The sequence below is a fragment of the Curtobacterium sp. PhB172 genome (assembly GCF_003752545.1).
Classification (GTDB): Bacteria; Actinomycetota; Actinomycetes; order Actinomycetales; family Microbacteriaceae; genus Curtobacterium.
Genome location: NZ_RKIF01000002.1, coordinates 1 through 49,403 on the forward strand (window position 1 = coordinate 1; position 49,403 = coordinate 49,403).

Sequence of the window (49,403 nt, forward strand, 5' to 3'; positions counted from 1 at the left end):
CCGCCAGAGAGGCTGGTGAATCCGCTGCCCGGGGAAGAACCGTGGCGGACAAGATCCCCGGGTAAACCCAGTGACCGTCTCAGCCGTTCCGTTCTCCGCCGCCGTGGCAACGAGAGGTAACACTACACAGGCCCCGGGGGCCTCGCCAACCGTGGTTCCTCCCGGGCGTGTCGGCCCTGGAGTCCCCGTCGGCGGCGGAGCTACTCCGCTGCAGCGAGCTGCCCGCAGGCCCCGTCGATCTCCTTGCCGCGGGTGTCGCGCAGGGTCGTCGGGATGCCCGCGGCGTTCAGCCGGCGGACGAACTCGTCCTGCACGTGCACCTCGGACGAGGTCCACACGGAGCCCGGCGTCGGGTTGAGCGGGATCGGGTTGACGTGCACCCAGCCCTTGCCGCGCTTGTTGAGCTTCTCGGCGAGCAGGTCCGCGCGCCAGGCGTGGTCGTTCATGTCCTTGATGAGCGCGTACTCGATCGAGACACGGCGGCCCGTCTTGACGTAGTAGTTGTGCGCGGCGTCGATCGCCTCGTCGGCCTTCCAGCGCGAGTTCACCGGGATGAGCTCGTCGCGGAGTTCGTCGTCCGGGGCGTGCAGCGACAGCGCGAAGGTCACCGGGATGTTCTCGTCCGCCAGCTTGAGGATCGCGGGCACCAGCCCGACGGTCGAGATCGTGATGCCGCGGGCGCTCATGCCGAGGCCGTTCGGCTGCGGCGCGACCATCAACCGCACGGCGTCCATCACCCGCTTGTAGTTGGCGAGCGGCTCCCCCATGCCCATGAACACGATGTTCGTCACGCGCTCGGCGTCGACGCGGTCTTTGCCGCCCTTGCGGGGATCGCCCCCGAGCTCCCCCGCCGCGATGGCCGCGTTGGCCCGGACGATCTGCTCGATGATCTCGGCGGTGGACATGTTGCGTGTCAGTCCTGCCTGGCCGGTGGCGCAGAACGGGCAGTTCATGCCGCAACCGGCCTGCGACGAGACGCAGAGCGTGATGCGACCCGGGTACCGCATGAGCACCGACTCGACCAGGGCACCGTCGTGCAGCTTCCACAGGAACTTGATCGTGTCGCCGTTGTCCGTCGCCAGCCGCCGCGTCTCGGTCAGCAGGGGTGGCAGCATCCCGGCGACGAGCTGCTCACGCTGGGCGGCCGGCAGGTCGGTCATCTTGTCCGGGTCGGACGTGTAGTGCGTGAAGTAGTGGGTCGCGAGCTGCTTCGCGCGGAAGCCCGGCAGCCCGAGTTCCTTGACGCGGGCCTCGCGCTCCTCGGCCGTCAGGTCGGCCAGGTGCACGGGCGGCTTGCCGCGCTTCGGCGACGCGAACTGCAGCAGCGGACGGCCGTCGGTGTCGGTCGCCTGCTTCCAGCCCTCGGTGCGCGGGCGCACCTGCGGACGAGCAGACTGCTGCTGTTCGAACGGGGTACGGGTGTCGGAAGCCATCAGGCCAGGATACGGGAGGCCCGTGACACGTCGGTGCCGGACCCTCCGGTGGCCGGGATGGTCACCGTCGACGGCCCCGCCTGCGTCGGGTCAGCTGCCGGCGGGCAGCAGGCGCGCGAAGTGGTGCGCGGCCGAGTACATCGGCACGATGTCGACGACCTCGCCCGGGTGCGGTGCCTGCAGCACGAGTCCCTGGCCGAGGTAGAGCCCGACGTGGTCCTCGTCGTCGTACACGACCATGTCGCCGGGCAGCGCCTCGGACTCGGGGATCGTCGTCGCCGCGGCGTCCTGCGTCGGGACGTAGTGCACGAGCGGGATGCCGACCGCGGCGTACGCGACCATCGTCAGGCCGGAGCAGTCGATGCCCTCGTGGCTCGCGCCGCCCTCGACGTACGGGTCCCCCATGTACTGCAGTGCGGTCTCGACGATCGTGGCGCGGTCGCCGCCGGCGGACAACGCCGCCGACAGGGCCGACTGCGCCTGGGCCGTCGTCACCCCGAAGCGCAGGTCGAGCGTCGGGTACGACACGACCGTGGTCGTGGTGGTCATGCCGTCGGTCGTGACGACGGGGACCTTGACGTCGTGCGCCACGGTGAAGGTCTGCGCGGCCTGCGAGGTCGTCGTGCCCTGCTGCGTCTCGACCGGGGTCGCCGCGTTCGCCGGCACGGCCAGGGTCAGGCTCGAGGTCACGGCGATGGCCGGTGCGAGCAGGATCGCGGCACGCTTGGCGTTCGCGGCGCGGCGGATGTGCCGCGGGTCGACGGCCCGCTCGGCACGCAGGACGGCCTTCCGGCTCAGGACGGCGGCACCGGCGCTCGAAGCGACTGGGAGCGGACGCGGCTGCATCCGGACGGTGCGGGTCGGCTTCGGGTGCTCCACGAACGTGGCCCGGGCAGCAGCGGGACCGAGGGCCGAGCGACGACCACGGGGACGGGACGGCTGCGGCTGCGGCGACGCCGGGGCGGGTTCCACCGCGGTGTGCGGGGTCGCTCGCGAGGGCTGTCGGTCTTCGGCTGCTGCAGGCAGGGCGTGGCGTCCCATGGATCCTTCCGGGTCGGGACCGCTGGGCGATCCGGAAAGTAACGTATTGGTCACGGGGCGGATCGAGGCTGGGCAGTCCCGGAGTGTTCCTGCGGCTCGTCACAGGAACGGGCGATCCTCGCAGGTCGCTCAGATGCGGCGGATCCGCGCCCAGGGGTCCGCGGACCCGGCCTCAGACGGACGCGACCCGCATGACGGCGGCGATCCGGGCCTCCCGGTCGGACGACAGGCGGTCGAGGCGAGCCGCCAGCGCCACGACGGACGCGTCGACCGGGGCGTCCCCCGAGATGTCCCCCGGTACCGGGACGCCAGCGCGGACCGCGAGCGGCAGCACGCCGGCCCAGACCGCGTGGTCCTCGCCGTCGTCCGCGGCCTCGCCGTTGCCCTGGAACCGGACCTTCACACTCGCGCGGTCGAGGGGCAGCTGCAGGACCTGGGTGGCGCGGACCTCCTTCGGGGTCATCTCGCGGACCTCGTCGCGGCGGCCGGGCATGAGGTGGTCGGAGACCTGCCAGAGCGCCTCGGTGCGGAGCTCGGGCGGCACGACCGTCGCGGCGCCCGCGATCATCGCGCTCCGGTAGTTCGCGGAGCTGTCGAAGGTCGAACGGGCGAACACGAGCCCGTCCAGGTGCGTGACCGTCGCTGCGACCTGCACGCCGGTGGCCCCTGCTTCGAGGAACAGGCCGCCGCCGGTCGAGCCGTGCAGCAGCAGGACCGGGCCGGCGCCGAGGTCGCCGACGCCGCACAGGAAGGGCAGCACGATCGGGTGGCCGCCGCGGACGAACCCGACGTGGGCGAGGTGGGCCTCGGCGAGGATCGCCCGGAGGACGGCGGGGTCGTCGGACTGGCGCTCGCGGATCCGGCGGACCCGCAGGTCGGGGCCGTCGGCGGGGTTCGGGGTGCTCATGCGGGCCACGCTAGGTTCGACAGTGGTCCAGTGTGTGGACCAGATCGAGGTGATCGTGGTGGACCAGTCCGGTAAGACCGCAGGGGTCGTCGCACGCATCCGGCAGATGGTCCACGACGGCACGCTGCGCGAGGGCGATCCGCTGCCCTCGACCCGTGCGTTGGCGGCCGAGCTCGGCGTCGCACGCGGCACGGTCGTCGCCGCGTACGACCAGCTCGACGGTGAGGGCTGGATCCGGACGCGGCACGGTGCGGTGGCGCGGGTCGTCGCGTCGGCTGGCACCGGCGGCGTGGGAGTCGGGGACTTGCTGCCGGCGACGGACCCGCGTGCGCCAGCTGCGGCGTCAGCTGAGGCATCAGCGTCAGCCGCCGCCCGGGTCATCGACTGCCGCCCCGGGGTCCCCGCCGTCACCGCGATCGCGCAGCGGGACTGGCGCGCGGCCTGGCGGGCGGCGGCCGACGCCCCACTGCGGAACGCCGTCGCGGACCCCCTCGGCACGGTGGAGCTCCGAGCGCAGGTGGTCGCACAGCTCGGCCTGAGCCGCGGGTTCGCCCCGTCGGTCGACCGGGTGCTGCTGACCGCAGGGACCTCCGAGGCGTTGTCGCTCGTCACCGAGGCGCTCCGCGTGCACCTCGGTCGCGCCCCCGTGTTCGCGGTCGAGGACCCGGGGTACCGGACCGGTCAGCGTGCGGTGCTCAGCGCAGGCGGGACCGTGATCGGCATCCCGCTCGACGACGACGGGATGGACCTCGACGCCCTGACCGCCGCACCGCCGGTCGACGTCGTGCTCGTCACGCCGACGCACCAGTACCCGCTCGGCTCGGTGATGCCGGTGGCGCGACGGCAGCGGTTGCTCGCCTGGGCTGCGGCGACCGGCACGCTCGTGGTCGAGGACGACTACGACTCGGAGTTCCGGCACCGCGGCACCCCCGTGCCCGCACTCGCGGCGCTCGACGCCGAGGGGGTGGTGCTGCACGTCGGCGGGTTCTCGAAGACGCTCGACCCACGGCTGCGCTGCTCCTACGTCGTGCTGCCCGCGACGGCTGGTGTGCCGGTCGGGACCGGATCCGTGGCCGGGGTCGCCGACGCGGTGCTCGCCGCCCGTCGTGCCCGCGGCGCGGTCGTCGCCGAGCCCGTGCAGGTCGCGCTCGCGCACCTGCTCCGGACCGGTGCGCTCCGCCGGCACCTCGGCCGGGTCCGGCGCGACTACACGCATCGTCGCGCCCGGATCGCGGCGCGGCTCGACGGCGTCGCCGGACTGGAGGCCCGTGCGCTGACCGGCGGACTGCACGCCGTGGTCGTGTGGTCGTGTCCGGCGACGGGGCAGGAGGTCGCAGCGCGGATGGCCGGTGCCGGCGTGCTCGTCTCGACGCTCGAGGAGTACGGGATGGCTCCGGGCAGCACGCCGGCCGGGGTCGTGCTGGGGTACGGGGCGGTGACGGCGCCGGAGCTCGACCGGGCGCTGGACGCGCTGGTCGGTGCGGTCGAGCGGGCCGCGACCGTTGCGTGACCCTGGTGCCCGTGGTGCCCCGGTGCGCTCTGGCCGCCGGACGAGTCGCGATCAGCCGCCGGACTGAGCGGTCGCGACCACGTTCGAACCGGCCTGCTGGCACGCGGTGTTCAGGGTGCGCCCGACGAGGTCCCACTCCGCACTGTCCTCGAGCGCCGGACCCGACGTGGGTGCCGGGTGGGCGTCGAGGTACTCGTGCGCGTAGTCGATCGCGTTGTCGAGCCGCTCGTCGCTGCTCGACAGGTGCTCGTACCCGAAGCGCTCCGCCGCGATCAGCGCCTCGTACTGCGCATCGGTCAGGGCACCGCGGGAACGACCGTCCGAGGCGTTCAGGGCGATCGTCGACAGCGCGCTGATCTGCCCGCAGACGGCCGCGGCGCTGCGGTCCTCCTCCATCGGGTCGACCGCGGGGGACGCCGCCGGCGCGTCCACCGCTGCGTCCGCCGACCGAGCGCTCGACGAGGTCGGCGCCGGTGTCGACGAGGCGTCGGCGGAGCAGCCGGACAGGGCGAGGGACGCGAGCAGCGCACCGGCGACGACGGGCAGCGCGAGTCGGAGGGAAGCCATACCTGCCATCGTGGCAGCGCCGTGGTCACGCACGGGGCGTCGTGTCGAGATCGAGACCTCGTCGATACCGGATCGTGAGCAAGCGGGCGACCCGGTGGTCAGTGCTGCTGCAGGTGTGCGCGCATCTGTGCTTGCACTGCGGCGGCGTCGCGGTGGTCCCAGAGCGCGAAGTGCGTGCCACCTGGCAGCGTGACGAGCTCGGCGCCGGGGATCGTCTCGGCAGCGCGGGCGCTGTCGTCGTGTACGACCTCGGTGTCGGCGTCGCCGTGCACGAGGAGCGTCGGGGCCCGGACGGCGCCGAGGTCGAGCGACTGGACGGCCGCGAGCTGGCGCACGTCGTTGTCCCAGCCGGCGCGTCGGGGTCCGGACGCGTTGCCGGTGCGGGCGAGGCCGAGCAGGAACGCCCGCCGCACCGGGTCGGCCAGGACGCCGGCGACGTGTTCCCGCAGGGCCCCACCACGCAGGGTGCTCACGCCGGCCACCGCAGCGCGTGCCGCGGCAGCCGGGGCGATGCGCGCAGCGGCCGACGCCAGACCGGCGCCGAACACCGTGTCGGTCACGAGTCGTTCGGCTGGTCCCGCCGACCCGGGGACCCAGCGACCGGACACCCCGGAGGCGACGGCGAGCGCCCTGGTCCGCTCCGGGTGGCGGACCGCCAGTCGGTACGCGGCCGGAGCACCACCGGACCAGGCCAGCACACCGACCCGGTCGATGCCGAGTGCGTCGAGGACCCCGGCGAGCTGGTCGGCCTCGTCGTCGATCGTGGAGTGGTCGGCGTCGAGCCGAGTGCCGAGGTAGCCCGGTCGCGAGACCGTGACCACGCGGAAGTCCTCGGACGGCAGGAACGCCCCCATCAACTCGGCGACGTCGATGCCACCGGGACTGCCGTGCAGGACCAGTACGGGGACGCCGGTGTCGGAGCCTCGGGTCCCGACCTCGACGCCACGGGTGACCACTCGGGTCGAAGGGGGCATGGGCCGACGATACTGCTGGCCCCCGTGCGGCGTCGGCGGCGGGGTCAGCGGGCCTCGGGGCGCGCGGAGCCGCGGGTGCTCACGAGGTCGGCGAGGGACGGTTCGGCCTCGTCGGTGGGCACGGCCCAACCACGTCGGGCGGCCTTGCGGACGAGACGGTAGGTGGTGACCTGGACGGGCTCCACCCCGTCGGCGGATTCGTAGTTCGTCATCGTGGTTTTCTCCCTGAATCGCGAGTGGTTCGCTGCAGCCGAAAGTACCCGGACGCCGTACCCCCGGACGGGGGCCTGCGTTCCATGGCCAAAGGCCGGAGAGCGCGCCACGAGGACCCTCGCGCCAGCGGGATTGTTCGCATACAATGCAAACATGTTGATCACCGTCGACCCGACCGCACGGGCCACCCTCGCCGAACAGGTCGCGTCACAGATCCGGTACGCGATCGCACGCGGAGACCTCGCGAGCGGGGAACGCCTGCCGTCGGCGCGCGACCTCGCCGCCGCGGTCGACGTCAACATGCACACGGTGCTGCGCGCCTACGCACAGCTGCAGGACGACGGACTGATCGAACTACGGCGGGGTCGCGGAGCAACGGTCTTGCGATCGGGCAACGCGTCGTTCGACCGGCTGCGCACGCTCGTGGACGAGCTGCGCGACCAGGCCGACACGCTCGGGGTCCCGCTCGACGACCTGTTCACGATGATCAAGGGGGCACGATGACGAACCGACCGATGCACGCGAGGACTCGCCTGGCGGTGGTGGCACCCGGGACGGCGGTGTCGCTGGCCCTGGTGGTCGCGGCCCTCGTCGCCGCACCGAGCCTGCCGGACCGCATGGCCGTCCACTTCGGGGCCGACGGCACCGCCGACGGCTGGAGTTCGCCCTGGCCGGTGTTCTGGATCACGCTCGCGGTGACCGCCGGCGCCGTGGCCCTGGCGTTCGCGGCGCTGCGGATGCCCGACCGCCGGACCGCCGCCACCCTGGTGCTCGTCGCCAACCTGTTCGCCGGCAGCCTCGGCACCGCCTGGATCGTGCTCGCCGCGACGAACACCGTCGGCGACGGGACGCTGTCCGGCTGGTGGACCGTGCCGTTCCTGGCCGTCAGCGCGGTCATCGCCGCGGTGCCGGTCGTCGCGCTCGTCCGGACGGCTCCCCCGGTGCCGGCACACGACGTCGAACCGCTGCGCATCGGGTCGCACACACGGGTCGCGTGGCGCGCCCGCATCGGCAGTCGCTGGTTCGCGGCGCTCGGGGCCGTCGTGGTCGGACTCGGGATCGGCACGGGTCTCGCGATGGCTCCGGCCGACCTCGGTACGGCCGTCGCCTCCGGAGCGGTGTTGGTCGTCGCTGGGCTCGCAGTACTGGTGCTCGCCCGGGTCGAGCTCACCGTGGACCGGCGTGGGATGCGACTGACCTCGACGTGGACCCGCATCCCGCTCATGCGCGTCCCGCTCGAGCGGATCGAGTCCTGCGGGTGGGAGGACGTCTCGCCCGGACAGTGGGGTGGCTGGGGCTACCGGTTCTCCGGCCGTGGGGTCGCCTACGTGGTGCGGTCGGGGCCGGGCCTCGTGGCACGGCTCCGCGGTGGGCAGGCACGGATGGTGACGGTGCCGGACGCTGCGGGCGGGGCCGCGGCCCTGGGCGCGCTGCTCGCCCACCGCACGCCGGCCTGACGGGGCTGCGCCGGGCCTCCCGGTCGGGGTGCAGGTGCGTCCTGCGAAGGCGACAGATCTCGTCGGCCGCGTGCCGTCACGTCCGCAAGAGCGACAGTGTGCCGCGAACCGTTCGGGGCACACTGTCGCTTTCGCGGAACGCCGCGGTCAGAGGCTCGTCATGCCACCGTCGACGCGGAACTCGGCGCCCGTCGCGTAGGACGACTCCGCGCTGGCGAGGTACACCATGATGCCGGTGACGTCGTCGGGGGTCCCCGGGCGACCGAGGGGCGTGCGGGCGACGATCGCGGCCCGCGCTCCGGGGTCGCGGGAGATCGCCGAGACGAGGCCGGTCTCGGTGTAGCCCGGTACGACGGTGTTCACCCGGATGCCGTCCCGCGCGTAGGCCATCGCGGTCGCACGGACGAGCGCGTGGATGCCGCCCTTGGTCGACGAGTAGGCCGCGAATTCCGCACCCTCGCCGTTCAGCCCGGTGGGTGAGCCCGTCGCGATGATCGACCCGCCGCCGCCGGCCGCGAGCATCGCCCGGACGGCGTGCTTCACCGTCAGGAACGTGCCCGTCAGGTTCACCGCGACCGTGCGGTTCCAGGTGTCGAGCGACACGTCCGCGACCCGGGCGTCGTGGCCGAACAGTTGCACGCCGGCGTTCGCGACGACCACGTCCGGCGTCAGGTCGCGCTCCGCGAGGGCGGCGAACCCGGCCGCGACGCTGGCCTCGTCGGCGATGTCCACGGTGAGCGGCAGCGCGAGCGAGCCGGCTGCCGCTGCTGCGGTGCCCGCCGCCGTCGCGTCACGGTCGGCGTAGACCACGCGTGCGCCCTCGGCGACGAACCGGTCCGCGATCGCACGGCCGATGCCGGAGCCCGCCCCCGTGACGAGTGCGGTCCTGTGGTCGAGTCGTGCGGTCATGCGGGAGCTCCGTCCTGGGAGCGTCGTCGCTCCACGGACCCATCATTGCCCAACCGGTTGACCGGTGGTAGTCATGAGCCATGACTGCGGTGTCGATCGGTGCGTGGCGGTTCACGCTGCGCGGTGCCGAGCTCGCCGACCTGGCGTACGACGGCGAACCGGTGCTGCGGGCGATCCGCTTCGTGACGCGTGACCACGACTGGCGCACCGCCGACGACACCGTGCTCGCTCGGACGCTGCCCTCCGGCACGGCCAGCCGCGGGCGCCTGCGCATCGAGGCCAGCGCCCGCTACGACGACACTGAAGTGCTCCGGTACACCCTCGAGGTCACCGTCGACGGCCCCACCCTGCGCGTCGACGCGACCGGCACCACGACGACGCCGTTCCGCCGCAACCGCATCGGCCTGGTCGTGCTGCACCCGCCGACCCTCGCCGGCGTGCCCGTCACCGCGCGCCACCCGTCCGGCACCGCCACCGAGGCGGCGTTCCCGACCTGGATCGCGCCGCACCAGCCGGCCGCCGACTTGTCGGGGCTGGACTGGTCGACGGGTCGGGTCGCGCTGACGCTCGACCTGGCCGGCGACGTGTTCGAGACGGAGGACCAGCGCAACTGGACCGACGCCTCGTTCAAGACCTACTCGACGCCGCTGTCCGAGCCGTTCCCCGTCGCGCTCGACGCGGGTTCCGTGGTCCACCAGTCGCTCACGCTGCGCGCGACGACGGACGATCGACCGGGAGGCACGGCCGCCCCCGCCCCGGACCTCGCGTTCCTGGACGGGCCGGCTCCCACCGCCGCGGTCGCCCCGCCGCCGACGCTCCAGCTGCTCGCTGCCTCGGCCCCGGCGGCTGCGCGCCCGACCGCGGTGCCGCTCGACCTGCCGGTCTTGGTCGAACCCGTGCTCGGCGATCCGAACCTCGGGGCGGTGCTGGCGTCAGCTCGGCGCGATGCGGGTGGTGCGCCGCTCGACGTCCGGTTCGTCACCGACGACCCGGATCGGCTGCGCGCCGCGATCGACGACGTGCTCGCGGGCGGGCCGGTCGTCCGCATCGGGGCGTTCGACCCGTCCTCGCACGTGACGACCCCGGCGCTGCAGCAGGCCTTGCGCGACGCCGCGGCTGCTGCCGGCGACCTCGAGGTCGTCGCGGGCACGCGCGCGCACTTCACGGAGCTGAACCGGACCGTCGACCTGTTCCGCGACTGGGACGGGCCCTTGACCTTCAGCGTGACGCCGCAGATGCACGACCGGTCGCCCGAACAGGTGACCGAGTCGATCCGGATGCAGCGCTGGGTGGTGATGAGCGCCTCCAGGCTGGCCGCCGGCAGGGCGCTCCACGTCGGACCGGTGACGCTGCGGCCACGGTTCAACGCGGTGGCGACCTCCGCGCGCCCCGTCGTGACCGACACGACGATCGAGGCCGGGTACGGGCCGCAGTTCGTGGCGGACGCGACCGATCCGGCGCAGCACTCGGCGGTGGCGCGGGCGTGGTTCGCGGCGTCGGTGGAGGCGCTGACGGTGCCCGGGGTCGCCTCGATCACCCTCGCCGAGGCCTGGGGCCCCCGAGGCGGGCGGTGAGTACCGGCAAAGCGACAGATTCCCGCTGATGGTCGGCGGGAATCTGTCGCTTCGGCGGATCAGACGGGTGTCAGCGGCGGACGGCGTCGATCTTGAGCATCTTCGCGATGACGCTGTCGAGCTCGCTGTCGTCGAAGACCTGCTTCCAGTCCTCCTTGATGAGCTTCTCGCGGCCGTAGCCCATCGCGATGTGGCAGGCGTCGGAGAACGGGTTCGAGCCGCGCAGGCCGTTGGTCAGCGCGATCCAGGTGTGGCCGTAGAGCATGGCGCGGGCGGCCTCGCGGGGCACGCCGACACCGGTGACCGTTTCTTCGAGGGCGTCGTTGAGGAAGTCGCCGATCATGCAGGCGATCGTCTCGACCAGGGTCGGCTCGAGCACGGCCAGCTGCTTCACCGTGACCCAGTGCACCTGGATGACCGGGGCGTACATCGTGGTGATGACGGCCTCGGCGACGGCCTTGGCACGGTCGCCCTCGTCGCCGAGCGACTCCGAGGCGTCGAAGGCCGCGATGACCTCCTGCGGGGCGGCGATGCCACCGAAGGTGTCGTCCCACTCGGCCTTGGTGGTGCGCTCGAGGAACACCGACGGGTGGCACGGGTGCGCTACGGCGTAGTGGATGTCCTCGCGCTTGGCGAGGAGACCCGCGTAGGCGGCGGCGGGGTCGAGCGTCAGGATGCTGGCGCCTGACTTCATGACGGGGACGAGCTGCTCGGAGATGGTGCCGAGCAGGACGTCCGGGACGGCGAGGATGACGACGTCGGCGGCCTTCGCGGCGTCGAGGCTGTCGGTGATCTCGCGGCCGAGGGCCTGGATGCGCTCCTGGCCGGCGGGCGAGGCCTCGCTGTAGAGGGTGGTGTACTCGCTCTTCGCGAAGTTGTTCGAGACGCGGGTGCCCATCTTGCCGCCGGCACCGATCACGGCGACGGTGACGTCGGCCGTGCCGGATCCGGCAGCGACGGTGTGGGGGGTGGTGACGGTGTCGGTCATGATTCCTTGCTCCTGATGTACTCGATGGTGTGTTCGGTCCACGCCGCTTCGATGCGGGTGGTGGTCTGTGCGGGGGGCTCCCCCGGCAGCGGTTCGGCGCCCGCGTGCTCGTCCTGCCACGGCAGCCAGAACTCGATGACGCGGTTGATCCCCCGGGTGTCCGGCTCGAGCGCGGCGTGGACGGCGTCGTGGTCGAGGACCCCGGTGCCCATCGGGACGCCGGTGTACTGGAAACCGACCCAGCCCGGTGAGCGGGTGAAGGCGGAGTCCTTGACGTGCCAGTTGACGACGTGCGGGGCGGTCAGCGCGACGACGTCGGCGGGGTGTTCGAGCCGTGCGACGGTGTTCGCCGGGTCGAGGCAGATGCCGAGGTTGTCGGAGCCGATCGCCTGGACGACCGCGACGAGGTCGGCGGTGGCGACGACCTCGTAGGTCTCCAGCGCGAGGGTCACGCCCGCGCGCTCGTAGGCGGGGAGCGCCTGCCGCAGGCGTCGTTCGCTCTCGGCCGCGTGGGGCTGGTCGTCGCCGCTCGTCCACATGCTCCGCACGAGCGTTGCGCCGAGCTGCTGCGCGACATGCAGGTACCGGGCGAGGTGCTCCGGCCGGGTGCCGCGGGTGCCGACCTCGAGCGCGAGACCGAGGTCGGCGGCCAGGGACCGGATCGAGGCCAGGCGCTCGTCGGTCGCGGTGTCGAGCGGCAAGTGGTCGCAGATCTGGAACAGGTCGACGCCGTCGTGCGACGCGGCGTCGCGCAGGGCGTCGTCGAGGGACATCGGCGACGGGACGCGGTCGGACATGCGCCAGAAGTAGGCGTAGGTGGAGAGGCCGAGCAGGGAGGTCATGCCGGTGCTCCGTCCTGCGTCGCGGCCAGCGCCTCGGCTTCGTCGAGGATCGTGCGGATCGCCTCAGGGTCGTGGGCGAAGCGGCCGAGGAACAGGCCGCCGATGCGTCCGGCACCCCGGGTCAGCAGGCCTGGACCGGCACTGCCGCCGTAGATCGCGACGGAGCCGGCGAGCTCCGGCCGGGTCGCCAGGTGCTGCTCGATGCCGGCCAGGACCGCGACGATGTGCTCGTCGGGCGCCGGCTGCGGGGCGCCGATGGCCCAGACCGGCTCGTAGGCGGCGATGACCGGTCCGGCGAGCCCGTCGGCGACGGCCGTCGCGACGAAGCGGTCGAGCTGCGCGGTGACCTCGGCGACGGCAGCGGACGGGTCGCCGTCGGCCGCGCGGTCGGTCTCACCGATGCAGATGAGGGGACGCAGGCCGTTGCGGAAGGCGGCGTGCACCTTGCCGGCGATGTCCTGGTCGGTCTCGTGGAACAGGGAGCGACGCTCGGCGTGCGCGATCTCGACCAGGTCGACCCCGACCTCGCGGAGTTCGCGGCCGGACACCTCACCCGTGAAGGCACCCTCGTCGGCCCATGCCAGGTCCTGCGCGCCGAGGAGCACCGGGGTGCGCTCGAGCACGGCGTGCACCGGCACGAGCGAGGGGAACGTCGGGATGACGAAGAGTTCGACGGCGCCGGACTGCACCGCCGGGTGGGTCCGGGCGATGTCGGCCACGGCGGCCGCCCACTCGAGCGTCCGGGCGTGCCCGAAGTACATCTTGAGCGACACCCCGATCGTGATCGGGGCCGCCGCCGTGGTCGCCGGCATCAGGCGTCGGTCCCGACCGGGGCCGAGCCGTCGTAGGCACAGATCGCGGCGACCTTCGACGCGCTGGCGGAGGAAGCGTCGAACGTGTAGCCCAACCACTCGCGAGCCATCCGGCGGGCGACCTCGACGCCGACGACGCGCTGGCCCATGCACAGGACCTGGGCGTCGTTCGACAGGACCGAACGCTCGACGCTGAACGAGTCGTGCGCCGTGACGGCCCGGATGCCCGGGACCTTGTTCGCCGCGATCGCCACACCGAGGCCGGTGCCGCAGATCAGGATCGCGCGGTCTGCCTCGCCGTTCGCGACGAGTCGCGCTGCGTCGACGGCCACGTGCGGGTACGCGGTGTGCCCGTCCGCGTCGACACCCACGTCGGTGACGCTGACCACGCGCGGGTCCTTCGCGAGGTCGGCCTTGATGATCTCCTTGTAGTCGAACCCGGCGTCGTCCGAGCCGACGACGATGCGGAACTGCTGCTCGGTCATGGGGGGCTTCCTTACTTCTCGGCCAGCGTCGCGAGGACCGCGGCGGTGATGAGGGCGAACGAGATCGCGCCGGCGTCGGGGGTGCCGACCGCGTCCTCGCCGTGGGTGCGGGCGCGGCCCATCTTCGGCAGCAGGTCGGCGGTCGCGCCGGCGGCCGCCGTCGCCGCGGCGGACGCGGCCGACCAGGCACGGACCAGGTCGTCGCCGGCCGCGACGCGGTCGGTGAGGACCTGGTCGAACGGGACGATCGCGTCGACCATGGTCTTGTCGCCGGGGACGGCGCCGAACGCGAGGACCGCCTCGGTGGCGGCGTGCACCGCGCTCTGGACCGTGGCGGCGGTCGGACGTGACGCGTCGCCGAGGACGCGACCCAGTGCCTCCAGGGCGGCTCCCCAGATCGCGCCGGACGTGCCACCGGCCTTGTCGGACCAGGCGTCTCCGGCGATCGCCAGGACGCTGCCGGCGCCGGCGCCGCGCGTCACCGCGTCGGAAGCGGCGCGGTCCGCGGCGGTGGAGCCGCGCTGCATCCCGATGCCGTGGTCGCCGTCGCCGGCGACGGCGTCGATGCGACCGAGCTCGTCGGCGTGGTCGTCGATGGTGGTGCGGATGGCCGTGATCGCCTCGGCGACCCGGGCGGCGGACGCCTGCGACGCCTCGGTGCCGGGTGTGACCGGTGCCTGCTCGTCCGCGGCGAGGGCCTCGGGTGCGACCGGCTGCTGCGGGACGGCACCGCCCTTGCGGTACGCGGGGCTGTCGGCTGGGGCGGCCCAGAGCTGCTCGAGTTCGTCGTCGAGCCAGAAGAGCGTCAGCGAGACGCCGGCCATGTCGAAGCTCGTGACGAGTTCGCCGACCTCGGGCTCGACGACGACGGCGCCGGCCGCCGCCAGCCCGCGTTGCACGGCGCCGAAGACGACGAAGAGCTCCTCGTACTTGACGCTGCCCAGGCCGTTGAGGATCGGGACGACGCGTGCCCCGTCGACGATGACACCGGATGGCAGCTCGGTGAGCAGCTTGTCGACGAGCAGGTCGGCCAGGCCGGACGCGGTTGGGACGTCGGCTTCGGCGATGCCGCGTTCGCCGTGGATGCCCATCCCGATGGCCATCCGCCCCTCGGGGACGGTGAAGAGCGGTTCGTCGGCTCCGGGCAGGGAGCAGCCGGAGAACGCGACGCCGAAGCTGCGGGTGCGGTCGTTGGCACGTTCGGCGACGGCCGTGACCTCGTCGAGCGTCCGGCCCTGCTCGGCCGCGGCACCGGCGACCTTGAAGACGCAGAGGTCACCGGCGATGCCACGGCGCTTGTGGGCTTCGTCGCTCGGGGCGGAGGCGACGTCGTCGGTCACCCGCACCGTGCGGACGTCGATCCCGCTTTCGGCCAGTGCCCGCGCCGCGGCGTCGAAGTTGAGCACGTCGCCGGCGTAGTTGCCGTAGCTCAGCAGCACCCCGCCGCCGTGCTCGGACGCCTTCGCGACCGCCGTGACCTGCTGGGCGCTCGGGCTGGCGAACAGGTTCCCCATCGCGGCGCCGGCTGCCAGGCCGTGCCCGACGAGGCCGCCGAACGCCGGGTAGTGGCCGGAGCCACCGCCGACGACGAGCGCGACGGTCCCCTCGGGGCTGGTGGTCGAGCGGGCGACGCCGCCGTGGACCTTGCGGACCCGGGCCTGGTTCGCGGCCACGAACCCGTCGACCATCTCGTCGGCGAAGTCGGCCGGGTCGTTGAACAGGCGGGTCATGCGTGGCTCTCCTGGGTCGTGGTCGTCGTGGCCTGCGCCGCAGCGTCGGCGTTCCGTCGCTCGTTCCGCTTGGTGTTCCGACCGAGCACGAACATGAGCACGCTCGACAGCACCATGAAGAAGCCGACGATGAACATCGGGACCTGGTAGCCGCCGGTCCACCCGCTGACGACGCCCGTGATGTACGGGGCGGCGAACCCGCCGAGGTTGCCGATGGTGTTGATGAGCGCCACACCCGCGGCAGCGGCGGCACCGGTCAGGAACTGCGTCGGCACGGTCCAGAAGTTCGGCAGCGCGGCGAAGATCGCGCAGGCGGTGACCGCGATGACGGCGATCGTGGCGGCCGGGCTGTTCATGTAGAGCGCGACCGGGATGCTCAGGCCACCGACGAGCGCGGGGACCGCGATGTGCCAGACCCGGACGCCACGGCGGAAGGCGTCACGCGACCAGAAGTACAGGACGACCGCGGCGGGGACGTACGGGATCGCCGTGATCATGCCCTTCTGGAACAGGTCGAACGTGGTGCCGAACTGCTCCTGGAAGCCGTCGATGATGGTCGGCAGGAAGAAGCTCAGCGCGTACAGGCCGTAGATGAAGCCGAAGTAGACCGCGGCGAGCATCCAGACGCGACCGGAACCGAAGGCCGCACGGAGACCGCCCTTGGCGTGCCCGTCTCCCCCGCTCTTCGCGGCGCTCTCGGCAGCGAGCGTCGTCTCGAGCCAGACCTTCTCGTCCTCGTCGAGCCACTTCGCCTGCGACGGCTTGTCCTTGAGCACGAAGAGGCACAGGACGCCGACGATGATCGCCGGGACCGAGACGCACAGGAACATGAAGCGCCAGCCGGCCAGGCCGCCGAGCATGCCCTCGTGGGTCATCAGCCAGCCGGCGAGCGGCGAGCCGATGACGCTCGTCAGGGGCTGGGCCAGGTAGAACAGCGCGAGCATCTTGCCGCGGTGCCGGGCGGGCACCCACGTCGACAGGAACAGGATCGCGCCGGGGAAGAAGCCGGCCTCGGCGATGCCGAGCAGGAAGCGCAGCCCGACGAGCTGCGGGTAGTTCTGCACCCACGTGAAGAGCAGCGAGACGATGCCCCACGTGATCATGATGCGCGCGAGCCAGATGCGCGCGCCGAACTTGTGCAGCGCCAGGTTGGAGGGCACCTCGAGCACGAGGTAGCCGATGAAGAACACGCCGGAGGCGAACCCGAACTGGGCGGCGGTCAGACCGAGGTCCGCCTCCATGCCGTTCGGGGCCGCGAAGGAGATCGCGGTGCGGTCGAGGAAGTTGATGAAGAACATCAGTGCCACGAACGGCACGATGCGGATCGCGATCTTGCGGATGGCCGTCTTCTCGACGACCGAGGTGGGGATGCCTCGCGTGGCGGGGATGTCCACGATGACTCCTGCTCGGTGGGGGTGGTACGACTCCGACCCGTGCTGCTGCGCTCGGACGGAGCGGGCGCATCGGTGCGCCTGGTCCAGTGTGCGGATTCGAATCCGACTTGTCAACCGGTTGACCAAACCATCCCGAGTGCCTCGAAGCCCAACCGGTTGACCGAACGGTACGCTCGCTGCATGCCCGCGTTCAGCCCGGACGACCCCCTCAACATCCGACTCGAACTCGAGTCCGTGCCCGCGGGTTCGCCCGCCTCCGAGGTCGCCCGACAGCTCGTGTCCCTGCTCACCGCGGGCGAGCTGGCGCCCGGTTCGCGGCTGCCGTCCGAGCGGATCCTGGCCGAACGGCTCGGGGTCGGCCGCTCCGCCGTGCGCGAGGCCCTGGCGGCCCTCGAGATCCTGGGCATCGTGCAGATCCGGCCCGGCTCGGGCACGTACCTGCAGGGCGGCACCTCGGACCTGCTGCCGACGACGCTGTCGTGGGGCCTCATGCTCGCCTCGAACCGCACCCGCGAGCTGCTCGAGGTCCGGTCGTCGCTCGAGCGCACGGTCGCGATCCTCGCCGCGCAGCGCGCCACGCCCGAGCAGGTCGCGGAGCTCGGCGAGTACCTCGTCCGGCAGGAGGCCACGCTCGACGACCCCGAGGCCTTCATCGACGCCGACGTCCGCTTCCACGTCCTGCTCGCCCGGGCCGCGGGGAACGACGTGCTCGGCGACCTGCTGCAGAGCCTACGCTCGATGCTCAGCGTGTGGGTCGGTCGCCGCGTGCAGACCCGCCAGGCCACCGAGGCGGCCTACGACGAACACCGCGCGATCTACGAGGCGCTCCGGGCCGGCGACGTGCCCGCCGTGCAGCGGGCGATGGACGAGCACATGGCCACGGCGAGCGCCCGCATCGAGAACGCGGAGCCCATCCCTCCCGCCGAGTAGCGGGGGCGGGGCGGGCTCGGCGCGTGCGCTTCGTGAGCAGAAATGGTCGGGTCCGTGACGGCGACCCGACATCTTCTGCTCACGATCGGGCGGCCGGGAGGCGCGGTGCGGGTCCGCCTCGCACCGTGCGACGTTGCCGGGGCGGCAACACCGCTTGGGTCGGGCCCGGCGGGTGCGCTGGAGTGGGCGGATGCATGCACACGAGACCACCACCGATGGCGGCGGCTCCCCCACCGCCTCGGCCCGCGACTGGTGGGAGCAGCGGTACGCCGAGCGGGACGGGATCTGGTCGGGCCGGGTGAACGCGGTGTTGGCCGACGTCGCCGGGGTGCTGCCGGTGGGGCGTGCGCTCGACCTCGGCTGCGGTGAAGGCAGCGACGTCGTCTGGCTCGCCGAGCAGGGTTGGGACGCACTCGGTGTCGACCTGTCGGTGACGGCGATCGAGCGCGGTTCGCGGGCGTCCGTTTCGTCCGGGGTCGAGGAACGGACGGCGTTCGTCGCCGCCGACCTCGCCACGTGGGAGACGGCTGCGCGCTTCGACCTGGTGACGGCGTCGTTCCTGCAGTCGTGGCCGGTGGAGATCCCCCGCGCGGAGATCCTGCACCGGGCGACCGGGTTCGTCGCGGTCGGCGGGTACCTGCTCGTGACCGCGCACGCTGCCCCTCCGCACGACGACCTGCCGGCAGAGATGCGGGAGTACCGGTTCCCGACGCCCGACGAGGACCTGACGGCCCTGCAGCTCGACGGCTCGTGGGACGTCGTCGCCGCCGAACTCCGGCCGCGCACCGCGACGACTCCCGACGGCGATCCGCACGAGGTCCTCGACAGCGTGGTGCTGGTCCGCCGGGCGCGCTGACGACGGCTGCAGCGCGGGACGGTGCAGCGCCGGACGGTCAGCGCCGGACGGTCAGCGCGGGAGCGGCACCGCGGTGTCGAACGCCTGCACGACACGCGCCACCACCTGGGCGGGCGGGGTGTCCCAGATCGCCTGGTTGAAGAGCTCGACCTCGACGTCACCGGCGTAGCCGGCAGCGACCACCGCGTCCGTCACCGGCCCGAAGTCGACGTGGCCGTCCCCCGGGTAGCCCCGCGACAGCAGCGGGTCCGCCGCGATCGGGGTGGTCCAGTCGCACACCTGGTACGACGCGATCCGCCCGGCAGCCCCGGCGCGGGCGATCGACCCCGCGAGTGCCGGGTCCCACCACACGTGGAACGTGTCGACCACGACCCCCACGGCAGCGGCCGGGAACGGCGCCGCCAGGTCGATCGCCTGCGCGAGCGTCGACACCACGGCACGGTCTGCCGCGTACATCGGGTGCAGCGGCTCGACGGCGAGCTGGACCCCCGCGTCGAGGGCGTGCGGCACCAGGTCGGCGAGCGCATCGGCCACCCGGCCCCGGGCGTCGACCAGGTCGCGTGACCCCTCGGGCAGTCCCCCGGCGACGAGCACGAGCACGGGCGCCGAACCGGGTGCTCCGGCCGCGGCGAGGGCGGCGGTCTCGTCGATCGCCCGGCGGTTGTCGTCGAGCGCCCGCTGCCGCGCGGTGCCTGGCGGGAGCGTGAAGAAGCCTCCGCGGCAGTGTGACGACACCCGGAGCCCGGAGTCCGCGACCATCCGGACGGCCTCGGCGAGACCGACCTCGGCCACGGGCTCCCGCCAGGTGCCGATGGCTCCGACGCCGGCCCCCGCCACGGTGTCGAGCGCCTGCCGGAGCGGCGCGCACTTGATCGTCGCCTGGTTGACCGACAGCCGCGGATGCGGCGCAGCGCCGGCGGTCCGGACCGCCGTGACGGCGTCCGCCGCGGTCGTCACGCGACCACCTCGGCGACGGTGCGGTCGACGGTGGGTGATCCGGGCTTCCCGGTCGGCCGTGTCTCCACGCCGGCCACCGTGAGCAGCGCGTGCCAGCGCGAGGCGGCGAGGTCCGGGTGTTCGAGGGCGCCGCAGGCGTTCGCGAGCCGGACGGTCTCGGACAGGTGCGGCAGGGAGCGGCCGGCGTGCTGGCCGCCGACCATCTGGAAGGCGGGCTGGTGGCCGTTCAGCCAGGCGAGGAACGCGATGCCGGTCTTGTAGTGCCAGGTGGGGGCGCTGAAGACGTGGCGGGAGAACGCTTCGGTGGGGGCGAGGAGGGTGCGGTAGGCGGTCTCGTCGGGCAGGGCCTGGACGGCGGCGGAGGCGATGGGGGCGATGGCGGCGAAGGCGCCGAGGAGGGCGTCGGAGTGGGCTCGGCCGTCACCTGCTACGAGGTCCACGTAGTGGAAGTCGTCGCCGGTGAACATCCGGGCGGTCGCTGGCAGCTGGGAGCGGAGGGCGACCTCGGCGCGGGCGTTCAGCAGGCTCATCTTGATGCCGGAGACCTTCGGCCCGGCGTCGCGCATGATGTCGAGCACGGTGTCGGGGCCCTGCTGCCCGCCGAAGTAGCCGGCGAGGGCGGGGTCGAAGGCCTCCCCCAGCCAGTGCAGGACGACGGGGGCGCTCGCCCGCTCGATGACCCGGCCGTAGACGCGTCGGTAGGTGCTGGCGGCGGCGTTGCTGCTGGGGCCGTCGCTGTCTGCGCGCTGCGCGAGTCGGGCCAGGTGGCGGCTCGCCATGAGGACGACGCCGGCGCCGGCGTCCTCGGCGTGGTGGAGCTGGGCGACGTAGGCGTCGACGACCTGCTGCTCGGTGGGCAGGTCATCCCCGTCGTCCGGCAGGTCGTCGGTGTTCACGCCGACGACGATGCGGCCGCCGACGGAGTGCGCCTCGCGGGCGCTGCGGGTGATGAGCTCGCGCGTCGCGGTCGGGTCGAGGCCCATGTTCCGCTGCGCGGTGTCCATCGCATCGGCGACGCCGAGACCCCACGACCACAGGTGGTGGCGGAACGCGAGGGTGGCGTCCCAGTCGAGGTCGGCCGGGGCGCCGGGGGTGTTGTCGGCGGCGGCGCGCGGGACGACGTGGGCGGCCGCGTAGACGAGGCGCTCGGTCAGGGGCGCGGTCGGCTTGGCGGCGGCCGTGACTGCCGGTGGGTGCAGGGTCGTCCGGCTGGTCGTGCCGTCGGCGGCGAGGAGGGTGAGGTCGGTCATGCGCGTGCGCCGACCGTTTCGGTGTGCTGGGCGACCTCCGGCGTCTCGACCTGGAGGCGCGACTCGGCCCCGGTGGGCAGGTGCAGCTCCGGCAGGTCCACGCGTCGACCCTCGGTGCTGGACCGCAGGCCGGCCTCCGCCAGCGCCACGCCGCGGGCACCGGAGAGCAGGTCGTAGGGGTGCGGGCGGCCGGCGACCAGGTCCTGCAGGAAGTCCTCCCACTGGGCGCGGAACCCGTTGCCGAACACCTCGTTGTCGGGGACCTCGAGCCACTGCGCCTTGTAGTCGCGGTCGTCCTTCAGGTCAGGGTTCCACACCGGCTTCGGCGTCGCCGTTCGTGGCTGGATCCGGCAGCCGAACAGTCCCGCGACGGCGCTGCCGTCGGTGCCGTCGACCTGGAACTCGACGAGCTCGTCGCGGTCGACCCGGACCGCCCAGCTCGAGTTGATCTGCGCTGTGATGCCCCCGGCCAGGTCGAAGACCCCGTAGGCGGCGTCGTCCGCGGTCGCCGGGTACTCGTGACCCTGCTCGTCAGTGCGCTGCTCGATGTGGGTGACGGCGCGGGCGTACACGGACTCGACGCGGCCGAACAGCTGCTCGAGCACGTAGTTCCAGTGCGGGAACATGTCGACGACGATCCCGCCGCCGTCCTGCTGCCGGTAGTTCCAGCTCGGGCGCTGTGCGGTCTGCCAGTCCCCCTCGAACACCCAGTAGCCGAACTCGCCGCGGACGCTGAGGACCTTCCCGAAGAACCCGGAGTCGATCAGGCGGCGGAGCTTCCGGAGGCCGGGCAGGTAGAGCTTGTCGTGCACGACGCCGTTCGGCACCCCGGCCTCGGCGGCCAGTCGGGCGAGTTCGAGCGCTTCCGAGGAGGTCTCGGCGGTCGGCTTCTCGGTGTAGACCGCCTTGCCGGCGGCGATCGCCTTGCGCAGGGCGTCGGCACGGGCGCTCGTGACGGCGAAGTCGGCGAAGACGTCCCAGCGCGGGTCCGCGAGGGCGGCGTCGAGGTCGGTCGTCCAGTGCTCGAGGCCGTGGCGGGTGGCGATCTCCTCGAGCTTGGCGGCGTTGCGGCCGACCAGGATCGGTTCGAGCTGCACGCGGGAGCCGTCCGGCAGCCGGAGTCCGCCGTCCTCGCGGATGGCCAGGATCGACCGGACGAGGTGCTGGCGGTAGCCCATGCGTCCGGTGACGCCGTTCATGATGATGCCGATGGTGCGCGTGGTGGTCAACGCGTGCTCCCTTGCTCGCTGTGGCCTGCTCTCCGCGTGGTGGAAAGCGCTTGCCCGGAACCGTACACCACGGTCGGCGCGCTGCAGTAGTACCCGAACACGAACGCACACGCGCGGCCGGGGTCCGACTGCGGGTGCGGCTGCGGCGGCCCGCGCCCGAGGTTCCGAAATCTTGGAGTCTCGGGGCTCTGAGCGGCACGCTGCGGAACCTCGACGCCGAACCCGCGGCATGTTGTGGAACCTCGACGTCCGGGCGACGGCGGGTCGTGCGACGTTCCCCACCCGCCGGTGGCCGATGGGGACCGCCTGGGACGCTCCCGACCGCGCCATCCGAGGTTGCGAGATTTCGGAACCTCGGCGCGCCAGGCGGCGTTCTGCGGAACCTCGACGCCAAACCCGCGGCATGTTGTGGAACCTCGGCGCCGGGCCCACGACGTGTCGCGCGCCCTTGAGCCCGACCGACCGGCCGCCGGCGCCGCACTCAGTAAGCAGAAAAGGTCGAGTGGCGGGGCCGGACCCGACCTTTTCTGCTCACCAAACCCGAGCGCCCGCCCGCCCGCGCCGCGCTACCGCGCCGTGCTCGCGCGCAGCACGACCTCGCCGTCGATGGCCCCGTCGGCCTCGAGCCCCAGGGCCCGCCGCACCGCCCGCTCCCCGATCTCCTCGAGCGGGAGCCGCACCGTGCTGAGCGCCGGCACGACGTCGGCGAGCATCTGCACGTCGTCGAACCCCGCGACGCCGACGTCCACCCCGGGGACGAGCCCGCGCTCCCGGATCGCCGCGACCGCACCCACCGCCATCAGGTCGGTGACCGCGAACACGCACCGCGGCAACGCCCATGCGCCCCCGGCCGCCCGGTCGAGCAGGGTCACCATCGCCTGGTACCCGCCGTCGCGCGTGAACGCCGACGGCACCACCGAGTCATCGGGCACCCGGATGCCGTGCGCGGCGAGCCCTGCGACGAAGCCCTCGACCCGCGCGTGCGCCGTCGCCAGGTCCGGGTCGCCGGACAGGACGGCGAAGGAGTCGTGGCCCTGCTCGACGAGCGCTCCTGCCAGGGCCGCGGCACCACTGAGGTTCCGGATGACGACCCCGTGCACGCCGGGAACCCCGGCCGCGGCACCGTCGAGGTCGGACACGAGGGCGGACACCCCGGCACCGGCGGCGACGAGTGCGCCGACGGCAGCTGCGGAGTCCGACGCTCCCGACGTCTGCCCGACACCGAGCCGACGGCTCACGGCGAGCACCACGGCCCGCGGCCGGAGTCCGGCGACGACGCCGAGCACCGCGGCCTCGCGCGCAGGGTCCCCGCCGGTCGAGGTGATCGTCACCACGAGCCCGGCGTCGTCGGCAGCCCGGATCGCCCCCGCGGCGATCGCGGCGAAGTAGGGGTCGGCGATGTCGCCGACGACGAGCGCCAGGGTCGTGGTGGTCCCGCGAGCGACGGCCTGCGCCTGCACGTTGGCGGTGTACCGGAGCTCGTGGGCGGCGGCCTGCACCCGGTCCACCGACTCCGGTCGGACCTTCCGCGTGCTGCCGTTGAGCGCCCGCGAGGCGGTCGCGAGCGACACGCCTGCGAGCTCGGCCACGTCGGCCAGGGTGACGGTGCCTCGCTCGGGCATGTCGTGCCTCCAGTCCGGTCCGCGCCGTGCGCGGTCTGTGGCGAGGATAGCGATTTCCCGGGAGGCCCGACCAGCGTCCGCGCCGTCGGCGCGGCCTTCCGAGACGGCTGGTCACATTGTCAGAACATCGCGCAGGAAAGCGCTTGCCATGAGCGCTCACGTCGTGTAGACCTGGGGTCCTCGGCCGAGACACCCCGAACGCTCGCCCACGGCAGACGCCAGTGGTCCCGAACGAAAGCAGTGACGATGAAGTCATCCAAGAGAATGCTCGCGCTCGCCGGCGGCATCGCCGCACTGGCCCTGTTGAGCGGCTGTGCCTCCGGCAGCTCCGGCGACGGCGGCAAGGTCGATCAGCTGACCTTCTGGCTCTCCACCTCCACCGCGCAGGAGAAGGGCTACCAGGACCTCGCCACCGCGTACGAGGAGAAGACCGGCGTCACGGTCAAGATCGTGAACCTGCCCTACGACGGACTGCAGACCAAGCTCCGCGAGTCCGCCCAGGCGAACTCGCTGCCCGACGTGGTGCGCGCCGCCGGCATCGACCCGCTCTGGACCGGCAAGACCGTCGACCTGGCCTCGATCGTCGACGACGACGCCAACAAGATCGACCAGGACATCATCGCGAAGGACGACGACGGCAAGGTCACCTCGATCCCGTCCGACGTCACCGCCGCCGGCCTGTTCGTGAACAAGTCGCTGTTCGAGAAGGCCGGCATCGACTACCCGACCGACCCTGCGAAGGCGTGGACCTGGGACGAGTTCCTGAGGGCCGCCGACCAGGTGAAGGCGAAGACCGGCGCGAAGTACGACATGGTGTTCGATTCGTCGCCGTCGCGTCTGCGCGCCTACATGTTCACCAAGGGCACGGACTTCATGCAGCAGGAGAAGGACGGCTCCTTCCCCACCGACGCGAAGACGGTCGACGCACTGCAGGACTTCGCCGACATGAACGACGACTCGGTCATGCCGAAGTCGGTGTGGACGAGCAGCCAGGACCCGAACGCCCTGTTCAAGAGCGGCCAGGTCGTCGCGTACTTCTCCGGTGTCTGGCAGTCGTCGGACTTCGCGTCGAACATCACCGACTTCGACTGGGCGAGCGCCGCCACCCCGGCCGACCCGACCCACGCCACCGAGATCAACTACGGCGGGAACATCGTCGGCTTCGAGAACTCGGACGCCCGCGGTGCCGCCGCGAAGAAGTTCATCGACTACATGTACGACCCGACGAACTACGCGAAGCTCGTGACGACGAACGGCTTCCTGCCGGTCGAGACCGGTCTGGACATCCAGTACCCGTTCGAGTCGCAGGCGGCGAAGGACTCCTTCGCGCTGTACCAGAAGGAGATCGACGCAGCCGACCCGATCTCGAGCTCCTACGCCAAGGAGAGCGCGAAGTGGGCGGTCGAGGGCAAGGAACTCGGCACCGATCCCACCACCGCCGAGGTCGGCAAGCTCATCAACGGGCAGCAGTCGGCGAAGAAGACCCTCGAGACGATCACGAAGTACTACGAGGAGCACGTCGGCTGACGGAACGGGGCCGGGCGCACGCGTCCGGCCCCGTCCGGTCCGGCGTCCCGCGCCCCGCGCCCCGCGCCCCGTCCGGCGCTCCGCGTCCCGTCCGGCGCTCCCGTCCCGCGCCCCGCGCCTTGTCCGCTCCCCCCGACGAAGAGGATCATCGTGAGCATCCCCACCGCAGCCGGTGACGTGCAGACCGCCGTCCCCACCCCGGTGCCGCCCCGTCGGCCCGGAGCCGCGAAGACGACGAAGCGCCGCCGCTCCGGCGTCAGCAAGCCCGTCCTCGCCCCGATCCTGTTCGTGAGCGTCAACGCCGTCCTGTTCGTCGTGTTCTTCGTGTGGCCCGCCGTCATCGGCCTCGGCTACTCGTTCACCGACTACAACGGCGTCGTCGACCCGAAGTTCATCGGCCTGGCGAACTACTTCGAGCTGTTCGCCGACGACACCTTCTACGCAGCCCTCGGGCGCACCTTCCTCTACGCGATCGTCGCCGTCCCGCTCGGCTTCGTCCTCGCACTGTCGATGGCGCTGATGCTGACGAGTCCGGCGGCGAAGGGCCGGAGCGTCGCACGCATCGTGTTCTTCGTGCCGTGGCTCATCTCCCCGATCGTCACCGGTGTGATCTGGCGGTGGATGTTCGGCGAGAACTTCGGCCTGGCGAACTTCGTCATCGAGTCCCTCGGTGGCAAGGCCGTGCCGTGGCAGTCGAACGCCGACCTGTCGCTGCTCGTGGTGGTGTTCGCCACCGCGTGGGCCGGAGCCGCCTTCAACATGCTGCTGTTCGTCGCCGCGATCCGGAACGTGCCGCAGTCCTACTACGAGGCAGCGTCCCTCGACGGGGCCGGCGCCTGGCACCAGTTCCGGTACATCACGTTGCCGAGCATCGCGCCGACGTCGTTCATCGTGATCCTGCTGTCGTCGCTCGGGGCGTTCAAGGAGTTCGCCACCATCCAGGCGCTCAACGGCGGCGGACCCGGCACCGACAACAACCTGCTCGTGCAGTACATCTACACGAACGGGTTCCAGAACGCCCACATCGGCTACGCGAGCGCGGCGTCGATGGTCCTCATGCTCATCCTCATGGCCATCGCGCTCATCCAGTTGGCCGTGAACCGTCGGACGGAGGCCCGTCGATGACCGCCACCCTGCCCAGCGCCCCCGGCGCACCCGCAACCGACAACACGACCAAGAGCAAGAGCACGACCAAGACCAAGCGCCTCGACGGCCCGCCCCGTCCGAAGGCCATCGCCGCCACGGCCCTGCTCTGGGTCTTCATCATCGCCTTCGGCTTCCCGGTCCTCTGGTTCGTGCTGAGCGCCTTCAAGCCCGGCGGCGAGCTGTTCTCGTACCCGCTGACCCTGCTGCCGAAGAACTGGTCGGTCAGCGGCTTCACCGAGGCGTGGGCGAGCTACGACTTCGCCCGGTACTTCGGCAACACCGTCATCGTCGCGCTGGTCACCACCGTGCTCACCGTCCTGGCGAGCGCCGCCACCGGGTACGCCCTGGCGAAGTACGACAACAAGTGGCTCAAGGTCTTCTTCGTCTGCATCCTGGCGACGACGATGCTGCCGACCGAGGTCATCCTCGCGCCGACCTTCATCGTCATCCGCGACCTCGGCATGTACGACTCGTTGGCCGGCATCATCGTGCCGTCGGTCATCACCGCGACCGGCATCTTCATGTTCCGGCAGTTCTTCATCACGGTGCCCGACGACCTGGTCGAGGCCGCGCGCATCGACGGTGCGAGCGAGTTCGGGATCTTCTGGCGGATCATGCTGCCGATCTCCCGGCCGATCATGCTGACGCTCGCGATCTTCTCGTTCCAGTGGCGGTGGAACGACTACATCTGGCCGCTGCTGGTGCTCAACGACCCGCACCAGTTTACGATCCAGATCGCGCTGCAGAGCATCGTCGGGGCAGAGAACGTCAACTGGACCGTCCTGCTCGGCGCCTCGGTGATCTCTATCATCCCGCTCGTGCTCATCTACCTGGTGTTCCAGAAGTACGTGAACGGCGCGGACCTCAACGCGGGACTCAAGGACTGATGGGATTCCTCGACGCGGTCGGCCCGGCAGCGGACGCCGCCGTCGCGCGCCTCCGGCTCACCGACGACGATCCGGCTGCGCTGCAGCACCGGGAACTGATGGCGCGTGCCCTCACCCTGGTCGGGGCGTGGGTCCGGAACGAGCGGACGGGAGGCCCCGATCGCCTTCCCGACGACGACCTCGCCACCGCGCACGGCTGGGTCCGGCACCTCGCGGCCCGGCAGTCCCCCGGCGGCACGTTCGTCGGCGGCGACAACGTGCTCTCCCCGCCGGACTCGGCGTTCACCGTGAACGACGTCTGCGACGCCCTCGAGCTGCTCGCGCCGTACCGGGCGTCGGTCCCGGCGGCCGCGGTGCTGGCCGACGACCTCGACCGGATCGTGCACCGTGCGACGCCGGCGCTGCTGACGGGTGGCGTGCACACGCCGAACCACCGGTGGGAGGTCTCGGCCGCGCTCGCCCGGGTCCACCGACTGCACCCGGCACCGGAGCTGGTCGCGCGGATCGACCAGTGGCTCGCCGAGCGTGCTGACATCGACGCCGACGGGCTGTGGTCCGAGCGCAGCCCGAACTACGCGGCGGCCGTCTCGTGCCCGTCGTTCCTCGTCCTCGCCTCGGTGCTCGACCGGCCGGAGCTGCTCGACCCCGTGCGCCGGTCCCTCGACGCCACCCTCGCGCTGCTGCTGCCCGACGACACCGTCGAGACCGTCCAGTCGCGCCGCCAGGACCAGTCGCAGGCGTTCGGCATCGGCGCGTTCGCTCCCCTGCTCTGGCACCTGGCCGTGCTCGACGACCGCGCCGACCTCGCCGCCGTCGCTGCCCGGGCCGCCGACGCCGAGACGTGGCAGCCCGGTGCGGTCGCCGCCCGCGCGATGACGGATCCACTGCTCGCCCGTCCGTTGCCCGTCGGCGCGCCGCTCGAACCGGCCGTGCACACCTTCGCCGACGCCCGGCTCGTGCACGTCCGAGAACAGGACCGTAGCGTCGTCCTGTTCGCCGGGTCGGACGTGCCGTCGCAGGGCCACGTCCGATCGGGCCTGGCGAACAGCCCCACGTTCCTGCGGGTGTTCGCGGGCTCGGTCGCGCTGACCGACGTCCGGCTGTCGCGGGAGTTCTTCGGGCTCGGACCGTTCCGTCCGACGTCGCTGGAGTCCCTCGGCGACGGGCGGTACCGACTCACCGAGACCGTGTCCGCCGGCTACCACCAGCCCCTGCCCGCCGCGGCTCGACGGACCGACGGCGCCTACGCGCTCGGGGACGAAGGTCGCTTCTCGGCGTCGATGTCCTTCGGTGCGCGTGCGGCGGACACCGTTTCCCTCACCACGACGGTCGACGTCACCGTCACGCCGGACGCCGTCTCGCTCGACGTGACGACCGAGGGCGCCGACGTGCCGTGGTCGCTCCAGCTGACGTTCCGCGGCGGGGGTACGTTCACGGGTGTGAGCACCGACGCCGCGACCGGGGAGACCGTCCTCGCCGATGGGACCGGCACCTACCGTGTCGGCGACGACGCCGTGTCCTTCGGGGCAGGCAACGGCAGCGGCCCGACCCAGCCGGCGTTCTACGCGCCCGGACAGGACTACGCGTTCCTCGGCGGCACCGACCGACCGGACGGCGAGCACGTCCACGTGACAGGGCGCTCCCCCGGCACGACGCGCATCACGATCGGCACCGCTCGATGACCCTCCCCGGCGTGGTGCTCGTCGGTGCGCGTGGCTACGGCCTGCACCACCGCGCGAACATCGATCGGCTCGTCGCCGCGGGGGTCTGCACGCTGACCGCCGTCGTCGACCCCACGCTCGACACCACCACCGACGCCGGTGTGGTCGTCGTGGCCGACGTCCTGGCGGCTCGCGACCACGGCCCGGTCGACGTCGTGGTCATCGCCGCCCCGATCGCCGCCCACCTGCCGTTGGCGGCCACCGCCCTCGAAGCCGGTGCCGACGTCCTGCTCGAGAAACCCCCGGTGACCACCCGCGACGCGCTCGACACCTTGCTCGACGCCGAGCGGCGCACCGGCCGGGTCGTGCAGGTCGGGTTCCAGAGCCTCGGGTCCGACGCGCTGCCGGCGTTCCGTGACGGGTCGCTCGTCGGTCCGGTCCGCTCCGCCGCCGCCGTCGGCACGTGGACGCGGAACCAGGCGTACTGGGACCGCTCCGCGTGGGCCGGCCGACGCCGGGTCGACGGGGTCGACGTCCTCGACGGGGTCGTGACGAACCCGCTCGCCCACGCGGTCGCGACGGCCCTGGCGCTCGTCGGCTGCCGTCGCGCGTCCGACGTCAGGCGCGTCGAGGTCGAGCTGTTCCGGGCGAACGACACCGAGGGCGACGACACCTCGGCCGTCCGGGTCACGACCAGCGCCGGGCTCGAAGCCACCGCGGCCCTGACCGTCTGCGCTCCGTCCGAGGTCCTGCCGACCGTTCGGGTCCGCGGCGCCGCCGGGAGCGCCGTGCTGCACTACACGGCCGACGAGGTCACCGTCGGCGACACCACCCAGACGCTCGGCCGGACGGATCTGCTCGAGAACCTGCTCGCCCACCGGTCCCGCGGCGACGAACTGCTCGTCCCCCTGGTCTCCACGGGTGCGTTCGTCGAGGTGCTCGAGGCCGTTCGTGCCGCCGAGCCCGTCCGCATCGACCACCCCTGGGTGACGTGGGAGGGCGAGGGGCCCGCCCGTCGTCCGCTCGTCGCCGACGTCGAGGCGATCGTCGACCGCGCCGCCGACGCACGAGCGCTGTTCTCCGAGGTCGGTGCGCCCTGGGCCCACACCGCCCGCGACGAGGTGCTGCAGGTCCTGCGCGTCGACGGAGGCTCGGTGGCGACGGAACTCGACGGCTCCGGGACCATCGCGACGTCGTCGCCGCGTCCGTACCTGCACCCGGTGCGGACCCTCGGCGGCACCGTCCTGAGCGCCCACCACCCGGCCGACCACGACTGGCACTGCGGCGTCGGGGTCGCGATCCCGGACGTCGACGCCGTGAACTGCTGGGGCGGCCGCACCTACGTGCACGGTCCGGGCTACGTGTGGCGCGACGACCACGGCCGCGTCGACGTCGTGCGCGCCGAGCAGCACCCCGCTCCGAACGGTGGCGGCACGGTCCAGGAACTCGTCTGGCGCGGCCCCGACCACGCGGTCGTCCTGCACGAGGACCGCACCCTCGCCTGGCGCGCCGTCGGCTCCGGGTGGGAACTGACCTGGTCGTCCTCGTTCCGAACCCCCGGCGACGCCGTCGTGCACCTCGGCGGTCCGGGCAGCAACGGCCGGGTCGGCGCCGGGTACGGCGGGTTCTTCTGGCGCTTCGCCGACTGCACCGACGTGGTCGTCCGGACCGCTGACGCGCAGGGCGAGGCGGCGGTGCACGGCTCGGTCGCGCCCTGGGTGGAGTGGTCCGCGGTGTTCGAGGGAGCGCCGGCCACGATCCGACTCGAAGCGCTCGACCACCGCGATCCCTGGTTCGTCCGGGCCGCCGAGTACCCGGCGATCGGTTCGGCCCTCGCCTGGCGTGCGCCGGCGCTCGTGCACCCCGGTGTCCCGCTCGTCCGGTCCTTCCGCGCGACAGTAACCGACGGTGCGACGGTCGCCGACGATGCGACGGTCAACGACGGAGCGACGATCGCCGACGGTGCGACGCCGGGCGGCAATACGCTGGACCGATGAGCACCGCAGACTGGGAAACCCGCGTCGCCGCACTCTGGGCCGACGACACGATCGACGACCAGCAGCGCATCGACCGCATGCGCGAACTCGCCGACGCCGCGCCGCACCCGGCCCTCGGCGCGTTCGAGCTCGGCGGCGCGAACGACTCCGGCGGCCACGAGGCCGAGGCCGACGTCCACTACGCAGCCGCCACCGCCGCGGGACTCGCCGACGTCGATCCCGCACGTGCGGCGCAGATGGTCGTGCAGCACGCCTCGACCCTACGGAACCTCGACCGCGTCGACGAGGCCATCGCGATGCTCCGCGACGCCCCGGAACACCCGTCCACCGGAGCCGCGCCGAAGGTGTTCCTCGCGCTCGCCCTGCACAGTGCCGGCCGCCACGACGAGGCGCTCCGCGTCGCGATCGAGGCCGTCGAACCGACGCTCCCCCGCTACCACCGGTCGGTCCGCGCCTACGCGGCTGCCCTCACCGAGTGAGTTGCACGAGCCGGGCGGTGGTGACGACCCGGCTCGCGGGGACGCGGACGTCCCTCCCCGTCCGGTCGCGACACCCGAATCGCGGCGGGACGAGCTGCGGGGCAGGACAGGAAGGAAGCGTCGACGCTCGACTGAGGCCCAGAGAGGCGCTCCCTCCCCACGGGCCGATCGTGCTTCGACCACTTGCGGATTCGGGTTCCGTTACCTCGCACAGCATGCGCCTGCGCGGCCTGAACCGATAGGGGCAGTGCCCGATCAGCCGGGATCGGCATCGCGCCCCGCCGACCCCGTCCCCGCGCCCGCCGGCACCCGCTCCCGCCGTCCGAACCCGCGAGCGGGCGAAACATCCGGGTCTGCTCGGCCACACACGGCGGCATTTCGCCCGCTCGCGCGATCGGGCGCTCGTATTCCAGCGGATGCATGCGAGTTGCGGCATGTGCCCGCGAGCGGGCGAAATGCCCGGGTCGCGGGGCGCGCAACCCCGGTATTTCGCCCGCTCGGCATCCAGAGCGCGCCGACCGGGCGAGCAAGCAGGCCCGCGGGAGGCGCGCGGGCGGGCAGGCAGCCGCCCGCGGGCGGGACCGACGCACGAGTCGCGACCGCGGGGCGGACGGGAGGCGCGGGGCGGGCCCGCACCGGGCCTCCCGTCCGCCAGCGGCGACCGTCTAGGGCCGCGCAGCCTCCTGCTGCCCCGTCACCCGCGCGACCGGCAGGGAGTCGCTCGTCGTGCGGAGCGACTCCTGCCGGATCTCGAGCTGTGTGACGGCGAGCGCGGCCAGGTCGTGCAGGTTGGCGAGGTCGGCCTCGGTCGCCTGCCGCGGCTTCGTGTCGAGCACCGCGAGGGTCCCGATCGGGACGCCGTCGTGGCGCACGAGCGGCACGCTCACGTAGAACCGGATGCCGAGCGCGCCGGTGACGAGCGGGCTGTGCTGCATGTCGGGGTGGATCGAGCCGTCCGGGATGACGACGGGGACCGCGACGGGCGCGAAGCCGTTGCCGAAGTTGATGTTGCGCGCTGCTTCGTCGACGCCCTCGGCGATGTAGGACTGCGACCAGGCGCGGTCCTCGTCGAGCACCTCGACCAGGGCGATGGGCGCGTCGAACAGGCGGGCGGCCATCGCGGTGGTGCGGTGCAGGGCCTCGTCGGGCAGGGTGTCGAGCGTCGCCGGGCGGGCCGTGTCGGCGTCGGCTCGCGGCGCACCGGCAGCGGCGGTCGGAGCCGCCGCCGTGGTGTCCACGACGTGGTCGGTGCCGGCTGTCTCGGTCATGACGACGTCGCGGAGCATCGTGACCAGCTCGGCGCCGGCGGGGCGCGCAGCCGGGTCCTGCGCGGTCATCGCCCGCAGCAGCTGCTTCCAGTGCTCGGGCAGTGGCTCGGGCACGACCGGGTCGCGGGACAGCCGGGCGACCGCGGACTCGACGAGCGAACCGGGGAACTCCCGGCGGCGGGTGAAGCACTGCAGCAGCACGAGGCCGAGCGAGTAGACGTCGCTCGGGCTCCCGACGTCGCCGCCGCGGGCCTGCTCGGGGCTCAGGTAGGCAGCCGTGCCGGTGGTGACGCCGTCGGCAGTCATGCGTTCGACGCCCGCGGCGAGCGCGATGCCGAAGTCGGTGAGCCGCGCGCGGGCACGGTCGGAGTCGTGGCCGTAGTCGACGAGCAGGATGTTCGACGGCTTGATGTCGCGGTGCACGACACTGTGGCTGTGGATGTAGTGCAGCGCCTCGGCCATGTCGTAACCGATCTCGGCGATGTGGCGGGAGGCGAGCGGGCCGACGGCGAGGCGTTCCTCGAGGTCCTGGCCGACGACCAACGCCATCACGAGGTACCGCTGGTGGGTGCCGTCGTGGCCGGTGACGACGCCGGTGTCGAGCAGGCTGACGAGGTTGTGGTGCTCGAGCGAGGCGAGCACGCCGAGTTCGGCCTCTTGCCGGGCGATGTCGACGGTGCCGGCGCTGAACACCTTGACCGCGACGGGGCGGTGCAGGCTCTCGTCGATGCCGCGGTACACGACGGACATGCCACCCTGGCCGATGGCGTGTTCGAGTCGGTAGCGCCCGTCGAGCAGTGGGGCCGCGGACTGGGGGTCCTCGGTCGGACTCATCGAACCTCGTTCTCGGTGCGGGCAGGCGTCGGTGTATCCTCCCATCCCGACGGGGATCGTGGGGGCCCGCGGCGTTCTCCGGATGGACACGCCGGCCACTCGTACGGTGCGGCGTCGCAGCAGTACCTCGACGCCATCGCCGAGGTCGACGGGTACGTCGGGCAGCTGCAGGCAGCGGTGAAGGCCCGCTCGACGTACTCGTCGGAGCAGTGGTCGTTCATCGTGACCGCCGACCACGGGCACACCGACGCCGGCGGCCACGGCGGCAGCACCCCGGCCGAGCGCTCGGCGTTCATCATCAAGACCGGCCCCGGCATCACGAAGCGGACCCCGGCGATCCGCCCGAAGAACGTCGACATCGCCGCCGACGTCCTCGCCACCTTCGGCGTCGCCCGCCCCGCCGAGCTCGACGGCCGTCCGCTCGCGACCGCGTCGACCGACCCGTTCGACACGATGGTCGGCGCCCTGAAGCCCCGCGTCGACGAGTCCGGGATTCCGGCCTCGACGCTCGGCTGGACGAAGAGCATGCCGACCGGCTGGAGCGTCGACAACACCGGCATGGGCACCGGCGGCGTCACCGAGTGGGCCGGCTGGACCCTGACCGACGACGACTTCTGGACGCAGTCGCAGCACGACCAGACCCGCGAGGCCAACGTCCGCGAACGCGGTGTCTTCGCCGTCGCCGACTCCGACGAGTGGGCGGACAAGACCCACACCGGCACGTTCTCGAGCCGCATCACCTCGCAGCCGCACTCGGTCGTGGGCAAGACCCGCGCGACCGTGTCGTTCGGCAACCACTACCGCCAGGAGGGCACGCAGCAGGCCACCGTCCTCGTCTCCTTCGACGGTGGCGCGTTCCGGCAGGTCGCGTCGTACACGAGCGACCAGATCGCGCAGGTCGCGTCGGTCCCCGTCACGGTGCCGTCCGGTGCGGAGCAGGTCCGCGTCCAGTGGGCGCTGACCAACGCCGACAACGACTGGTCCTGGGCGATCGACGAGCCGCAGGTGCGCTGAGCCGGACCGTCACCCCCGGTGCGTCGCCACCGTGCTCACCCGCAGATCCTCGAACGTGCTCGTGAACCCGGCCCCGCCGAGCGAGATCAGCCCGATCCGCGGGGCGCTCCCGAGGTCCGCCGTCCACGTCCCACCACGGACGAAGTGCCGCCCGTCGACGCTCGTCCAGGCCGTGTACCGGTGCTCACCGCCGACGACCCGGTGCACGATCCGGAGCGTGGTGGTGTCCCCGACCGGTCCGACGACCGTGTTGCCGTAGCTCGGCGCCCCGGCCGGTTGCCCGGACACCTGCTTGCCGAACTCCGTCTGCCGGGTGTTGAAGATCGAGTTCGACGTCAGCCGGACGTAGTCGCCGTCGTCGCCCCACACGATCAGTCCGCCCTGCACGTAGTTCACGCCGTCGCCGGTGGCGGGGGTGTCCACAGCGACGGTCGTCTGCAGCACGTAGTCGCCCTGCGGCGCCGGTTCGGACAGGACCGAGGCGAGTGGCGTCGCCGGCGGGTGGATGTCGGCGTCCTGCGTCTGCCAGCGGAACGTGCCGCCGCCGACGGTCCAGGTCGAGCGGTCGGGTTCACGGGTCCAGCGGAGCGCCGTGGGGAGCGTGGTCCCGTCGAACGAGGCCGACAACGCGCGGATGGTCCGTCCGGGAACGTCGACCGGTGCGGTGGTCGCCCGGTAGGTCGCGCGCTGCCCCGGCTGTGCGACCGGCCCCGGCTGCACCGTGTCGGACGGTCCCGCCCCGCCCCGCACGACGGGCCAGCCGTGCCGCCAGTCGAGCGGGTCGATGAGCGCCGGCCGCTTCGTGTACGTCGGCTGCCCGGCGTAGTACGGGTCGCCGCGGTCGACCGCGTGGTAGATGATCCAGTCCTGGCCGGCGAGGTCGGTGACCACCGTGTTGTGCCCGGTGCCGACCCAGCGGTTGCCGTTCTGCGCGAGCAGGGGTGTCCCACCGACCCGGGTGCTCGTGATCGCCACCCCGTCCTGGTCGGTGAACGGTCCGAGGGGGCTGCGCGACCGGGCGACGAAGACGCCGTAGCCGGTCAGGGCGCCGTTGCAGCAGTTCGTGGCGGAGCCCATGAAGTACCACCAGCCGTCGTGGCGCGTCAGGTAGGCGCCCTCGTACCGGTTGTCGATCGCGATCTGCCGCTCGCTCGCGGGGTCGGAGCGGAGACCGTCGGCGCTGAGCGTGCGGACGTTGACGCCGCCGAAGTAGCTGCCGAAGTACAGGTACGTGGTGCCCTTGTCAGTGATGACCTCGGGGTCGAACGCCCAGCGCGCCCCGGTGCCGTTCGCGGCGGTCTGCGGTGCCACGACCGGGCCGCCGGAGTCCGTCCACGGACCGGTCGGACTCGAGCTCGTCGCGACGCCGACCGCGGATCCCCCGCCGGTCGGTGCCGATGCCGAGGGTGTGTCCGACGCGGCGTAGTACAGGTACCAGGTGCCCGCGCGACCACGGTCGCCCGCGCGGTACACGACGTCCGGCGCCCAGATCCCGTTGGCGGACCCCACCCAGGCCGGTCGCGTCGGGAACGCGTCGTTCACGTACGTCCAGTGCGTCAGGTCGGTCGACCGGTAGGTCGGCACACCGTGCTGCACGAGCGACCCGTCGGCGTTCTGCTCCGTCGCCGTCAACGCGTCGGTCGTGCAGTACAGGTACCAGTTGCGGTCGCGCCCGACGCCGCGGATCGCGGTCGGGTCGGCGCAGCTCGCAGCCGTCTCGCGGTCGGGCAGGCTGAGCGCGACCGGGTTCCGGTGGGTCGGCGCAGCCGCGCCGTGTCCCGAGCCGCTGTGTCCGGTGGTCCGGTCCGCCACGGGCGTGGACGCTGCGGCGGCGCCGACCGGGAGGCCCGTGGCCGCGACCGCCGTGAGCGTCGCGACGGCGAGGATGGTTGCGACTGTTCGGCGCACGGGGTCCTGCTCTCATCGTCGAGGAAGGGCTGCGTGCGCGAGCGTACGCTCGCGGGCAGCGGACCGGGCTGGTTCCGCCCGGTTCCGCGCGACGAAGGAGTCAGCGATGCCCGCGAGGTTCGTGTACTGGATGAACGTGTCGATCGACGGCTTCGTCGAGCGCGACGAGGGTGAACTCGGCGACGTCGAGGGACCTGAGTGGATGCGGATCGACGAGCCGCTGCACCGCGAGTTCAACGCCCGCGCCGCGGCGATGACCCTGTCCGTGGAGGGGCGGGTCGTCCGCGACATGATGGACCCGTTCTGGCCGGACGCCCGCACCGACGAGTCGATGCCGGCGTTCATGCGCGAGTACGGCGAGGTCTGGACCGACCAGCCGAAGGTCCTGGTCTCGCGCACCCGGACCAGCGCCGACCACAACACCCGGGTCATCGGGGGCGACGACGCCATCGAGCAGCTCGCCGTCCTGCGCGAGGAGTCCGAGGGCGACATCGGTGTCGGCGGCCCGAACCTCGCGACGCAGTTGCTCGACGCCGGGCTGCTCGACGAGCTGTTGCTCTACACGCACCCCGCGGTGCTCGGCGCCGGTCGGCCGCTCTTCGACGCGCCGGCGACGGGCGTGCGACCGCCGGTGCTGCTGGACCTGCTCGAGCAGCGGGAGTACCACAACGGGGTCACGCTGCACCGCTACCAGGTGCTGCGGTAGTCACTCCCCCGAGGGCCCTGGACCGAAGATGACGAGTCGCCAGGCGCTCGGCCGGTCGCTGTCGAAGTCGTTGAACGCGACGCTGTCGACGTCCTTGCTCGACGACAGTTCGATCTGGTGCGGGCTGTCGCGGCAGTCCATCGGATCGAGTTCGATGCTCTGCGATCCGCGCGCCGACACCGTCCGCACGACGCCGCGCATCTGCCCCTTGCCGTAGCACGAGAACTCGAGGTGGTCGATCGTCCGGGAGTCCGGGAACTGCACGCGGACGCCGGGCTCGAGGTGGGCCGGGTCCTCGTCGCCGGGGCTCGTGTCGGCGCTCAGCACCCCGAGGACCGCATCCTCGGTCTCGGTCCTCGCCTCCTGCTGCGTCTTCCACCTGCCGAGGGCTTGCTCGTCGACGGGCGGCGCCGACGTGCAGCCGGCGAGCAGGGCCACGACGGCGAGCACCGGCAGGACCAGGGCGGGGAGGTGTCGCACGCCGTGAGCCTAGCGACGCCGCGGGGCCACTCGTCGCACGGGCAGTCGATGCGTGCGCAGCGAGCGACGTCCCACCCGTCGATCGACAGGTGGGACGTCGCAGAACGCGTGCGCGCTCGCTCGGGTCAGACGTCGCGTCGACGAGCGACCGTCAGCGCGAGTGCACCCACGACGAGCACCTCGGCCGCCAGGACACCGAAGCCGCCCCAGCCGTTCAGGACGATGTCGTCCTGGCTGGCTTCCTGTCCGTCGTAGGAGTACGCGAAGAGCTGACTGCCGGCCTGGTCGGGCAGGAACTTCATGATGTTGACCGGCCACTCGAGGTTCATCAGCCCCGCCATCAGCGACAGGACCACCGGCAGGACCAGCAGGATGCCGAGCGTGATCGCGATGCCGCCAGCGCTCGACCGGACCAGCAGCCCGATCCCGTAGGCGAGCAGGGCGAGCAACGTCAGGTAGACGGACGACCCGAGGATGGGCAGGAACACCGCCGGGTTGCCGATCTCCGGCTCCACACCGTTGCCGGCCAGCAGCGGCAGCGAGATGAGCACACCGATCCAGGTCGCGACGGCACTGACCACGAACGTCGTGACCGCCAGGATCACGGCCTTCGCGAGGATCACACCGGTGCGCCGGGGGTCGGCCGTGAACGTCGAGCGGACCTGACCGGTGCCGTACTCGCCGGTGATGATGAGCACGCCGAGCACGCCCACGACGAGCGACGAGAGCAGGACGCCCACGGTGTTGACGTTCACGAGGGTGCCGTTGGCGATGTCCGTCGGCATCTGGTCGCCGCCGCTGTTGGTGTTCGCACCGACGAGTGCGGCCATGCCGATCGTCACGAGCACCAGGATCGCGTAGCACCAGAACGTGGACCGGATGCTGCGCAGCTTGATCCATTCGCTCCGCACCAGGTGCGGGAACGACAGGCGGGTCGCACCGTGCATGCGGGTCGACGGCGTGGTGGGCGAGGTGGTGGCGCTCATCGGGTGCCCTCCGATCGGTACTCGACGTCGTCGCGGGTGAGGGCCATGTAGGCCTCCTCCAGGCTCGCGCCGGTCGGGGTGAGTTCGTGCAGTGCGACGCCGGCCTGGGCGGCGATGTTGCCCACCGTCGGTGCGTCGGGACCGACGACCAGGAAGGTGCCGTCCTCGCGCGGGGCGACGGTCGCGTTCGGGCCGATGGCCTGGAACAGCTGGTCGGGCGACGGCGTCCGGACGATGACCCGGCTGCCACCGCCAGCAGTGCCCGGTGCGACTCCCCCACCGGCGACGAACTCGGCGATCGGGGCGTCGGCGAGGACCTTGCCGCGGCCGAGCACGACCACGCGGTCCGCGGTCTGCGCCATCTCGCTCATCAGGTGGCTGGACAGGAACACGGTGCGACCGTCGGCGGCCATGCGTCGGGCGAGCTGCCTGACCCACAGGACGCCGTCGGGGTCGAGACCGTTGACGGGCTCGTCGAGGATCAGGGTCTTCGGGTCGCCGAGCAGTGCGGCAGCGATTCCCAGGCGCTGCCCCATGCCGAGCGAGAACCCACCGACGCGCTTCTTCGCGACCGACTCGAGGCCGGTCATGTCGATGACCTCGTGCACGCGGGCCTTCGGGATGCCGTGGGTCGCCGCGAGCGAGAGGAGGTGGTTGTAGGCGCTGCGGCCCGAGTGGACCGCCTTCGCCTCGAGCAACGCACCGACCTGTCGGAGCGGGTCGCGGAACGTCGTGTACGGCTGGCCGTTCACCGTCGCGCTCCCCGCGGTGGGCCGGTCGAGGCCCATGATCATGCGCATCGTGGTGGACTTCCCGGCGCCGTTCGGCCCCAGGAAGCCGGTCACACTGCCGGGTCGGACGACGAACGAGACGTCGTCCACGGCGGTCTTCGGACCGTACTGTTTGGTGAGGTGGCTGACTTCGATCACGGCGGCCACGCTATTGCAGGGGTGTCCGGCGGCGCGTCCGTCGGAAGGGGGATGTGTCAGGTGCGCGGGGGCCGGGCCCGTTCGGCGTAGCCTGTCGCCGTGGAGCAGGCACAGGACGACGGACCGTTCTTCCACGGCACGAAGGCCGGCCTCGTGCCGGGCGACCTGCTCACCGCGGGCTTCCGGTCGAACTACCGCCCCGAGGTGGTCATGAACCACGTCTACTTCACGGCGGTCTCCGACGGCGCCGGGCTCGCGGCCGAACTCGCCGCCGGTGACGCCGAACCGCGGGTCTACGAGGTCGCGCCGACCGGTCCGTACGAGGACGACCCCAACGTCACCGACAAGAAGTTCCCCGGCAACCCGACCCGGTCCTACCGCAGCACCGAACCAGTACGGATCGTCCGCGAGGTCACCGACTGGCCCCGACTCACGCCCGACGCGCTGCGCCTCTGGCGCGAGCGCCTGGCCGCACTGCGCGCGGACGAGCGCGACGAGATCATCAACTGAGCCGGCTGGCGGACGGGAGGCGCGGGGCGGGGCCGCCACGGGCCTCCCGTCCGCTCTGCCCCATCTCAGGGCCCCGAACGCGCCCTGCGGACGTCAGCGACTGAGCGCGTCGCTCGTCGTGACGGTCGCGAAGCTGCCGTCGAGCGCCGCCATGAAGGCGGCGTGGACGCTCGCACCCGGGACGGTGACGCCCCCGAGCGCCAGGTCCGGCGCGGCGCACGCGTCGGCGACGACGGTCGCGGTGAAGCCGAGCTCGTGCGCGGCCCGGGTCGTCGAGTCGATGCACATGCTGCTCATCATCCCGACGATGGTGACCTCGTCGACTCCGGCGTCGGTCAGCAGTTCCTGGAGTCCGGTGCCGATGAAGCTGTTCGGTGCGTGCTTCTCGAGGACCGGCTCGCCGTCGACGGGCGCGACCGACGGGTGGAAGCCGAGGCCCGGCGTGCCCGGCACGAAGAACGTGGCGTCGGGGTCGGTGGACACGTGGAAGATGTGCACCACCAGGTCGCCGGCGGCGCGGAAGGAGTCGAGCACGGCGCGGGCGGCGGTGGCAGCGGCCTCGGGTTCGACGAGGGGGAAGGCCCCGCCCGGGAAGTAGTCCAGCTGGATGTCGACGAGGAGCAGCGCGCGGGTCATCGGTTCAGTATGGCGGGCGGCGGGTCACGGTTTCGCGCCGTTGCCGAACGAACCGTGCAGGGTCGTGTCCGCGAAGGCCGTCGTGTCGATCACGGCGCGGACGCGGTCGAGGACGCCCTGGTCCTCCGAGTCCACGCCGATGACGAGCGAGCCGTAGTCGACGCGCATCGTGTACGGGATCGAGGCCTCGAGCCCGGTCACGTGCGGGGTCGCGGCGAGGGTCGCCAGTCCTGCGCCACCGCAGTGGACGTCGACGTCGGGATCTGCTGGTCGAACGTGCCGTCGTAGTGGACGGTGCTGGCGATGTGCCCCTCGTCCGCCGGCACGGTCAGCGTCAGGGAGACGCCGGTCCACGCCAGTTCGGTGGCCATCGTCGTCGGGACGGCTCCAGCCTGAGCCGGGGTCGCGTCGGGGTCCATCGCGACCGTGAACCGCGACGCGAAGTGGTTCGACGTGACCCACCGGGTGGAGCAGGTCGGGTCCGGGGCGGAACTGGGAGTGTTCGTGGTCGTCTGCGTCGCCTCGGCGACGGCCGGGAGCGCACGGACCTGCCGGAGGGCGGTGCGCACCTGGCTCGCGATGGCGGGGTCGAGTGTCGGCGCCGGGGTCGGGTCCGGTGTCGCATTCGCTGCGTCCGGCGCCGGCGCCTCCGCGCTCGGGCACACCGCCGTCTCGGTGCCGCTCGATCCGCCAGACGACCCCAGTGCGTTCCGGGCCAGGCCCTCCGCGGCCGAGCACGCCGTGAGCGGCACGGTGCAGGCGAGGGCGACGAGGAGTCCGATGACGAGACGAGAGCGCACCGACTCTGTCTCGCTGCCGCGGGCTGCACGCCGGAGCCGGATCGGCGCGCTGTGTCCCGGGTGCTACCCGCTCGGCCGCCTCAGCTCGATTGGTCGTCCAGGTCGAGCGATGAGGTCAGTTCCGGGAACGCCCGTGCCTGTTCGACGAGCTGCTGCGCCTTCCGCACGACCCCCTCGACGCTGTCGGCACCGGCGACGAGGCGCAGCGGCGGTGCGGACATCTCGGTCAGGGCCAGGAGCGTGCGGGCGAGCTTCGCCGGATCGCCGCTCTGCTTGCCCTCCATGCCGCGGAAGAACTCCTTGGTCTGGTCCGACGAAGACCGGTAGTCGTCGAGGTGGACGTCGCCCCAGAAGGTGGAGCTGCCCTCCGCGAGCAGATCCGTCCGGAAGAAGCCGGGCTCGACGACCGTGGTGTGGATGCCGAACGGCAGGACCTCGTCGTGCAGCGCTTCCATCCACCCCTCGAGCGCGAACTTCGACGCGGCGTACGCGCTCCCACCGGCACCGGCGACGATGCCGGCGGTCGAGCTGATGCTGATGACCCGACCGGAGCCCTGCGCCCGCATGACGGGGAGCACCACGCGGGTGACGTTCATCGCACCGAAGAAGTTCGTCTCCATCTGCGCGCGGAACTGCTCCGAGGAGACCTCTTCGAAGAACCCGCCCTGGAAGCTCCCGGCGTTGTTCACCAGGACGTCGATGCGGCCGAACCGTTCGATCGCTGCGTCGACCGCGCTCCGGACGGTGCGCTCGTCCGTGACGTCCAGGGCGACGGCGAGCAGCTCGTCGTGCTGGCCGAGCGCTGCGACGACACGTTCCGGGTCCCGCCCGGTCGCGACGACGTGGTGTCCGGCGTCCAGGGCTGCGCGCGCGAACTCGGTGCCCATGCCGCGGCTGGTCCCGGTGATGAAGAAGGTCTGGGGTTCGGTCATGCCCCCAGCGAAGACCACTTCCGCGCAACGAGTGAGGCTCTGCCGAAACGGGGTCGAGCAGAACCTCCCTTCCGCCGCTCGAGCCGCCCTAGCGTCAGGGACATGGACCCCCTCGTGACCACGACCCCGTCGGCTCCGTCGGCTCCGTCGACCACTCCGGTTGCCGACGACCGGCTGCCGTGGTTCCCGCTCGCACTGCTCGCGGCGATCGGGTTCGTGCTCGTCGCCATGGAGACCATGCCCGCGGGCCTCCTGCCGGTCATCGCGGACGGCATGGGGACGTCCGAGGGCACGGTCGGACTGTTCGTCAGCGCCTACGCGATCGGCACGGTCATCGTCACGGTGCCGGCGATCGCACTCACGCGGGGCCTGCGCCGCAAGCCGTTGATCATGACGGCCATCGCCGTGCTGATCATCGCGAACACCCTCACCGCGTTCGCCCCGAACGTGACCATCGCGCTCGTCACGCGGTTCGTCGCCGGCGCGGCTTCCGGGATCATCTGGGGCATGTTCGCCACCTACGCGCGGCGCATCAGTCCCGCGCGGTTCGCAGGCGTCTCGCTCGCCATCGTCTCCACGGGCGCCCCCGTCGGCTTCGCGCTCGGCACGCCGCTCGGGTCGTTCATCGGCACCGCCCTGGACTGGCGCTGGTCGTTCATCGGACTCAGCCTCGTCGGGGTCGTCATCCTCGCGCTGATCGCGGCGTTCGTGCCGGACGCACCCGGGCAGACCGGCACTGCGAAGCTCTCCGTGGTCAAGGTGTTCCGCATCCGTGGGATCGCGATCATCCTCGCCGTCATCGCCACGTGGATGGTCGCGCACAACACGATCTACACCTACATCTCCCCGTACCTGCGGGTGACCGGCACCGACCTCAGCGCCGGACTCGTCCTCCTCGTCTACGGCATCGCGGCGATCCTCGGCGTCGTGATCACCGGAGCACTGCTCGATCGGCATCCCCGCCCCCTGCTCCACCTGAGCGTCGGACTGTTCGTCGTCACCGGCGTCGTCCTGCTCGTCGGCCACGCATCGCCGGTCGCCGTCCTGGTCGCCGCCGTCCTGTGGGGAGTCAGCTTCGGTGGTGCCTCGACGCAGCTGCAGGCGGCGCTCACCACGGCCGGTGGGGAGAACGCCGACGTCGCCAGCGCGTTCCTGCCCGTCGCGTTCAACATCGCGATCTTCGTCGCCGGGGTCTTCGGAGCCGCGCTGTTGACCGTGTTCGACGGACTGGTCCTGGCCGTGGTGATGATCGTGTTCGGGGCGGTCGCGGCGCTGCTCACGCTGGTCGGCCGACGATCGGCGTTCCCCGCTCGGCTCTAGTCGACCGGCGGCGGACGAGGCCGCCGACACCGCCACGGTTCAACCGTTGACCAGGTCGCCGTCCCACGTCAGGTCGCTGTCCTCGTCGACCGGGAAGGCCTCGAACCGGTCGTCGGCCAGGACCGCGTCGACCAGGGCACGCGACCCGGCGACGATCGTCGAGTCCCAGTCGATCTCCGACGCGAGCACCCAGGAGTGGTCTTCCGGCCAGAGCATCTGCGGGGTGTGGCGCAGGTCCGCGACCGTCCCGATCCGGGCACGGTCCAGCCATGTCGGGTCGGCGAGCTGCGGCAGGGTCATCGAGAGGAGGAAGCACTCGCGGTGCGGCCAGTCGAAGCGTTCGACCGCGAGGGCAGCACGGATCGCCGCCTGTTCTCCGTCGTGCACTGCTTGCTGCTCGACGACGTACCGCTGCATCGCCTCGATCTCCTCCGCAGTCGCCTGATCGGCGCCCTGCCAACCGACGGCGAGCGTCGAACCGCCGCTCAGATCACCCCACCCGCCCCAGACCGCTGCGACCAGATCGTCCGGCGTCGAAGTGGCCTCGGCCAGGTGCTCGGTGAGCGCGGCGAGCAGGATCGGCTCGAACCAGCCTTCCTCGGGCGGGTGGACGCGCCATCCGTCCTCGAACACCAGGTCGGACTCGTCGGTCCGGCCGGTCAGACGCCGCCACTGGACGAGTGGGTGCAGGATGCCGCCCGTTCGCGATGCGACGTCGGACCACCGCCACCGGGCGGACTCGAGGACGGGGTGGTCTTCCCGTTCGTCCACGATCGAACGGTCCTCGCGATCCGCCGACACCGGGTGGAGGATGCGCGCGGAGGCGTCGAAGCCGGTTCCGACCGTCCCGCCCACGGTGCCGAACGCCCCCGCGCGGGCCAGCAGCCAGGTGCCGCGGGAGACGTCGGTGATCAGTTCCACGTGCCGCGCCGCGTGTCAGCTGCCGGTGGACGGGCGCTGCGGACGGGACGCGCGCAGTCCCGGGAACTGCTCGTCGCGCCACTCGCCGTCGACGGGCAGCCCGCTCGCGGCCGCGCGCTCTTCGCGCTCCCGCAGCTCCACGCGCCGGATCTTGCCCGAGATGGTCTTCGGCAGCTCCGCGAACTCGACCCGACGCACGCGTGCGTAGGCCGGGAGCGCAGTCCGCGCGTACGCGAGCACCTGTTCGGCGGTGTCCGCCGTCGCCTCGAACCCGGCGGCGAGCGTCACGTACGCCTTCACGACGTTGAGCCGAGCGTCATCCGGGGCGGGCACGACGGCGCTCTCGGCCACGGCAGGGTGCTGCAGCAGGGCGCTCTCGACCTCGAACGGTGACACCTTGTAGTCGGACGACTTGAACACGTCGTCGGTCCGGCCGATGAAGGTCAGCTCCCCGTCGGCGTTCCGCACCGCGATGTCGCCGGTGTGGAAGAAGCGGTCGCGCATCGATGCCGCGGTCCGTTCGGGGTCACCGAGGTACTCGGCCATCAGGTTGACCGGTCGCTCGTCGAGGTCCAGGCAGACCTCGCCCTCGTCGCCGGGCTGCCCGGTGACCGGGTCAAGCAGCGTCACGGTGACGCCGGGCAACGCACGGCCCATCGCGCCCGGGGTGACGGTGCTGCCGGGGGCGTTGCCGATGATCGCGGTGGTCTCGGTCTGCCCGTAGCCGTCGCGGATGGTCAGACCCCACGCGCGTTCGACCCGGTCGATGACCTCGGGGTTGAGCGGTTCTCCGGCCGACACGACCTCGCGCAGTGCCCGAGGGCGCGCACCGAGATCGGACTGGAGCATCATCCGCCAGGCGGTGGGCGGTGCGCAGAACGTGCTCACCTCGGCGGACTCCAGCTGGGCGAGGAGCGCGGCCGGATCGAAGCGCGGGGTGTCGTGGACGAAGACGGTCGCCTCGGCGATCCACGGCGCGAAGAAGCAGCTCCAGGCGTGCTTGCCCCAGCCGGGCGAGCTGATCGCCAGGTGCACGTCTCCGGGCCGCAGACCGAGCCAGTGCATCGTGCTGAGGTGTCCGACGGGGTAGGACGTCTGGGTGTGCACGACCATCTTCGGCTTCGAGGTCGTGCCCGACGTGAAGTAGACGAGGCAGGGATCGGAGGTCTTGGTGACCACGATCGGTCGCGACTCCCCCGCGGGCGCTGGTTCTCCGAGGTCCGACGGGTAGTCCGTCCAGCCGTCCGCCGTGCCGCCGATGACCACACGCGAGAAGTCCCCGCGGACGTGGTCGTACTTCGCGGTCTCGCTGCGGTTCGTGACGACGTGTGCGACGGCTCCGCGATCGACGCGGTCCTGCAGGTCGGCGGTGTCGAGCATCGTCGACGTCGGCAGGATCACGGCCCCGAGCTTGATCACCGCGAGCATCGTCTCCCACAGCTCGAGCTGGTTGCCGAGCATGACCAGCACGTGGTCGCCCTTCCGGACGCCGTGCTCGTGCAGGCGCACGGCCAAGCGGTCGGACCGGGCGGCCATCTCCGCGTAGCTGAGCCGCTGTTCCGAGCCGGCCGCGTCGACGATCCAGAGCGCGATGCGGTCGTTCCCGGCCGCGATGACGTCGAACCAGTCGTCCGCCCAGTTGAAGGTGTCGCCGAGGTCCGGCCACCGGAAGGCGGCGCGGGCGGCATCGGCGGACTCTGCGGAGAGCAACTGGTCACGGGCAGCGCGGTACGCGGCGGTCACGTTCGGGGTGGGCACGGACCGATCATGCCGCATCCGTCTGGTCGCCGATCCCGAACAGCCGACGTGCGTTCCCCGACGTGAACGCGTCGCGGGCCGCGTCCGAGGGGAACTCCTGCAGGAACGTGTCGATCTCGGCGGCGGAGGGGCGCTGGAACGGGTGGTCGGTGGAGAACAGCAGCCGATCGGGCGTCGTGACGTCCAGCGCGTGCCGGAGCAGCGTTGGGCTGAGCATCCCCGAGCTGGTGATGTGGAGGTTCGAGCGGACGGTGTCGGACACCGTCCGCTCGAGTCCGGCGACCCGGGACAGGCTGTCCGCACGGTCGAGCCAGAAGAGCAGCAGCTCGCCCCAGTGGCCGAGCACCACCTGCAGGTCCGGGTGCCGGTCGAAGGTACCCCCGACGATGAGGCGCAGTGCCGCACGCGCCGCCTCGAGGTGCCACCCCCACCCGAAGGTCGCCAAGCCGAGCTCGACCATCGGGTCGAACCCCTCGTACGCCGCCTGGCGCAGGCGCTTCGACGGGATCTGCGGGTGGATGAAGACCGGCTGCCCGAGCGACGCCGCGACGGCGAAGAGGTCATCGTACCGGCGGTCGTCGAGCGGCACCTCGCCCGTCCGCCCGTAGACCATCGCCCCCACGCAGCCGAGGCCGGCAGTGCGCTCCAGTTCGGCGACGGCGGCGGCCGGGTCGGCCATCGGCAGGGTCGCGAACGCGCGGAACCGGTCCGGGTGGTCCGCGACCGCGGCGATCGCGATGTCGTTCGCCTGCCGACTCAGTGGGATCGCGTCCGCGGCATCGAGCGGCTGCGCTCCGGGCGGCGCGAGCGACAACACCTGGACGTCGATCCCCTGCGCGTCCATCGCTGCGAGCCGGGCGTCACCGAGGTCACGGAGCAGCTCACCGTTGTCGCCGAGTTCGTCCAGCGCCGTGCTGGGGTCGCGGCGGTCGTCGGGCAGGGCGTTGACGGCGTCCGTCAGGGCCGGGTGGTTCCAGTGCTCTTCGATCGCGATCAGGGTCATCGGGGTTCCTCCGGTCAGGTCGTGCGCCGATGCGTTCACTCATCGGCGTTGAGTGAACCGTACACCTCGCTCAACGCCGTAGAGTCAGACGCATGGCCGAGACCTCACGCGACGCGAAGCGCGCACAGACCGCCGAGCGCATCCGCGCAGCCGCTCGGCAGCAGTTCGGTGCGAACGGGTACGAGGGCACGACGATCCGGAGCATCGCCGCAGCAGCGGGCATCGATCCGTCGCTCGTGATGCAGCACTTCGGGTCGAAGGCAGCGCTGTTCGCGACCGCCGTGCAGCTGCCGGCCACGTCGGGCGGCGGGAGCGAGCGCGCGGCGGCCGACCACCTGCTCGACGTCCTGGGCATCCGGTTCGACGCGCTCCCCGCCGAGACGGCCGCGCTCGTCCGGTCGATGCTGACGGTGCCCGAGGCGGCGGACACCATGCGTGGCTACCTCGACGAGCGGGTCGAGAACCTGGCGCGCTCGCTGGACGGCGACGACGCCCGGCTGCGGGCGTTGCTGACCGTGAGCGGGATCCTCGGCATCACGATCACGCAGCACTTCCTGCGCCTCAGCGCGTTCGAGGGCGCGTCACGTGACGACCTCCTCCGCGCGGCGCGGGGCTGGGTCGAGTCGCTCACCACCGGGTCGCACCCCACCGAATCCGGCGCTCCGCAGTAGCGGCACTCACGCTCCTCCGCTCACGGCCGCACGGATCGCCGCGATCGTGTCCGCGGTCTCCTCGTGCAGGTGCACCCGGATCCCCATCGCCCGCGCAGCCTCGATGTTCTCCGGCACGTCGTCGACGAAGAGGACGTCCTCGGGCGCGGCAGCGAGCTGGTCGAGTGCGATCCGGAAGGCCTCTGGTTCCGGCTTCGTGACGCCGATCTCGTGGCTGTAACAGATCGGGTCGAACACGGCTGAGAACCCGAACCGTCGCTCCTCCTCCTGACGGGCGCCATCGCCCGAGTTGGACAGGATCGCGAGCCCGACCGTCCCGCGCAGACCGGCGACGAAGTCGAAGAGCGGCTCGTTCAAGGAGCCGCAGTACGCGTCCCAGAAGTCGGCTCGCATCGACGCGAGCACCTCGGCGGAGGCGCCGAGTGCGGCGCCGATCTTCCCCCAGTACTCGTCGTCGACCCCGGTCCGTCGCGCGGCATCGGGCAGGTCAGCGTCCGACAACCGCGAGGAGAACTCCTCGTCCGTCATGCCGAACGCAGCCGCCCACCTCCTGCGGAACTGCGCGGGCCATGCCGCGTCGTCGACCATCTCGAGCACGCCACCGACGTCGAGCAGCAGCCACCGCACCCCACCGCCGGTCATGCCGAGGCCCCGTCGAGTCGGCGGATCATCTCGAGCTCCTGCTCGTCGGGCGCGAGGACGTACGGCTCGCTCGCCCCGGTCAGCTCGAACCCGCGTCGCGCGTAGAAGGCCTGCGCCCGCAGGTTGCGCTCGTGCACGTGGAGACGGAGCGTGGTCCCGTGGCCGGAAGCCCACGCCTCGATCGCGTCGAGCAGCGCATCGGTCACGCCGGCCGCGCGGCCGCGGTGCGACGGCGCGACGTACACCCCGACCAGCAACGGTCCGGTGGCGGTGTCCGGGATGAACGCCCCCATCGCACCGACCCAGCGGCCGTCGGCGTCGATCGCCACGAGCGAGGTCCCCCCGACGTCCTGACCTCGGCGGCCTCGCGCACGCCATTCGGTCTCGTCGTGCTGCTCGGCGTCCGCCAGGTGCTCCGCGTAGGCCATCGGGGTGTCCTGGAGCATCTCCAGGCGGAGCGCTCGGACGGCTTCCCAGTCAGCCTCGGTCGTCGGTCGGATCGTGATCCCCTGCATGGACCGAGCGTAGGACAGACAGCCGTCGGCGAAACTCGTCCGAACGGATTCCAATCGACTTGGGGCAGGGCGCCGAATCACCTGCACAGACCGGGAACCACCCGGAGCGCTCACCAGCCGCACATTGCTGGTTCTCCACCCTGCACCAGGGTGTGTTCGGCGCGCACACAGCAGCCGCGCCGAGCGCGACACC

48 protein-coding genes are annotated in these 49,403 nt (G+C 72.1%); 17 read left to right on the forward strand and 31 right to left on the reverse strand.

Going from position 1 to position 49,403, the window contains the following annotated elements:
- Positions 1 to 200 precede the first annotated feature (200 nt).
- The 3 genes from rlmN to EDF42_RS00675 form a co-directional block, all read right to left on the reverse strand.
- On the reverse strand, positions 201 to 1,433 hold the full coding sequence (gene rlmN, locus EDF42_RS00665; protein WP_111086542.1) for a 23S rRNA (adenine(2503)-C(2))-methyltransferase RlmN: 1,233 nt from the start codon (positions 1,431 to 1,433) through the stop codon (positions 201 to 203).
- A 90-nt stretch (positions 1,434 to 1,523) separates the two neighbouring features.
- Positions 1,524 to 2,474, reverse strand: a complete 951-nt coding sequence (locus EDF42_RS00670; RefSeq protein WP_123671184.1) for a C40 family peptidase — start codon at positions 2,472 to 2,474, stop codon at positions 1,524 to 1,526.
- A 172-nt stretch (positions 2,475 to 2,646) separates the two neighbouring features.
- The gene (locus EDF42_RS00675; RefSeq protein ID WP_123671185.1) at positions 2,647 to 3,381 is read right to left on the reverse strand and encodes a pyridoxamine 5'-phosphate oxidase family protein; all 735 of its coding nucleotides are present in this window, start codon (positions 3,379 to 3,381) and stop codon (positions 2,647 to 2,649) included.
- A gap of 34 nt (positions 3,382 to 3,415) precedes the next feature.
- On the opposite strand from EDF42_RS00675, the gene EDF42_RS00680 reads away from it, so the two are divergent.
- Positions 3,416 to 4,891: a PLP-dependent aminotransferase family protein gene (locus EDF42_RS00680; protein WP_185040696.1), complete on the forward strand. Its 1,476-nt coding sequence runs from the start codon at positions 3,416 to 3,418 to the stop codon at positions 4,889 to 4,891.
- Positions 4,892 to 4,942: 51 nt separating this feature from the next.
- Here EDF42_RS00680 and EDF42_RS00685 read toward each other — a convergent pair whose 3' ends face one another.
- The 3 genes from EDF42_RS00685 to EDF42_RS18770 form a co-directional block, all read right to left on the reverse strand.
- Positions 4,943 to 5,458: a hypothetical protein gene (locus EDF42_RS00685; RefSeq protein ID WP_123671187.1), complete on the reverse strand. Its 516-nt coding sequence runs from the start codon at positions 5,456 to 5,458 to the stop codon at positions 4,943 to 4,945.
- A 98-nt stretch (positions 5,459 to 5,556) separates the two neighbouring features.
- Positions 5,557 to 6,432 (reverse strand): alpha/beta fold hydrolase, encoded by an 876-nt coding sequence (locus EDF42_RS00690; RefSeq protein WP_123671188.1) that lies wholly within the window; start codon positions 6,430 to 6,432, stop codon positions 5,557 to 5,559.
- Positions 6,433 to 6,476: 44 nt separating this feature from the next.
- Positions 6,477 to 6,644, reverse strand: a complete 168-nt coding sequence (locus EDF42_RS18770) for a hypothetical protein (RefSeq protein WP_159572230.1) — start codon at positions 6,642 to 6,644, stop codon at positions 6,477 to 6,479.
- A 154-nt stretch (positions 6,645 to 6,798) separates the two neighbouring features.
- Here EDF42_RS18770 and EDF42_RS00695 point away from each other — a divergent pair, with 154 nt between their 5' ends.
- Together EDF42_RS00695 and EDF42_RS00700 are read left to right on the forward strand one after the other, a co-directional pair.
- Entirely contained in the window at positions 6,799 to 7,149 is a 351-nt protein-coding gene (locus EDF42_RS00695; protein ID WP_111086536.1) for a GntR family transcriptional regulator, read from the forward strand.
- Positions 7,150 to 7,160: 11 nt separating this feature from the next.
- Positions 7,161 to 8,102: a DUF1648 domain-containing protein gene (locus EDF42_RS00700; protein WP_123671218.1), complete on the forward strand. Its 942-nt coding sequence runs from the start codon at positions 7,161 to 7,163 to the stop codon at positions 8,100 to 8,102.
- A 147-nt stretch (positions 8,103 to 8,249) separates the two neighbouring features.
- On the opposite strand, the gene EDF42_RS00705 is transcribed toward EDF42_RS00700, so the two are convergent.
- Positions 8,250 to 9,011, reverse strand: coding sequence for an SDR family NAD(P)-dependent oxidoreductase (locus EDF42_RS00705; protein ID WP_123671189.1), 762 nt, complete (start codon positions 9,009 to 9,011; stop codon positions 8,250 to 8,252).
- 80 nt (positions 9,012 to 9,091) lie between these two features.
- Here EDF42_RS00705 and EDF42_RS00710 point away from each other — a divergent pair, with 80 nt between their 5' ends.
- Positions 9,092 to 10,585, forward strand: coding sequence for a hypothetical protein (locus EDF42_RS00710; RefSeq protein WP_123671190.1), 1,494 nt, complete (start codon positions 9,092 to 9,094; stop codon positions 10,583 to 10,585).
- A 70-nt stretch (positions 10,586 to 10,655) separates the two neighbouring features.
- On the opposite strand, the gene EDF42_RS00715 is transcribed toward EDF42_RS00710, so the two are convergent.
- Genes EDF42_RS00715 through EDF42_RS00740 form a run of 6 tightly spaced genes read right to left on the reverse strand, consistent with a single transcriptional unit; the run spans position 10,656 to position 16,836 of the window.
- Positions 10,656 to 11,573, reverse strand: coding sequence for a phosphogluconate dehydrogenase C-terminal domain-containing protein (locus tag EDF42_RS00715; protein ID WP_051596643.1), 918 nt, complete (start codon positions 11,571 to 11,573; stop codon positions 10,656 to 10,658).
- Positions 11,570 to 12,415, reverse strand: coding sequence for a sugar phosphate isomerase/epimerase (locus EDF42_RS00720; protein ID WP_123671191.1), 846 nt, complete (start codon positions 12,413 to 12,415; stop codon positions 11,570 to 11,572). The genes EDF42_RS00715 and EDF42_RS00720 overlap by 4 nt, the downstream gene beginning before the upstream one ends.
- Complete coding sequence (locus EDF42_RS00725; RefSeq protein WP_123671192.1) at positions 12,412 to 13,227, reverse strand: triose-phosphate isomerase family protein; 816 nt, start codon at positions 13,225 to 13,227, stop codon at positions 12,412 to 12,414. The genes EDF42_RS00720 and EDF42_RS00725 overlap by 4 nt, the downstream gene beginning before the upstream one ends.
- Entirely contained in the window at positions 13,227 to 13,712 is a 486-nt protein-coding gene (locus EDF42_RS00730) for a ribose-5-phosphate isomerase (protein WP_123338388.1), read from the reverse strand. The genes EDF42_RS00725 and EDF42_RS00730 overlap by 1 nt, the downstream gene beginning before the upstream one ends.
- A gap of 11 nt (positions 13,713 to 13,723) precedes the next feature.
- A complete protein-coding gene (locus tag EDF42_RS00735) occupies positions 13,724 to 15,442 on the reverse strand; it encodes a dihydroxyacetone kinase family protein (RefSeq protein ID WP_123671193.1) in 1,719 nt (572 codons plus the stop codon).
- Positions 15,439 to 16,836: an MFS transporter gene (locus tag EDF42_RS00740; protein WP_123671194.1), complete on the reverse strand. Its 1,398-nt coding sequence runs from the start codon at positions 16,834 to 16,836 to the stop codon at positions 15,439 to 15,441. Before EDF42_RS00740 ends, EDF42_RS00735 begins: the two co-directional genes overlap by 4 nt.
- Positions 16,837 to 17,016: 180 nt before the next feature.
- Between EDF42_RS00740 and EDF42_RS00745 the strand changes: the two genes are divergently transcribed.
- Both EDF42_RS00745 and EDF42_RS00750 read left to right on the forward strand, forming a co-directional pair.
- The gene (locus EDF42_RS00745) at positions 17,017 to 17,766 is read left to right on the forward strand and encodes a FadR/GntR family transcriptional regulator (protein ID WP_111086527.1); all 750 of its coding nucleotides are present in this window, start codon (positions 17,017 to 17,019) and stop codon (positions 17,764 to 17,766) included.
- Positions 17,767 to 17,956: 190 nt separating this feature from the next.
- Positions 17,957 to 18,622: a bifunctional 2-polyprenyl-6-hydroxyphenol methylase/3-demethylubiquinol 3-O-methyltransferase UbiG gene (locus tag EDF42_RS00750; protein ID WP_123671195.1), complete on the forward strand. Its 666-nt coding sequence runs from the start codon at positions 17,957 to 17,959 to the stop codon at positions 18,620 to 18,622.
- A 51-nt stretch (positions 18,623 to 18,673) separates the two neighbouring features.
- Here the strand turns inward: EDF42_RS00750 and EDF42_RS00755 are convergent, their stop codons facing one another.
- From EDF42_RS00755 to EDF42_RS00770, 4 genes are all read right to left on the reverse strand, one after another.
- Complete coding sequence (locus EDF42_RS00755) at positions 18,674 to 19,579, reverse strand: sugar phosphate isomerase/epimerase (RefSeq protein WP_123671196.1); 906 nt, start codon at positions 19,577 to 19,579, stop codon at positions 18,674 to 18,676.
- Positions 19,576 to 20,829, reverse strand: coding sequence for a DUF993 family protein (locus tag EDF42_RS00760; protein ID WP_123671197.1), 1,254 nt, complete (start codon positions 20,827 to 20,829; stop codon positions 19,576 to 19,578). The genes EDF42_RS00755 and EDF42_RS00760 overlap by 4 nt, the downstream gene beginning before the upstream one ends.
- Entirely contained in the window at positions 20,826 to 22,028 is a 1,203-nt protein-coding gene (locus tag EDF42_RS00765) for a Gfo/Idh/MocA family protein (protein ID WP_123671219.1), read from the reverse strand. Before EDF42_RS00765 ends, EDF42_RS00760 begins: the two co-directional genes overlap by 4 nt.
- 596 nt (positions 22,029 to 22,624) lie before the next feature.
- Entirely contained in the window at positions 22,625 to 23,680 is a 1,056-nt protein-coding gene (locus EDF42_RS00770) for a LacI family DNA-binding transcriptional regulator (RefSeq protein ID WP_123671198.1), read from the reverse strand.
- A 246-nt stretch (positions 23,681 to 23,926) separates the two neighbouring features.
- Here EDF42_RS00770 and EDF42_RS00775 point away from each other — a divergent pair, with 246 nt between their 5' ends.
- The 6 genes from EDF42_RS00775 (at position 23,927) to EDF42_RS00800 (ending at position 31,377) form a co-directional block, all read left to right on the forward strand.
- Positions 23,927 to 25,207, forward strand: a complete 1,281-nt coding sequence (locus tag EDF42_RS00775) for an ABC transporter substrate-binding protein (protein ID WP_260234936.1) — start codon at positions 23,927 to 23,929, stop codon at positions 25,205 to 25,207.
- Between the two features lie 150 nt (positions 25,208 to 25,357).
- Positions 25,358 to 26,332, forward strand: a complete 975-nt coding sequence (locus EDF42_RS00780; protein ID WP_207895555.1) for a carbohydrate ABC transporter permease — start codon at positions 25,358 to 25,360, stop codon at positions 26,330 to 26,332.
- The gene (locus EDF42_RS00785; protein WP_260212473.1) at positions 26,329 to 27,240 is read left to right on the forward strand and encodes a carbohydrate ABC transporter permease; all 912 of its coding nucleotides are present in this window, start codon (positions 26,329 to 26,331) and stop codon (positions 27,238 to 27,240) included. Before EDF42_RS00780 ends, EDF42_RS00785 begins: the two co-directional genes overlap by 4 nt.
- Positions 27,240 to 28,922, forward strand: coding sequence for a hypothetical protein (locus EDF42_RS00790; protein ID WP_123671200.1), 1,683 nt, complete (start codon positions 27,240 to 27,242; stop codon positions 28,920 to 28,922). Before EDF42_RS00785 ends, EDF42_RS00790 begins: the two co-directional genes overlap by 1 nt.
- Entirely contained in the window at positions 28,919 to 30,898 is a 1,980-nt protein-coding gene (locus EDF42_RS00795) for a DUF6807 family protein (RefSeq protein WP_123671201.1), read from the forward strand. The genes EDF42_RS00790 and EDF42_RS00795 overlap by 4 nt, the downstream gene beginning before the upstream one ends.
- Positions 30,895 to 31,377 (forward strand): tetratricopeptide repeat protein, encoded by a 483-nt coding sequence (locus EDF42_RS00800; protein ID WP_123671202.1) that lies wholly within the window; start codon positions 30,895 to 30,897, stop codon positions 31,375 to 31,377. The genes EDF42_RS00795 and EDF42_RS00800 overlap by 4 nt, the downstream gene beginning before the upstream one ends.
- Positions 31,378 to 32,042: 665 nt before the next feature.
- Here EDF42_RS00800 and EDF42_RS00805 read toward each other — a convergent pair.
- Positions 32,043 to 33,479: a GAF domain-containing serine/threonine-protein kinase gene (locus tag EDF42_RS00805; protein ID WP_123671203.1), complete on the reverse strand. Its 1,437-nt coding sequence runs from the start codon at positions 33,477 to 33,479 to the stop codon at positions 32,043 to 32,045.
- A 15-nt stretch (positions 33,480 to 33,494) separates the two neighbouring features.
- Here EDF42_RS00805 and EDF42_RS00810 point away from each other — a divergent pair, with 15 nt between their 5' ends.
- Positions 33,495 to 34,493, forward strand: a complete 999-nt coding sequence (locus tag EDF42_RS00810; protein ID WP_123671204.1) for an alkaline phosphatase family protein — start codon at positions 33,495 to 33,497, stop codon at positions 34,491 to 34,493.
- Positions 34,494 to 34,502: 9 nt separating this feature from the next.
- Here the strand turns inward: EDF42_RS00810 and EDF42_RS00815 are convergent, their stop codons facing one another.
- The gene (locus EDF42_RS00815; protein WP_123671205.1) at positions 34,503 to 36,401 is read right to left on the reverse strand and encodes a family 43 glycosylhydrolase; all 1,899 of its coding nucleotides are present in this window, start codon (positions 36,399 to 36,401) and stop codon (positions 34,503 to 34,505) included.
- Positions 36,402 to 36,507: 106 nt separating this feature from the next.
- Between EDF42_RS00815 and EDF42_RS00820 the strand changes: the two genes are divergently transcribed.
- Positions 36,508 to 37,107 (forward strand): dihydrofolate reductase family protein, encoded by a 600-nt coding sequence (locus EDF42_RS00820; protein ID WP_123671206.1) that lies wholly within the window; start codon positions 36,508 to 36,510, stop codon positions 37,105 to 37,107.
- Here EDF42_RS00820 and EDF42_RS00825 read toward each other — a convergent pair whose 3' ends face one another.
- The 3 genes from EDF42_RS00825 to EDF42_RS00835 form a co-directional block, all read right to left on the reverse strand.
- Positions 37,108 to 37,587: a hypothetical protein gene (locus tag EDF42_RS00825; protein WP_123671207.1), complete on the reverse strand. Its 480-nt coding sequence runs from the start codon at positions 37,585 to 37,587 to the stop codon at positions 37,108 to 37,110. It abuts the gene before it with no gap.
- Between the two features lie 125 nt (positions 37,588 to 37,712).
- Complete coding sequence (locus tag EDF42_RS00830) at positions 37,713 to 38,573, reverse strand: ABC transporter permease (RefSeq protein ID WP_123671208.1); 861 nt, start codon at positions 38,571 to 38,573, stop codon at positions 37,713 to 37,715.
- Complete coding sequence (locus EDF42_RS00835; protein ID WP_123671220.1) at positions 38,570 to 39,502, reverse strand: ABC transporter ATP-binding protein; 933 nt, start codon at positions 39,500 to 39,502, stop codon at positions 38,570 to 38,572. Before EDF42_RS00835 ends, EDF42_RS00830 begins: the two co-directional genes overlap by 4 nt.
- 99 nt (positions 39,503 to 39,601) lie before the next feature.
- Here EDF42_RS00835 and arr point away from each other — a divergent pair, with 99 nt between their 5' ends.
- On the forward strand, positions 39,602 to 40,012 hold the full coding sequence (gene arr, locus EDF42_RS00840) for an NAD(+)--rifampin ADP-ribosyltransferase (protein ID WP_123671209.1): 411 nt from the start codon (positions 39,602 to 39,604) through the stop codon (positions 40,010 to 40,012).
- 93 nt (positions 40,013 to 40,105) lie between these two features.
- Here arr and EDF42_RS00845 read toward each other — a convergent pair whose 3' ends face one another.
- From EDF42_RS00845 to EDF42_RS00855, 4 genes are all read right to left on the reverse strand, one after another.
- Positions 40,106 to 40,648, reverse strand: a complete 543-nt coding sequence (locus tag EDF42_RS00845) for a cysteine hydrolase family protein (RefSeq protein WP_123671210.1) — start codon at positions 40,646 to 40,648, stop codon at positions 40,106 to 40,108.
- Positions 40,649 to 40,672: 24 nt separating this feature from the next.
- Positions 40,673 to 40,849 carry a hypothetical protein gene (locus tag EDF42_RS19155; RefSeq protein ID WP_260234940.1) on the reverse strand — a complete coding sequence of 59 codons (177 nt, stop codon included), beginning with the start codon at positions 40,847 to 40,849 and terminating at the stop codon, positions 40,673 to 40,675.
- A complete protein-coding gene (locus EDF42_RS00850; protein ID WP_260234941.1) occupies positions 40,846 to 41,448 on the reverse strand; it encodes a hypothetical protein in 603 nt (200 codons plus the stop codon). Before EDF42_RS00850 ends, EDF42_RS19155 begins: the two co-directional genes overlap by 4 nt.
- An 80-nt stretch (positions 41,449 to 41,528) precedes the next feature.
- Positions 41,529 to 42,380, reverse strand: a complete 852-nt coding sequence (locus EDF42_RS00855; RefSeq protein WP_123671221.1) for an SDR family NAD(P)-dependent oxidoreductase — start codon at positions 42,378 to 42,380, stop codon at positions 41,529 to 41,531.
- A gap of 102 nt (positions 42,381 to 42,482) precedes the next feature.
- On the opposite strand from EDF42_RS00855, the gene EDF42_RS00860 reads away from it, so the two are divergent.
- On the forward strand, positions 42,483 to 43,700 hold the full coding sequence (locus EDF42_RS00860) for an MFS transporter (RefSeq protein WP_123671211.1): 1,218 nt from the start codon (positions 42,483 to 42,485) through the stop codon (positions 43,698 to 43,700).
- A gap of 39 nt (positions 43,701 to 43,739) precedes the next feature.
- On the opposite strand, the gene EDF42_RS00865 is transcribed toward EDF42_RS00860, so the two are convergent.
- Genes EDF42_RS00865 through EDF42_RS00875 form a run of 3 tightly spaced genes read right to left on the reverse strand, consistent with a single transcriptional unit; the run spans position 43,740 to position 47,382 of the window.
- A complete protein-coding gene (locus tag EDF42_RS00865; RefSeq protein ID WP_123671212.1) occupies positions 43,740 to 44,621 on the reverse strand; it encodes a hypothetical protein in 882 nt (293 codons plus the stop codon).
- 15 nt (positions 44,622 to 44,636) lie between these two features.
- Positions 44,637 to 46,397, reverse strand: coding sequence for an AMP-binding protein (locus EDF42_RS00870; protein ID WP_123671213.1), 1,761 nt, complete (start codon positions 46,395 to 46,397; stop codon positions 44,637 to 44,639).
- Positions 46,387 to 47,382, reverse strand: a complete 996-nt coding sequence (locus EDF42_RS00875; protein ID WP_123671214.1) for an amidohydrolase family protein — start codon at positions 47,380 to 47,382, stop codon at positions 46,387 to 46,389. Before EDF42_RS00875 ends, EDF42_RS00870 begins: the two co-directional genes overlap by 11 nt.
- A 92-nt stretch (positions 47,383 to 47,474) precedes the next feature.
- Between EDF42_RS00875 and EDF42_RS00880 the strand changes: the two genes are divergently transcribed.
- Complete coding sequence (locus tag EDF42_RS00880; RefSeq protein ID WP_123671215.1) at positions 47,475 to 48,053, forward strand: TetR/AcrR family transcriptional regulator; 579 nt, start codon at positions 47,475 to 47,477, stop codon at positions 48,051 to 48,053.
- A 6-nt stretch (positions 48,054 to 48,059) separates the two neighbouring features.
- Here EDF42_RS00880 and EDF42_RS00885 read toward each other — a convergent pair whose 3' ends face one another.
- Positions 48,060 to 48,695, reverse strand: coding sequence for an HAD-IA family hydrolase (locus tag EDF42_RS00885; protein ID WP_123671216.1), 636 nt, complete (start codon positions 48,693 to 48,695; stop codon positions 48,060 to 48,062).
- Entirely contained in the window at positions 48,692 to 49,210 is a 519-nt protein-coding gene (locus EDF42_RS00890) for a GNAT family N-acetyltransferase (protein WP_123671217.1), read from the reverse strand. The genes EDF42_RS00885 and EDF42_RS00890 overlap by 4 nt, the downstream gene beginning before the upstream one ends.
- Positions 49,211 to 49,403: the final 193 nt, after the last annotated feature.

Coding starts and splice junctions, on each gene's coding strand:
- EDF42_RS00690 (WP_123671188.1), bottom strand. CDS start 6,432: ATGCCCCCTTCGACCCGAGTGGTCACCCGTGGCGTCGAGGTCGGGACC.
- EDF42_RS00715 (WP_051596643.1), bottom strand. CDS start 11,573: ATGACCGACACCGTCACCACCCCCCACACCGTCGCTGCCGGATCCGGC.
- EDF42_RS00770 (WP_123671198.1), bottom strand. CDS start 23,680: ATGCCCGAGCGAGGCACCGTCACCCTGGCCGACGTGGCCGAGCTCGCA.
- EDF42_RS00860 (WP_123671211.1), top strand. CDS start 42,483: ATGGACCCCCTCGTGACCACGACCCCGTCGGCTCCGTCGGCTCCGTCG.
- EDF42_RS18770 (WP_159572230.1), bottom strand. CDS start 6,644: ATGACGAACTACGAATCCGCCGACGGGGTGGAGCCCGTCCAGGTCACC.
- EDF42_RS00735 (WP_123671193.1), bottom strand. CDS start 15,442: ATGACCCGCCTGTTCAACGACCCGGCCGACTTCGCCGACGAGATGGTC.
- EDF42_RS00885 (WP_123671216.1), bottom strand. CDS start 48,695: ATGACCGGCGGTGGGGTGCGGTGGCTGCTGCTCGACGTCGGTGGCGTG.
- EDF42_RS00820 (WP_123671206.1), top strand. CDS start 36,508: ATGCCCGCGAGGTTCGTGTACTGGATGAACGTGTCGATCGACGGCTTC.
- EDF42_RS00685 (WP_123671187.1), bottom strand. CDS start 5,458: ATGGCTTCCCTCCGACTCGCGCTGCCCGTCGTCGCCGGTGCGCTGCTC.
- EDF42_RS00805 (WP_123671203.1), bottom strand. CDS start 33,479: ATGAGTCCGACCGAGGACCCCCAGTCCGCGGCCCCACTGCTCGACGGG.
- EDF42_RS00870 (WP_123671213.1), bottom strand. CDS start 46,397: ATGCGGCATGATCGGTCCGTGCCCACCCCGAACGTGACCGCCGCGTAC.
- EDF42_RS00705 (WP_123671189.1), bottom strand. CDS start 9,011: ATGACCGCACGACTCGACCACAGGACCGCACTCGTCACGGGGGCGGGC.
- EDF42_RS00730 (WP_123338388.1), bottom strand. CDS start 13,712: ATGACCGAGCAGCAGTTCCGCATCGTCGTCGGCTCGGACGACGCCGGG.
- EDF42_RS00700 (WP_123671218.1), top strand. CDS start 7,161: ATGCACGCGAGGACTCGCCTGGCGGTGGTGGCACCCGGGACGGCGGTG.
- EDF42_RS00785 (WP_260212473.1), top strand. CDS start 26,329: ATGACCGCCACCCTGCCCAGCGCCCCCGGCGCACCCGCAACCGACAAC.
- EDF42_RS00750 (WP_123671195.1), top strand. CDS start 17,957: ATGCATGCACACGAGACCACCACCGATGGCGGCGGCTCCCCCACCGCC.
- rlmN (WP_111086542.1), bottom strand. CDS start 1,433: ATGGCTTCCGACACCCGTACCCCGTTCGAACAGCAGCAGTCTGCTCGT.
- EDF42_RS00855 (WP_123671221.1), bottom strand. CDS start 42,380: ATGACCGAACCCCAGACCTTCTTCATCACCGGGACCAGCCGCGGCATG.
- EDF42_RS00720 (WP_123671191.1), bottom strand. CDS start 12,415: ATGACCTCCCTGCTCGGCCTCTCCACCTACGCCTACTTCTGGCGCATG.
- EDF42_RS00775 (WP_260234936.1), top strand. CDS start 23,927: ATGAAGTCATCCAAGAGAATGCTCGCGCTCGCCGGCGGCATCGCCGCA.
- EDF42_RS00890 (WP_123671217.1), bottom strand. CDS start 49,210: ATGCAGGGGATCACGATCCGACCGACGACCGAGGCTGACTGGGAAGCC.
- EDF42_RS00795 (WP_123671201.1), top strand. CDS start 28,919: ATGACCCTCCCCGGCGTGGTGCTCGTCGGTGCGCGTGGCTACGGCCTG.
- EDF42_RS00760 (WP_123671197.1), bottom strand. CDS start 20,829: ATGACCGACCTCACCCTCCTCGCCGCCGACGGCACGACCAGCCGGACG.
- EDF42_RS00710 (WP_123671190.1), top strand. CDS start 9,092: ATGACTGCGGTGTCGATCGGTGCGTGGCGGTTCACGCTGCGCGGTGCC.
- EDF42_RS00790 (WP_123671200.1), top strand. CDS start 27,240: ATGGGATTCCTCGACGCGGTCGGCCCGGCAGCGGACGCCGCCGTCGCG.
- EDF42_RS00695 (WP_111086536.1), top strand. CDS start 6,799: ATGTTGATCACCGTCGACCCGACCGCACGGGCCACCCTCGCCGAACAG.
- EDF42_RS00830 (WP_123671208.1), bottom strand. CDS start 38,573: ATGAGCGCCACCACCTCGCCCACCACGCCGTCGACCCGCATGCACGGT.
- EDF42_RS00800 (WP_123671202.1), top strand. CDS start 30,895: ATGAGCACCGCAGACTGGGAAACCCGCGTCGCCGCACTCTGGGCCGAC.
- EDF42_RS00670 (WP_123671184.1), bottom strand. CDS start 2,474: ATGGGACGCCACGCCCTGCCTGCAGCAGCCGAAGACCGACAGCCCTCG.
- EDF42_RS00745 (WP_111086527.1), top strand. CDS start 17,017: ATGCCCGCGTTCAGCCCGGACGACCCCCTCAACATCCGACTCGAACTC.
- EDF42_RS00725 (WP_123671192.1), bottom strand. CDS start 13,227: ATGCCGGCGACCACGGCGGCGGCCCCGATCACGATCGGGGTGTCGCTC.
- EDF42_RS00765 (WP_123671219.1), bottom strand. CDS start 22,028: ATGAACGGCGTCACCGGACGCATGGGCTACCGCCAGCACCTCGTCCGG.
- EDF42_RS00880 (WP_123671215.1), top strand. CDS start 47,475: ATGGCCGAGACCTCACGCGACGCGAAGCGCGCACAGACCGCCGAGCGC.
- EDF42_RS00675 (WP_123671185.1), bottom strand. CDS start 3,381: ATGAGCACCCCGAACCCCGCCGACGGCCCCGACCTGCGGGTCCGCCGG.
- EDF42_RS00845 (WP_123671210.1), bottom strand. CDS start 40,648: ATGACCCGCGCGCTGCTCCTCGTCGACATCCAGCTGGACTACTTCCCG.
- EDF42_RS00875 (WP_123671214.1), bottom strand. CDS start 47,382: ATGACCCTGATCGCGATCGAAGAGCACTGGAACCACCCGGCCCTGACG.